This is a genomic window from Streptomyces sp. NBC_00086, from assembly GCF_026343255.1.
Taxonomy (GTDB): domain Bacteria; phylum Actinomycetota; class Actinomycetes; order Streptomycetales; family Streptomycetaceae; genus Streptomyces.
Window position 1 is genome coordinate 6,595,172 of the sequence record NZ_JAPELZ010000001.1, and the last position, 56,632, is coordinate 6,651,803.

Genomic DNA, 56,632 nt, shown 5'->3' on the forward strand with positions numbered 1-56,632 from the left:
GACCGTGGAGCCGCGCGCCCTGCGGAACATGGGCACGGTGAACTCGTTCAGCGCGGACACCCGGGCCCGCAGCCGCGAGGGCAGTACCTGCTCCAGCTTCGCCAGCGCCCGTACGGAGGCCTCGCCGATGCCCTCCACGCCGTTCCCGGCGGCGGTCCGCAGCCCCACGGCCACGGCGACGGCCTCGTCGTCGTCGAGCAGCAGCGGCGGCAGCTCGGCCCCGGCCCCCAACTGGTACCCGCCGCCGGTGCCCGGACTGGCGTTCACGGGGTAACCGAGCTCCCGCAGCCGGTCCACGTCCCGGCGCACGGTCCGCGGGGTCACGCCGAGCCGGCCCGCCAGATCGGCCCCGGTCCATTCCCGGTGGGCCTGCAACAGGGACAACAGGCGCAGCAGTCGCGCGGAGGTATCAAGCATGTCCGCAGTCTGCCCGCAGGACCGGGGATCGCAGGACCGGGCCACACGACAGGGAGGCCGTGCGGCAGGACGGGGGTCACACCCGCAGCGGGTGGACCGCGGACCGGCGGACCGACAAACTTGCGGCGCTAGGTTTTGTGATCCGGCCTGCCAGGAGGCGCAGTGTCCTTCGTTCCCACCGACCCGCTCGGGCTCGACGAACTCCTCACGCCCGAGGACCTCGCGATCCGGGACACCGTCCGCGGCTGGGCCGCCGACCGGGTCCTGCCGCACATCGCCGAGTGGTACGAGAACGGCGAGCTGCCCGGGATCCGGGAGATCGCCAAGGAGCTCGGCGCCCTCGGCGCCCTCGGGATGTCGCTCCAGGGCTACGGCTGCGCGGGCGCCAGCGCCGTCCAGTACGGGCTCGCCTGCCTGGAACTGGAGGCCGCCGACTCCGGGATCCGCTCGCTGGTCTCCGTACAGGGCTCCCTGGCGATGTACGCGATCTGGAAGTACGGCTCCGAGGAGCAGAAGCAGCGGTGGCTGCCCGGCATGGCCGCCGGCGAACTCATCGGCTGCTTCGGGCTGACCGAGCCCGACGTCGGTTCGGACCCCGGCGCGATGCGCACCCACGCCAAGCGGGACGGCTCGGACTGGGTCCTGAACGGCCGCAAGATGTGGATCACCAACGGCTCGGTGGCCGCCGTGGCCGTCGTCTGGGCGCAGACCGAGGAGGGGATCCGCGGTTTCGCCGTCCCCACGGACAGCGCCGGCTTCTCCGCCCCGGAGATCAAGCACAAGTGGTCCCTGCGCGCCTCGGTGACCAGCGAGCTGATCCTGGACGACGTACGGCTGCCCGCCGACGCGGTGCTTCCGGGGGTCACCGGGCTCAAGGGGCCGCTCGGCTGTCTCAGCCACGCGCGGTACGGGATCGTCTGGGGATCCATGGGTGCGGCGCGCGCCAGCTTCGAGTCGGCGCTGGACTACGCGAAGACGCGCGAGCAGTTCGGCAGGCCCATCGGAGGCTTCCAGCTCACGCAGGCCAAGCTCGCGGACATGGCGCTGGAGCTCCACAAGGGGATCCTGCTCGCCCACCACCTGGGCCGCCGGATGGACGCGGGGACCCTGCGGCCGGAGCAGATCAGCTTCGGCAAGCTCAACAACGTCCGCGAGGCCATCGAGATCTGTCGCACCGCGCGGACGATCCTCGGTGCCAACGGGATCTCCCTCGAATACCCCGTCATGCGGCACGCCACCAACCTCGAATCGGTCCTCACCTACGAGGGCACCGTCGAGATGCACCAGCTCGTGCTGGGCAAGGCGCTCACCGGGCTCGACGCCTTCCGCTAGGCCGGGTACGGCCACTGGATGCCGGGAGGGCCGGAAGGAACCGGAGGCGGCCGGTGAGGGCCTTGCTCAGCTCTGGTTGAAGAAGTCGCGCGAGCGGCCGCCGGGCTCGCCGCTCACGATCTGGGTGTCGGCCGGGGTCAGCAGGAAGACCCTGGTCGCCACCCGCTCGATCGAACCGCGCAGACCGAAGGTCAGACCGGCCGCGAAGTCGACCACGCGCTTCGCGTCGCCCGGGTCCATCGAGGACAGGTTCACGATGACCGGGACACCGTCACGGAACAGCTCGCCGATGCCGCGGGCGTCGCGGAAACCGTCCGGGGTGACCGTCGCGATGCGGCGGCCCTGATCGACGGCGGACTCCGACGCCACCTTGACGCGCGGGTCCGTGACCCACTGCTCGCCGGGGCCGACCACCGAACCCCCCTGCGGGGCCTCCGCGTAGTCGTCGTCGTAGTAACGCTCGTCGTCGCTGTCCTCTACGAGACCCAGCCAGGCACTCGCCTTGCGCACCGAACCCATGGACGCCTCCTTTCATCGCGGTCAGTTCTGTCTTCTCTTCCGCGTCCCTATCGTCGTCCATGATGCTGACAACGCGCCAAGTGGATAGTCGCCGCGCAGGGGTTTCGTGACGGTACTGGTGCAGAACATCCGTTGCACGGTCAAGGATCCCAGCGGGTACCGCTGCTGTCTGAGTGAAAATACGACCAGTACGGCCGTACGGGTGAGCGATGGGGACGTACGGGTGACGGACGGTGTCGCTACGATGCCCGTCGAGCACGCGTATGACACACGGGGGAATCGTTTTGTTCGGCATCGTCAGACCATGCACGCACCGCCTCGGGGAACGGTTCAAGACGGAGTGGATGGCCCATCTCTGCGGGCTGTGCCTGGCACTTCGGGGGGACCACGGCCAGTTCGCGAGGATCGTGACCAACTACGACGGGCTGCTCGTCTCCGTTCTGACGGAGGCTCAGTCCGGACCCGCCCCGGGCTCCCGGCGCACCGCCGGGCCCTGTCCACTGCGCGGGATGCGCACCGCCGCCGTGGCCAACGGCGAGGGGGCGCGGCTCGCCGCCGCCGTCTCGCTCGTGCTGGCCTCCGCGAAGGTGCGCGACCACGTGGCCGACCGGGACGGCCTGTTGGCCCGCGCCCCGATCGCCCTCGCGGCGCGCCGGGTGGCCCGAGGCTGGGACCGGGCGGGTGCCCGTACCGGGGCCTCGCTCGGCTTCGACACGGCCGTGCTCGTCGACGCCGTGGACCGGCAGACGGGCATCGAGACCCTGGCCGGAGCCGGCACGCCGGTGCTCGTGGTGACCGAGCCGACCGAGACCGCCACGGCCGCCGCCTTCGCCCATACCGCGACCCTCGCCGGGCGGCCAGGCAACGCCCCCGCGCTCGCCGAGGCCGGACGCTACTTCGGGCGGCTCGCGCACCTGCTGGACGCCGTCGAGGACCAGGCGGCGGACGCGGCGGCGGGCGCCTGGAACCCGCTGACCGCCACCGGGACCCCCATCGCCGAGGCCCGCAGGCTGTGCGACGACGCCCTGCGGGGCATCCGGCTGGCGCTGCGGGAGGTGGAGTTCGCCGACGCGGGCCTCGCCCACCGGCTGCTCGTGCACGAGCTGCGCACCTCGGTGGACCGGGCCTTCGGGACCGCGGGCTGCGCCCACACGGCGACGGCCCCGGCCCCCGAGGGCTCCTTCGGGCCGCCTCCGGTGGACTTCGGCCCGCCGCCGGCGCCCCCGAGCAAGCCGCGCCGCGGCCTGCTGGCGGGCTGCGCGGTGGCCCTGGGGCTGTTCTGCACCTGCCAGCTGTGCTGCACGGACCACGAGGGCCCGTGGTCCCGCAAGAAGAGGGACGCGTGGTGCGACAACTGCGACTGCGGTCCGAACTGTGACTGCAGCTGCGACGGCTGCTGCTGCTGCGACGGCTGCGGCTGCGACTGCTGACGCGGTCCCCGGCGCCCTTTCCCGTGTGCCGCCTTTGGTGGGCCTGTGCGCCGTATGTCCGATGTACGCGCCCTGCCTTTGTCCCGACTGTGCAACAGCTGTGCACGGCGGCTCTTCGGTCGGAACCTTGCCGTCCGGGGCGAATTCAGGCCGTTTCGGATCGTCTGTCCGGGTCGCCGTCGACGTGGAGCGGGCTTTTGGGGGCCTTTGGGGTCGCCGGTGGCTGAATTACGGTCTTGCCTGGCACCTCTGGCGGCAGAAAACATTCGATAGCATTTACGAGGTTTGTCAGGGGCACGGCGAACGGTGATTCGTCCGTCCTGCCTCTGAGCACCCATACAGGCCCTGGACACCGCACCTGAATTCCGGGCCTTCGATCCCTTCCGGGAGGACAACTAAGTGACAGTCAAGCGCATCTTCCGTTCCAGGCTCTTCGCGGCTGCCGTCGGTCTGACCGCCGTGGCCACGCTCGCGGGTCCCGCGGCCGCGGCCGAGGCCCCGAGCGGTGCCAGCGTCAACGCCGACCGCCTCGCCGCGGCCGAGGCCGCGGTCCTGCGCGCCGATGTCGCTGGTACCGCGTGGGGTGCCGACGAGACGGGGACCCTCGTGGTGACCGCCGACTCCACCGTGTCGGAGGCCAACATCGCGAAGATCAAGAAGGAGGCCGGGTCGAACGGCTCGGCCGTGCGCATCGAGCGGACCCACGGAAAGCTCTCGCAGCTGACCACGGGCGGTCAGGCGATCTACACCACGACGAAGCGCTGCTCCCTCGGCTTCAACGTGCGCCGGGGCACCCTCTACTACGCGCTGACCGCCGGTCACTGCACCCAGGGTGCGGGTACCTGGTACGCGAACACGAGCGGCGTGGTCATCGGCGCGACGGCGGGCTCCAGCTTCCCGGGCAACGACTACGGGATCGTCCGTTACGACAACAAGGGCCTGTCGCACTCCGGTGCGGTCTACGGCCAGGACATCAAGGACGCGATCAACCCCACCGTCGGCATGAGCGTGAAGCGGACCGGTTCCACCACCGGTACCCGCTACGGCAAGGTGACCGGTCTCAACAAGGCGGTCAACTACGGCAACGGCAACATCGTCTACGGTCTGACCCAGACCAACGCCTGCGCCGAGCCCGGCGACAGCGGCGGCCCGTTCTACACCGGCACCCACGCCCTCGGCCTGACCTCCGGCGGCAGCGGTGACTGCAAGTCGGGCGGTGTCACGTACTTCCAGCCCGTCCGGGAAGTGCTCACCCGTTACAACGTGACCGTGTTCTAAGCCACACGCACCCGCTTTACCTTTTCACCTGATTCACCCGCTTCACCCTGGACCTCCTCCCGTCTTCCGGGAGGAGGTCCAGTGCGTTCGTGTCCATTTGCCGGCCTTCCGGTTTCCCGCGGGGCCGGCGTGGAAGGGTTGAGCGGCATGAGCGCTGACGCAGAAGATCCGGCCGCGGCCTGGGAGCGGTGGCACGAGCATCGGGTGGTCACCGTGTCCGCCCCCTACGGGCCGCTCGCACTGACCGGCACCCACTGGCTCGCCGACTACCCGGAAGGTCGAATTCCGGCCGTTCCGGGACACTGGCGGGCCACCACCGCAGGAGTGACCCTGACCGCCGGTCCCGAGGACGGGATCGCCCTGGACGACGCACCCCTCACCGGCGCCGCCGTCCTCGCCGCCGACGAGGCCCCGCCCTCGCACTCCCGGCTCCGCGCGGGGGAGGTGCGGCTCGTCGTGATCCGGCGCGAAGGGGAATGGGCGGTACGGGTGTTCGACCCGGCCGCACCGGGCCGGGCGGCCTTCGCCGGGATCGAGGTCACCCCGTACGACCCAGCGTACGCGGTGCCGGGACGGTTCATCCCGTACGGGGAGGACCGGACGGTCCAGGTCGAGAACGTCGACGGACGCGCGCGCGGGCTCGGCCTGGGCGGTGAGCTGGGCTTCGACTTCGCCGGCGCCCGGCACGCGCTGCGGGTCGCGGTGGACGAGGGGGACGGCAGTCTCTGGGCGGTCGTCGGGGATGCCACCGGCGGCCGTTCCAGCTACCGGTTCCGCTTCCTCAGGCCCGGAATCCCGGCCGCCGACGGCTCGATCACCGTGGACCTCAACCGGGTCCAGCTGCCTCCCTGCGCCTTCGCGGACCACTTCGTCTGCCCCTTCCCTCCGCCCGGCAACACCCTGCCCTTCGGGATCGAGGCGGGCGAGCGGCGGCTGAAAGGCGCCCTTGCTAGCGGTATCTGACACCAGGAGACTCCCGTCAGCGTCTCTCGGGGCTTGTCAGGGGCACGTCGAGCGGCATCCCGTCCGCCGCGCCCCCGGCCGCCCTCCACGGGCTCCGGCACCACCCCACCCCGCCGGGCCTCCGACCCCCACTCGGGAGGACGACAAGTGACGATCAAGCGCATCATCCGTTCCAGGTTCTTCGCCGTGGCCACCGGCATGGCCGCCGTGGCCGCGCTCGCGGCCCCCACGGCCGCGCACGCCGACGGCGGCTTCAGCGCCGACCGGCTCGCCTCCGCCGGCGCCTCGGTCCTGCGTGCCGACGTCGCCGGCACCGCCTGGCACACCGACTCCGCCACCGGCACCCTCGTGGTCACCGCCGACTCCACCGTCTCGGCGGCGAGCATCGCCAAGATCCGCAGCGAGGCCGGAGCGAACGCGGCCGCCCTGCGCATCGAGCGCACACCGGGCAAGCTGACGAAGCTGGTGTCCGGCGGAGACGCCATCTACGCGACCGGCTGGCGCTGTTCCGCCGGTTTCAACGTGCGCAGCGGCAGCACCTACTACATCCTCACCGCCGGACACTGCACCGACGGCGCGGGCACCTGGTGGACCAACTCCGCCCGTACCACCGCCATCGGCCCGACGGTGGGCTCCAGCTTCCCGAACAACGACTACGGACTCATCCGCTACGACAACGCCTCCCTGGCTCACCCCGGCGCCGTCGGCAGCCAGGACATCACCAGCGCCATCAACGCCACCACCGGTCTGGCCGTCACCCGCCGCGGCTCCACCACCGGCATCCACAGCGGCTCGGTGACCGGGCTCAACGCCACCGTGAACTACGGCGGCGGCGACGTCGTCTACGGCATGATCCGGACCAACGTCTGCGCCGAGCCCGGCGACAGCGGCGGTCCGCTCTACTCGGGCACCCGCGCGGTCGGCCTCACCTCCGGCGGCAGCGGCAACTGCTCTTCGGGCGGCACCACGTTCTTCCAGCCCGTCGTCGAGGCGCTCAACGCGTACGGCGTGAGCGTGTACTAGGCCCTGCCCCGGGCCGCGGCACGGACCCGTGCGCCCCCGCCGGACCCCTGGACGTCCTCCCGCCTTCTGGGAGGATGTCCAGGGCGTTCGTGTCCACGGGGGGAGCGGGTTTCCGCATGAAGCGAATCGGCGTGACCGGACACCGGTCGATCCCGGACGAGCTGCTCGGCCATGTGGAGGAGGGCCTGCGGTCCGTACTGGGGGGCCACGAAGGGCCGTTGGAGGCCCTCTCCAGCCTCGCCGAGGGAGCGGACCAGCTGTTCGCCGCCATCGCGCTGGAATACGGCGCGGACCTCACCGTGGTCATCCCCAGCGGGGACTACGAGGAGGGTTTCGAGGGCCCCGGATCGCTGGACCGGTACCTGGGGCTCAAGCGCCGGGCCGCCCAGGAGGTCCGGATGGACTTCGCCCGCTCCACCGACGAGGCCTACTACGCGGCCGGAACCTACATCGCCGATTCCTGCGACCGCCTCGTCGCCGTCTGGGACGGCCTGCCCGCCCGCGGGCACGGCGGCACCGCCGAGATCGTCGCCTACGCCCGCGCCCTCGGGAAGCCCGTCACCGTGATCTGGCGGGAGGGCGTGACCCGGGACTGAGGCCACGCCCGTACGCGGGTCAACTGCTGTGCCGGGCCAGCCAGTCCGTGTGCTGCGGGGACACGTACCGCTCGGTCTCGTAGACCGCCGTCGGCCACTGCGTCTCGGTGATCGTCGTCTGCATCACGACCATCATCGCGGAGAGGTCCTGCTCGATCAGCGTGTGCGCCTCTATGAGCGGATGGTGGCGCCGCACCTCGTTCCAGGCGATGCCGGCCGTCGCCGCCGCGCTCAGCAGCCCGGTCAGCGCCGGCCCCGGACCCGAACCGAAGGCCCCGAAGAGGGCGAACAGCAGCGCCAGCAGGGTCAGCAGCACGATCGACCACGACCACAGGGCCGTCGCCCGCCGGGACACCTCGGTCTTGCGCTGGTACCAGTTGCGCTGCTCGATCAGCCGGTCGCGGACGTAGGTCTCCCTGCGGACCTGGTAGTCCAGCCCCCGCAGCCGGAACATCGCCCCGGTGATCTCCCCGCCCTCCGGCACCAGCCCGGCGGTCCGCGGATCCTCCCAGCCCATCTTCCGCAGCTCGTTCAGCCCCGCCTCCAGCCGGGTCCGGTACGTCTCCTCGACGCCCGGGACCTCGCTGCCGAAGGGGGCGCCGTGGACGGCGTACCGCCAGGCCAGCGATTTGATGAACTCCGCGGCGCTGCGGTTGAGCTGCCACTGCGGGCGGGCCCGGCGCCGGGTGGCCCGTACGCCCACGCCCAGCACCCCGGCGTACGCGAGCACGCTGAGGAGCCCGGACAGGTACGCGGAGCCGAGCTTCGGCCCCTCGGGCAGGGCGGCGATCACGGCGGCCACGACGAGCAGCATCAGCTGGGCGCGGGTGGCCTGGGTGGACTCCCGCTGCCGGGAGATCGCCGCCTGGTCGGTGTGGTGGAAGAGGGCCGGCAGGTCCTCGTTGCGAAAGGTCATGCTGTCACTCACAGCGAACCCCCCAGTCTGCTGTTCGTCCATGGATCGGGGAGGTGCGGGGGCGGCTCCCGGCGGGAGCCGCCCCCGCGGATCACACCGCCAGCGGCTCCAGGTCCCGGTGGACCCGGCGCTCGTCGCGGGCGTACCGCGTCAGCCCGTGGTCCTCGCCGAGGAGCCGGGTCAGCTCGGTCACCGTCTCGGCGCGGACCCGGTTCGCCTCCTCCTTGCGGCCCATCATGTCCAGGCTGACCGCCATGTTGGAGGCGCTCGCCAGGGTCTCCGGGTGGTGCACGCCCAGCGCCTCGCGCAGCCGCATCACCGCGAGCCGTTCCAGCTCCAGGGCGCCCTCCGGATCGCCCAGGTCGGCCCGGGCGTTGGCCAGGTTGAGGTTGGCGAAGATGGTGTGCGGGTGGTTGTCGCCCAGCACCTCGCTCATGTGCCGGATGGTCTGGCGCAGCATCGGATCGGCGGTCTCCGCCGCCCCCGTGCCCCAGTGGAACACCGCGAGGTTGTTGACCGCGGCCAGGGTGTACGGGTGCCGCTCGCCCGGCACCTTGACGTACTCGTCCACCACCTCCTGGGCCAGGTCCCGCGCCCCGCCCGGGTCCCCCGTCGCGAACAGGTCCGCGGCCAGGTTCAGTTCGCAGGCCAGCAGGTCCGGGTTGACCGAGGTGTACTTGGCCCGGTACCGGTTGCGGGTCGCGGTCGTCAGCCGCAGCGCGTCCTCCACGTCGCCCGCCCTGCGCAGCGAGACCGCCAGGTTCTTGGCCGCCGACAGGGTGCCGGGGAAGGCCCGGCCCAGGGTCCGCTTGTAGATCTCGTACGTCCGGCTCAGCAGCTGCACCGAGTCGTCGTACCGGCCCACCTCGCGCAGGTCGCGCGCCAGGTTCTGCGCCGAGGACAGGGTGTACGGGTGGTCCGTGCCCAGCACCTCGGTGCGCCGGTCGAAGACCTCCTGGTCGATCTCCCTGGCCCGGGCGTACTGCCCGATCATGCGCAGGTTCAGCGCCAGGTTGTTCGCGGCGGCCAGGGTCCGCGGGTGGGCCTCGTGGAAGATCTGCCCGAAGCCCTCGTGCGCGGCGTTCGCCAGCTCCATCGCCTCGCCGTAGCGGCCGAGGGCGCCCAGGTCCATGGCCAGACCGCTGGTGGTCATGTAGGTGTGCGGGTGCGAGACGCCCAGCGCCGCCTGCTGGCGCTCCAGGGTGCCCTCGTCCAGTTCCATCGCCTCCACGAACCGGCCCTGCGAGCGCAGGATGTTGGAGAGGTGGAAGCGCAGGTACAGGTACTGGAGGTCGTCGCCGCCCAGGGTCTCGCGCCAGGTCTCGCGCAGCTCCTCGCCCAGCGCGTACGCGGCCTTGAAGTCCCCGCGCTTCCAGAGGTAGCGGACGCGGTCGATCAGCAGCCGGCGGGTTTCCGGCTCCTTGCAGAACCGGGCCTCCGACGGGGTCAGGTGCGGCCAGATGGTGTTGAACCGCGGCCAGGTCTCCGGGTTGTCTATCGGCTCGTCGTCGTCCGGCCGGGCACCCGCCAGGATCCGGTGCACCGCGTGCCGGGCCTCGCGCTGCTCCTCCTCGGAGAGCTGCGCCCGGATCACCGCCTGCACCAGTCGGTGGACCTGGATGCTGTTGCTGACCTGGTCGACCTTGGCGAGCGCGAAGCGGCCGATCTCCCGGATGACGCGGCCCAGGACCAGCTTCTCCTGGAGGGAGGAGTCGTACGGCTTGAGGGCGTCGATCATCTCCTTGCTGTAGAGCAGGTTCGCCGAGATCGGCTCGGGTGCGAAGAAGGCGCACAGCTGGAGCAGCCGCACGGCCGCGGGGGAGCGGGACTGGAGCCGCTCTATGGAGACGTTCCAGGTGGCGGCCACCGGCTCCGGGTAGCCGGGCGGCTGGTTCAGCGCCAGTACCCGGGCGGCCTGCTGGGCCAGCTGCTCGATGTACGCGGACACCGGGGTCGCGGTCTCCGCGATCCAGGCGCCCGCCTGCTCGACGGCCAGCGGCAGGTCGCCGACCGCGATGGCCACCTGCTCGGCGTCCTCCTTGCTGAGGCCGGGGGCCCGGCGCTGGAGGTGCTCGATGGACTCCTCGCGCAGGAACACGTCCACCGGGAGGGCGTCGCCGTACTGGGACCAGGACTGGTTGCGGGAGGTGACCAGCACGTGCCCCGGGCCGCCCGGCGGGAAGTACCGCTTGAGCGTCTCGGGATCGTCGGCGTTGTCGAAGACCAGCAGCCAGCGCGAGGAGGGGACCCCGCGCCGCAGCAGGTCGATCGCCTCCTGGGAGGCGGCCGACATGTCCTCGCCGGTCTGCGCGCCGAGGCGTACGGCCAGTTCCGCGAGGGCGGCCACCACGTCGTCGGTCTGCTCGGCGGAGATCCACCAGACCAGGTCGTAGTCGGCCATGAACCGGTGCACGTACTCCAGCGCCACCTGGGTCTTGCCGACGCCGCCGAGCCCGAACAGGGTCTGCGGCTGTGGCAGCACCACGGATATGCCGCCGCCGAGCTGGTCGCGCATCCGCTCCAGCACGATGGAGCGGCCGGTGAAACCGGGGTTGCGGGGCGGCGCGTTCCAGATCTTCGGGACCGTCCCCGGGAAGCGGGGTCCGGGCGCGGAGGCGCTGGCGACGGTGTCGGGCAGCGCCATCGGCCGTTCCACCGCGCGCAGCAGCGCGGTCGTGGCGTGCACCTCGTCGAGGCGGAACAGGTCCACCGGGTTGCGGTCGATGTACGGGGTGGACAGGCGCACGTCGCCCACCCGCAGCGGCACCAGCTGGCGCCGGCCTCCCGTTGGGTCCTCGGCGGCGGCCCGCTCCCACACGTCCACCGCGCGGGCGGACTTGAGGTAGGCGCTGGAGAGCAGCACCACGGTCCGCGCGGCGGTGTCGACGCTGATCCCCGTACCGCCCAGGGTGTCCCCGCCGGCGGCGGCCGGGGTCCGTTCGGCGGAGACGTCGCGGGGGACGACCCGGAAGCCGGCCCGGGTGAGCACCGATTCGATCCAGTCGGCCCACATGCGGTTCTCGGCGACGTACGAGAGGAAGAGGTCCGCGGGCAGGGCGGGGCGGCGCCGGGTGAAGGCGTCGCGGATGCGCAGGCGCACCTCCTCGCCGATGGCCGGCATCGAGGTGACGTCGCCCTCGGTGACGACGGTGGTGAGCCGTTCGAAGGCGGAGAGCAGGGAGTTGGTGAGCCCGGCCTCGTCCCCGAAGGTGGCCAGGGTCTCCTCGTAGGCGTAGTAGGGGCGGTACGGGATCTCCACCGCGCCCCAGTAGGAGGTGAGGTCGTCCCCGATCAGGCCGTTGGGGAAGCGGTCGAACTTGATCCGGGCCAGGGCGCGGCCGGCGTCGGCCTTCTCCTTCTCGCCCTCGTCGATGCGCATCGGGACCGGGTAGATCTTGATGCCGCGGTCGTTGAAGCGTTCGTCGATCTGCCGGGCCACGGAGGCCGCGCCGTCGATGGACTGGTCGGACAGGGTGAAGCAGTCGACCAGGACGTCGGGCAGGTGGACCGTGCAGATGTCGGCTATGTCGGAGAGGCCGGTGCGGCTGTCGATCAGGACGTAGTCGTAGTTCCGCTTCATGTCCGCCCGTAAGGCGTCGAAGAAGAGCCCGCCGCCGAGCCGGTCGTAGAAGTTGTCCCAGTCGAAGGTGGAGACGGTCGCCGAGTACTCGCGGTTCTGCCGGCCCGCCGAGACGAAGTCGAGGGTCCCGCCGTCGGGGAACTCCCAGCCGAGGGTCTCGGGGGTCAGCGAGACGGCGTGCGGCTGGATCCGCGCGTAGTCCTTGTGCCAGTCGTCGGCGCGCTGCACCGGGCTGGTGGCCGCCCACGCGTACTCGCTGATCAGGTCGATGACACCGGTGGTGGCGCCGAGGGTGGAGGGGTCCAGGAAGGGGTGGAAGAAGCGGTGCAGGCCGGGGGCCTCCAGGTCCCAGTCCACGGCGAGGACCCGCTTGCCGTTGGCCGCGAGGATCCAGGCGGTGTTGGCCAGCGCCATCGTGCGGCCCGTGCCGCCCTTGTACGAGTAGAAGGTGACGATGCGCCCCTCGCGGTGCTCGTCACGGCTGCTGTGCTGGCTGTCACGACTCGATGTCATCCGCGTCCCCCCGGTCGTTGTCGTTGGTGTCTGTGGGCCCGCCGTACCCGTCGCCCGTATCGCCCACGGTGGGCGGGAAGGGGGCGGGCGGTGGGGCCGGCGGCCCGTTCATCCCCATCGGACCGAGCAGCCGGGGCCGTTCGGTGCCGGCCGCGGGGCTGCCGGCCGGCGGATAGACCTGGGCGTGTCTGAGGAACTGCTGGGCGGCGGCTTCCACCACCTGCGGCAGGATCTGCCCGAGCGTCTCCATGTTGGCCACGCCGTTGGCGGCGGCCCGGCAAGCGGCCCGGCCCTGGCTCATCTTGACGGGCATGGTGTCCTCCAGCCGGTGGGCCAACTCGCCCTCCTTCGCGCGGCTCTGGTGGTCGTACCGGTTCCACGGCACCACCACGTTGATCCACGGCCGGGACTCCTGGTCGAAGGCGGCCAGGCGCTGGCGGCGCTGTTCGTCCTCCACCGCCCACCGGTCCACGATGAGGATCTCGGGGCGGGTCGGCGGCTGTTTGGAGTCGAAGTGCCCGGCCTCGTCGTCGAACGAGCCCACCGTCGTCTGGTAGTTGAGGTTGCGGACCAGGTCCTCGGCCACGTAGGCGATGGGCCGCTGGGAGACCGGGTGGTACGGGTTCCAGTCCAGCGCGCTGTCCCCGTAGTACTCGGGGCTGCGGCCCTCGGGCAGATCGTGCCGGGAAGCGGCGGCCACGGTGACGTGCAGGGTGCGGGTGGTGCTGCTGGGGGTGCCGTTCGCGGAGCCGAAGGCGCTGGGCACCAGCCGGTAGTCGAGCGGCCGGATGGGATCGAGCCGGACGGTCTCGGCGACCCGGACGATCCGTTTGGCGAGTTCGTACACGGCGCTCTCGTACTGCTCGGCGTAGCCCCGCAGTTTGATCAGTCCGTAGAGTCCGTCGGTGACGTAGCGCTCGCCGAAGGTGTTGTGGTTGAACTGCAACCGCTCGGCTGGAAGCGGTAGTTGGGAGGGCGGCACCGGCACCCATAACGCGGGCACGATGGCTTCGGCCGGCTGGTTGCTGAGCGCCACGTGGTGAATGGTGCGCTGCGCGAAGGCGAACCACTCCTTCCCGCACATCTCGCTGGCGAAGTAGCGCGGCGAGAACAGGGGGACGAAGACCCGGCAGGTGGCGAGCGCCGCCCCGAGCCGTTCCGACCAGCCCTCACCGCTGCGTATCTCCCGGTCCATGAAGCCGGCCTCGGCTCCCGCGGGCAGATTCGTCAGCGCCATGACATGGCTGCAGAGGTCGCGGAAAAGCCGCTCCACCCACATGTCCGGGTCCGGTCCTCCCGCTCCGAACCTCGGTGTATGCGCATAACTGAGAAAAAAGTACGGCTGCACTGATGCGGGCACACGACCCCCGTCCCGAAGATGCGAGCGAAGAAACATCATTCCGGAGCTGCTCCGCCACATCCCCTCATCGTTCAGTCAATCAGCGTCTGTTTTCGGTCATCCATTCAAGCGCGTGATCGACGGCATGCGGAAGGGCGAAGAGCATGGTCGATGCTCCGCCGATCCGCCCCCGGTGAATCCGGTCTTCCGGGAACTCCCTGCCGATCTCGGCGAAATCGCTGTCATCCAGCGCGATGTCCTCGTACGCGGTCCACCCTTCCCCCTCGGGCCCTCCGGGCTGCCGCCCCGGAAGTCCCGGATGGTTCACCTTCACCACACACTCGTACATGCGCAAGGGGGGCTGCGGAATTCGATACTCCGCGAGATGGAATGCGGTGCAGACGGAAAATCCCACATTGATCATGAGTACCTTCCATCCCGTGCCGCACATCTTTCCCAGGGGTGATTCCTCGCCCAAATGGCTGGTCAGCGGATGCTCCGCACACATTCCCCGGGCCCCTTCGCCGACGGCGGCGAAAGAGGTCTGCGGATGCCCGCTGCGCGCCGCTCCCGGGGCGGTGCGCACCGCTTCCGCGAGGACCCCCATCCCGTGGCTCGGGGTGCGCGCCTGGTCGAAGGCGGGCATCCGCGCGCGGAACTCCCGTACGCCCTCCTCGGAGAGGCCCGCGATCCGCGCCAGGTGCGCGGTGGAGGTCTTGGAGTTCTGCGGGGTGAAGGCCGGCGCGGCGAGGGTGCCGCGCGGGCCGACGGCGGCGAGGAGGGCGCTCAGCAGCTCCCCGGCGCGCAGGCCGGTGCCGCCGAGCGCGGCGTGCACCAGGAGGCGCATGCCGGGGCGGACACCGAGCGCGCGGAGGGGGCCGACGAGTCCGGCGGGGCCGCCGGTGCCGGGGCGGGGGAGCCGGCCGGCTTCCCCGGGGCCCGGCGGGCCGCTCACGCGTCGACCGCCTTCAGCTCCCAGCGCAGCTGCTCCACGAGCCGCTTCCCGGTGCTCGTCAGCTCCGCCGCCCCCGACAGCTGGTCCAGCGCCCGGTTGATCCGGTCCAGCCCGCTCGGCTCCGCGGCGGCGGTCGCCCGCCGGTAGGCCTCCACTGCCACCCGCTCGTGGACGTCGGCCAGCAGCCGGGACACCGGGACCGGGCTCTCCCGCCACGGCGAGGGGTGCTGCCACTCCCCGTCCAGCGCGTACAGGTCGGCCACCTCCGTCAGCGCCTGGAGCCCGGCCCGCCGCCGCCCGGTCAGCAGCGCGAGCGCGGTCTCCGCCACCCCGGCCGCGTACGGCACTCCGAGCGCGCCCGGACCGTGCCGCCCGGCCTCGCCCCAGCCGCGGGCCCGGGGACCGCCCGCGAGCGGGGTCAGGGTGGTCAGCCCGGTGGCGGCCGCCCGCGCGAACTCGGGCACCGAGGCGTGCAGCAGCGCCCATGCTGCGTCGAGGCGCTCCCGCCACTCCCCGGCCTCCGCGGCGCCGAGCCGCAGCCGGGGCGGGCGGGCGAAGCAGTTGCGGTGCGGGTCCAGGTCCTCCAGCGCCACGGGGGCCGCGTCCGGCCCCGGGGACCAGGTGCGTACGGGCTGCCAGCGCGCGTCGCCCGCCGCGGGCCCGAAGCGGTGCTCGGGGCGGCCCTCCTCGCGTACGGCGTACCACCCGTCGGCGGCGTGCAGCGTGGCCCGGCCGTCGGTGCCGGGCTCGCCCAGGCGCAGCAGGCCGAGCGTCGGCAGGTACACCTCGCCGTCCCGGTAGACGACCTCGGCGGGCAGGTCGAGCCCGCCGCGCAGGACGGCGGCGGCGGCCAGCGCGGTCAGCCGGCGGGCCGCCTGCGGGGCATCGGGGCGGCCCTGGGCGGCGGGGTCGAGGCAGGCCATGACCCAGGTCCGGGTGAAGGGGTGGGCCAGTACGGCGTCCACCGCGTCCGCGCCGGCCTGCCCGGCCCGCTCCACGGCGCCCAGCACCCTCCAGGCCCGCTCCCACTCGGAATCACCCGTGCGGCGGTCGTTCAAGAGGGCGAGCAGGTCCCTGGTCAGCTGCGCCTGGGAGCCGGCCAGCTCGGCCGGGTCGGACAGTTCCGGCGCGCTCGCGCGGGCACTCGTACGGCCCTCCACGCCGTCGACGAGCTCGCGCAGGTCGGTGCAGTAGACGGAGGGGTTGTCGAAGTCCCCGGCGGCTCCCGCTCCCGCGTCCCCGGCCGCTCCCGCCCCCGCTTCCGCGCCCGGGCCATCGGCCGGACCGGCCTGGTAGCGGTGCGTGTAGAGCCCGCCTCCGCACGAACGTACGACGGGGCACCGGCGGCACGTAGCGCTGACGCCGGCCAGGCCCAGCTGCCGGGCGCGGACCCCGGGATGGGCCGCGACCAGGTCGAAGGCGTGGTCGAAGACGTTGAACCCGGTGGCTGCGGCTCCCTCGAAGGCGCTCTTCAGGGAGTCGACTTGCTCCAGGTTCCCGTCGGTTTCCACGACCACGAGATCGGTGGGCGCGAGGCCGAGGGACTCGGTGAGGCTGGGGCCGCCGGCCAGGGTGGAGAACAGCGAGTCGAAGAGCCGTACGGGGACCGGGCGCCCGAGGTGCTCCCAGTGGTCGAAGACCCGCAGCAGCCAGCGCGCGTAGGTGTCGGGGGCCCCGTCGGGGCGGACCGGGGGCGTCTGCCAGGTGGCGTGCGGGAGGAGGAAGTCCACGCGCGGAGGGGCCAGTTCGACCAGGGCGTCGAGCACGGCCACGGGGTCGTTGGCCACGTCGATGGTGCAGAGCAGGCCCTGGTAGAGGTGGCGGTAGGGCTCGGTGCGCAGCAGGTCCACGGCGGCCAGGACCAGGGGATGGCTCGTGCGTCCGTCGGCGAAGCGCCGGTGGCGGTCGTTGGCCGCGCGGTCCCCGTCGAGGGAGACGCTGACGCTGACGCCGAACTCCGCGAAGAGGTCCAGATAACGGGGGCTGAGCTGCAGGCCGTTGGTGTGCATGCGCAGGTCGAGGGCGGCGATGCCGTCGAGGGCGCGGGTGAATTCCTCGCACACGAGCCGGAGGCGGGCGGGGCCCGCGAGAAGCGGTTCCCCTCCGTGAAGGATGACCGTGACGGAGGGGAGTGCGTGTGTCCTTGCGTGTTCGGCGAGCCGCGACGCCGTCTGTGAAATCACCTCGGGGGAGATCACTTTGGGCCGGGCGCGCCAGCTCTGATCTGCGTGTTCGTAGACATAGCAATGATCACAAGCAAGATCGCATCTGCTGTGAACTTTCAGGACGATCTCGCGAAAAGCGATCAGGCCGGTCATTCCACCAGTCTAGAGCGCTGACTTCCTTGTCAGAGCGCGGAGTTGAAGATGGGCGTCTGAACCTTTCGGCCGGATTCCGTCGGGAGGACGCGACCCAGGGTCGCGGCCGCGCGCGCGCCGCGGACATCGATCCGGTCGAGCGGGACGCGGGTGGCCGTGACGGTGCTGGCCGGGTGGGTTGCGGAGGTGTTCATGACGCCGTCCTCGGGGAGGTCATGGGGAATGGGAGGAGGACATTGGCGAGGAGAGCCAGTGTCTGGCGCGGACTTTACCTGGCCCGGTGTCCTTCGGCTCGCTAAACCTGGACGCGGGTTCTCACAATGTGACCTCTCGGCCGAACGAATGTGACGAACGATCACGCGCCCGTGGCATGGGTGAACGAATGCGACGGGCCCGCGCTCCGGCCGTTTACCCGAAGGCAAGATCCATTTCCCGTTTCCGGGCCTTCCCGCCCCCCTCCTACGCGGGCTGCTGCTCGTTCACCGGAGGCGCGGGCACCTCCCTGAGCAGCCAGGTCAGTACGTCGGGCAGGGCGCGCAGCGCCGCGAAGTGCGCGGCGGCCGGGTCGATGTTCGTGGTGGCGCCCGGGATGCGGCCGGCCAGCCAGCGGGAGTGGCCCACGGGGGAGAAGACGTCGAGCTCGCCGTGCCAGATCAGCACCGGGCACCGGATGTCCGCCGGGTCGAAGCCCCAGGGGCCGCTGAAGGAGATGGCGTCGTCGATCCAGCCGTAGGCGGAGGTGCGGACCCCCTCGCGGTAATTGCGCAGCAGCATGGCCCGCAGCCCCGCGTCCGCGACGATCATGCGGTCGCTGTCGGTGAGCTCGCGGCGCAGCTCGTCCAGGAGCCGGCCGGGGTCCTCGGCGATCCCGGCGGCGCGCGGGATCAGCCGGGCGGCGAGCTCCTCGGGGTCCCGGCCGGCCGTGGAGTGCTCCCGGATGTTCGAGGGGGACATGCCCTCGAACCAGTCGAGGTTCTCCGCGTCCCGGGGGGCCAGGGAGACCAGCGCGGCGGTCCGGGTGACCCGGTCGGGGAGCAGGGCGGCGCAGGCCAGCGCGCCGGGGGCGCCGCCGGAGCGGCCGGCCACGGCGAAGGTGTCCAGGCCCAGGGAGTCGGCGATCGCGGCCACCTCCGCGGCCACGTCGGCGACGGTGCGGCCCGGATGGCGGTCGGAGCCCCCGTAGCCGGGGCGGTCGTAGGCGATGAGCTGCATCCGGCGCTGGTAGAGGACCATGCCCCGGGGGGCGGGGCCCAGGCGGCTTCCGGGCATGCCGTGGAGCAGGAAAACGGGTTTTCCGTGCGGGTCGCCCCAGCGCTCCACCGTCAGATTCCGTCCGTCCGCGACGCGCACCTGACTGCGCACGCGCTCCCTCCCTCACGGTCGACGCGACTCGTCATCGTGATTGTGCTCGCTGGGGGAGGAGCGCGGTAGGGCGCACTTCGCCCGAAATTCTTGTGAAAGTTTTCACAAGCGCACAGGGGTCTTAGGTCCCGGGAGATACATGCAGGTCAGAGGGGTGGCGGGAGGGGTGTGAACGGGCGTGAACGGCCCTTCGACCCGCCGGGAAAGGGCTTTTTCGGCGGCCCGGCTTCCGCTTTTGGGTGTCGAATTGAGTCATCAGGAAAGCGGTTCAGGTTGAGTCGAAATGAAGGAGTTCCTGCCATGCAGGCGAACGAGATGGTGGATGGACTGGTCCAGGGGGCGCTCAAGGCGCTCGACCAGTTCTCGTCGTTCAACCAGGAGCAGGTCGACCACATCGTCAAGAAGGCCTCGCTGGCCGCGCTGAGCCAGCACGGCGAGCTCGCCCAACTGGCGGTCGATGAGACCGGCCGCGGTCTCTTCGAGGACAAGGCCGTCAAGAACCTCTTCGCCTGCGAGCACGTCGTGAACTCGATGCGCGGGCTCAAGACCGCCGGAGTCATCCGCCGCGACGAGCTGAACGGCATCACGGAGATCGCCGAGCCGGTCGGCGTCGTCTGCGCGATGACCCCGGTCACCAACCCGACCTCCACCACGATCTTCAAGGCCCTGATCGCCCTGAAGACCCGCAACCCGATCATCTTCGCCTTCCACCCCTCCGCGCAGAACTGCTCGGCCGAGGCCGCCCGCATCGTCCGCGACGCCGCCGTCGCCGCCGGCGCCCCCGAGAACTGCGTCCAGTGGGTCACCGCCCCCTCCATGGAGGCCACCGGCGCCCTCATGAACCACCCGGGCATCTCCACCATCCTCGCGACCGGCGGAAACGCCATGGTCAAGGCCGCTTACTCGTGCGGCAAGCCGGCCCTGGGCGTCGGCGCGGGCAACGTCCCGGCGTACGTCCACAAGAGCGCCAAGCTCGGCCGTGCGATCCACGACATCGTGCTCTCCAAGGCCTTCGACAACGGCATGATCTGCGCCTCCGAGCAGGCCGTCATCCTCGACGCCGAGATCTACGAGAAGGGCCTCGCCGAGTTCAAGCGGCTCGGCGCCCACGTGGTGTCCGCCGCCGAGAAGACCAAGCTGGAGCAGTTCGTCTTCGGCACCACCGCCTACGCCGCCGACGCCAACGGCGCCAAGCTGAACCCCGCGGTCGTCGGCAAGTCCCCGCAGTGGATCGCCGAGCAGGCCGGCTTCACCGTCCCGGCCGAGGCCTCGATCCTCCTCGCGGAGTGCAACGAGGTCGGCGAGAACGAGCCGCTGACCCGCGAGAAGCTGTCCCCGATCCTGGCCGCCCTGAAGGCCTCCGACACCGAGCACGGTCTCGAACTGGCCGCCGCGATGGTCGAGTTCCACGGTCTGGGCCACAGCGCCGCCATCCACGCCGAGGACGAGGAGCTCGTCGAGGAGTTCGGCAAGAAGGTCAAGGCGATCCGCGTCATCGCCAACTCGCCCTCCACCTTCGGCGGCATCGGCGACGTCTACAACGCCTTCCTCCCCTCGCTCACCCTCGGCTGCGGCTCGTACGGACACAACTCGGTGTCGAACAACGTCACCGCGGTCAACCTGATCAACGTCAAGCGGATCGGACGGCGCAACACCAACATGCAGTGGTTCAAGGTCCCGCCGAAGATCTACTTCGAGCGCAACTCCATCCGCTACCTCGGTGAGATGGACGGCATCAGCCGGGTCTCGATCGTCACCGACAAGACGATGGTCTCCATCGGCTTCGTGCAGAAGGTCGTCGACATCCTGCAGGCCCGCGAGGGCGCGGTGTCGATCCAGATCATCGACAACGTCGAGCCCAACCCGGAGCTCTCCACCGTCCAGGCCGGCGCCGCGATGATGCGCGACTTCAAGCCCGACACGATCATCGGCCTCGGCGGCGGTTCGCCGATGGACGCCGCGAAGATCATGTGGCTGATGTACGAGCGCCCGGAGGTCGAGTTCGCCGACACGAAGGAGAAGTTCTTCGACGTCCGCAAGCGCGCCTACAAGTTCCCCTCGCTCGGCGAGAAGGCCAAGATGGTGGCCATCCCGACCACCTCCGGCACCGGCTCCGAGGTCACCCCGTTCGCCGTCATCAGCGACCCGGCCGCGGCCCAGAAGTACCCGCTCGCCGACTACGCGCTGACCCCGAACGTCGCCATCGTCGACCCGATGCTGCCGATGGGCCTCCCGCCCAAGGTGACCGCCGACTCCGGCTTCGACGCCCTGACGCACGCCACCGAGGCCTACGTCTCCGCGTACTCGAACGACTACACCGACGGGCTGTGCCTCCAGGCCATCAAGCTCATCTTCGAAAACCTGCAGCGCTGCGTGGTCGACGGTCCGAACGACCCCGAGGCCCGCGAGAAGATGCACAACGCCTCCACGGTGGCGGGAATGGCCTTCGCCAACGCCTTCCTGGGCATGGTCCACGCCATGGCGCACACCCTGGGCAACACCTTCCACGTCGCCCACGGCCGCACCAACGCGCTGCTCCTGCCGCACGTGATCCGCCACAACGGCACGGTCACCCACAAGGCCACCCCGTGGCCCAAGGCCGAGGTCTACCGGGCGCCGGAGCGCTTCCAGGAGATCGCCAAGATGCTGGGCCTGCCGGCCGCCACGGCCGCCGAGGGCGTCGAGTCCTACGCCAAGGCCGTCGAGGAACTCCGCAGCAAGTGCGGGATCCCCGCCTCCTTCGCCGAGGAGGGCGTGGACGAGCAGGCCTTCATCGAGGCCCTGCCGACCCAGGCCATGAACGCCTACGCCGACCAGTGCGCCCCCGCCAACCCGCGGATGCCGATGATCGACGACCTGAAGCAGCTCATGCGCCAGGCCTACTACGGCAACATCGAGGGCGCCCCGGCGAAGAAGGCCGCCGCCAAGAAGAAGTGACCCCCGAAGGGGAGTGACCCTTCTTCCTCCTGAAAACCTCCGCTAAGGAGCGGAAAAGCCCGCCCGGGACGCTAAGGCCCGGGCGGGCTTTCCCATGTCCCGGTGCGGGCGGGCTCAGGTGTGCGGGATCAGCAGGGCCGCCGCCGACAGGGCCCGCTCCAGGGAGGTGGCCCGGTCCGCGCCGCGCTCGCCCAGCACCACCCGGGTGCTCAGGCCGTCCAGCAGGGCGAGCAGCTCCGAGGCCCGGGCGGGGACGTCGAGGCCGGCGGCGAAGCGGCCCTGCTGCACCCCCTTGGCGAGGAGCGCCTCCAGGTCCTTCTGCCAGCCGTCGTCGATCTCCTGCTGGGCGGCGCGCAGCGGCTCGTTCGAGGGGATGCGGGCCCACAGCTCGATCCAGAGCGTCCAGCGCGGGTCGCGGGGGCCGCGGGGCAGGTAGAGCTCCAGGAACAGTGCGAGCTTGCGGTGGGCGGTGACCCTGCGGCCCAGCAACTCGGCTCGATCCGCGGCCAGTTGCTGCTCGCTCCAGTTCAGGGCGGCCAGCAGCAGTCGGTCCTTGCTGCCGAAGTAGTACAGGATGTGGCCGCCGCTGGTGCCGAGCCGTTCGGCGAGCGCGGACATGGTGAGCGTCGCCAGCCCGTCCTCGGCGATCGCCGTCATGGCCTCTTCCAGCATCCGCTCCTGGGCGATCTGCCCGTCGCGCCGCCGTGCCGCTCCCGCCGCTCCTGCCACCCGTGCCGCCTTCCCGATCTTCGTCGGCCGACCTTATCCCGGACAGGGTCTTGACGGGGTCCGGCTCGGCAGCGCATCTTGAATGCCATTCAAGAACTTAGAACGCCGTTCAAGGTCTGTTCACGGTTCGTGGTTCACGGTTCACGGTTCACCGCCGAAGGTCAGGGGCAGACGCATGGCACACCAGGAGACGACGGTCGCCGTCGACGAGGTCTTCAGAGTCGAGACGCACGGCATCGACCCCATCCCCGACGCCGAGCGCCACGGCGGGGCCAAGGACCTCTTCTGGCTCTGGTTCGGTTCCAACCTGACCTTCACCTACGTGATCAACGGAGCCCTCGCCGTCGCCTTCGGCCTCAGCTTCTGGCAGGCCACCGCCGTGGTCGTGATCAGCGGGCTGTCCTTCTTCGCGATCAGCGCCGCCGGCCTCAGCGGCATCCGCACCGGCACCGCGACCCTGGTCATCTCCCGGGCCGCCTTCGGCGTACGGGGCAACTGGCCGGCGGGCGTCCTCAACTGGGTGGTGAGCATCGGCTACACCATCGTCAACACGGTCGTCGGCACCCTGGCCCTGGAAGTGTTCTTCGCCGAGATCGGCCTGGGCGAAGGCACCCTGATCCGGGCCGCCGCGCTCGGCATCACCCTCGCGCTGACCTTCGCCGTCGCCATGTGGGGACACGCCACCGTGCAGTTCGCCGAGCGCTGGATGGCCTACGTCCTGGCCGTCGGCTTCGGCGCCCTGCTGGTCTTCGTCCTGCCCGGAGCCGAGACCACCGCCCCGGCCGACGCCCTGGCCCCCGGCCTGTCCGGCTGGAGCCTGGCCTTCGTCGTGATGCTCGCCGGGCCGTTCTCGTACCTGCCGATGCCCGCCGACTACACCCGCTACCTGCCCCGCACCACCTCGCTGAAGTCGATCACCTGGATGGGTGCGCTCGGCGGGTTCGTCTCCTCCGTCGCCCTCGGGATCGCCGGCGTGGCCGCCGCCACCCAGACCGACATGACCGACGCCGTCGCCGGGGCCGAGAGCCTGCTGCCCGGCTGGTTCCAGCCGCTGTTCCTGGCCCTGGTCCTGGGCGGCTCCGTCACCAACTCGATCATCACCCTCTACTCCTCCAGCCTGAACCTCCAGGTCCTCGGCATCCCGTGGAGCCGGGCCCGCGCCATCGTGGTCAGCGCCGCCGTGACCGCCGCCGGATCGCTCGCCGCGCTCTTCCTCACCGACTTCACCACCTCGCTGCTGTCCTTCCTCTCCCTCCTGATCATCGTGTTCGCCCCCTGGGGCGGCGTCTTCCTCGCCGACATGCTGCTGCGCCGCTGCCGCTACGACTCCGACGCGCTGCACGCCGGGAGCGGGGGCGCCTACTGGTACCGCTCCGGCTACCACCCCGCCGGCATGACCGCCCTGCTCGCCGGCATGGCCTTCGCCGCCCTGACCTGCGACTCCGAGCTGTGGACCGGGCCGCTCGTGGCCCCGCTCGGCGGCGCCGACCTCACCCTGCTCGGCTCGGTGGTCGCCGGGCTCACGTACTGGGCCCTCGCCCGCCGGGTGCCCGCCTACGCCCCGGCCGCCTGAGGGCCTTCCCCCCCGGCCGCCTGAGGGCCTCCCCTCCCGGTCGTCCGGGGCCTCCTTCCGGCCCCTCCCGGCCGCCTGAGGGCTTTCCCTCCCCGCCGTCTGCTTTCCCGTACCCCCTCTGCACAGGAGCACCACCCCATGTCACACGCCGCCCCCGCCGATCTGCTCCTCACCGGAGCCCGCATCCACACCGTCGACCCCGAGCTGCCCGAGGCCGAAGCCCTCGCCGTGCGCGACGGGCGGATCGTCTGGGTGGGCCCGGACGCGGAGGCCGCCGACTGGGCGGGCCCGGACACCGAGCGGATCGACGCGGGCGGCCGGCTCGTGCTCCCGGGGTTCATCGACGCCCACAACCACGTCCGCCTCGGCTCCGACGACGCGTGCGTGCAGCTCGCAGGGGTGCGGACGCTCGAAGCGATCCTCGACCGGATCGGCGCGTGGCGGGAGGCCAACCCCGACGCCGAGTGGATCGAGGCCGAGGCCTTCGACTACTCCGCGATCCCCGGCGGGCGCATGCCCACCGCCGCCGACCTGGACCCGGTCACCGGGGACACCCCCGCGATCGTGCTCTCGTACGACGTCCACACGGCCTGGCTGAACACGGCGGCGATGCGCCGGCTCGGCGTCGCGAAGGACCGTACCGACCTGCCCTTCGGCACGGCCGCCGTGGACCCGGAGACCGGCGAGCCCACCGGCTTCGTCAAGGACTTCGCCATCAAGGGGCTCTCGCGCGACGGCCACCGCGCCCTGCGCGACCTGGGGGTGCCGTGGGCCTCCCCGGACCGCCAGTACGGGCGCCTCGCCAAGAGCCTCGACGACGCGATCGGTTTCGGCATCACCACCGTCGTGGAACCGCAGAACTCCCTCGACGACCTGGAGCTGTACGACCGGGCACGCGCCGAGGGCCGGCTGCGCTCGCGGATCGTCGCCGCGCTGTTCCACCCGCGCGGCACCACGGAGGAGGACCTCGACCTCTTCGAGGCGGCCGCCAAGGTGCACGCGGGGGACCGCTTCCGGGTGGGCCCCCTCAAGCTCTACATCGACGACGTGGTGGAGCCGCGCACGGCCGCGCTGCTGGAGCCGTACACCGGCTGCGGGGCGCACCGGGGCGAAACCTTCTACCCGGCGGAGGAGTTCGCGGACCTGCTCGCCCGGCTGGACGCGCGCGGGTTCCAGTGCTTCGTCCACGCCACGGGCGACCGGGGCATCCGTACCGTCCTCGACGCCGTCGAGCACGCACGGGCGGTCAACGGCCCGCGCGACGCCCGCCACCAGGTGGTGCACGTGGAATGCCTGGACCCCGAGGACGTGCCGCGCTTCCGGCAGCTCGGCGTGGTGGCCTGCATGCAGCCCCGGCACTGCGCGCCGGAGATCGCCGGTCCGGGCCAGGACTGGGCGGAGAACGTGGGGGAGGACCGCTGGCACAAGGCGTGGCCGATGCGGAGCCTCGCCGAGGCGGGGGCGGTCCTGGCCTTCTCCAGCGACTGGAACGTCGCCGAGATGGACCCGATGGTCGGCATCTACACGGCGCTGACCCGGCGCCCGCTGGGTGGCGGCGACCCGTGGCAGGAGCAGGAGACGGTGGACGCCCGGACGGCGGTGTACGGCTACACGATGGGCTCGGCGTACGCCAACTTCCTTGAAGGCGACCGGGGTTCCCTGACGGTCGGCAAGGCGGCCGACTTCGTGATCCTGTCCCGCGACATCCTCGCGGTGGCCCCGGAACAGATCCCCGGAACGGTGGCCGAAACGGTGGTGGTGGCGGGCGAGGTGGTCCATCGGGCCGGGTAGGTTGACCGCACTCATGCGTGGGCCTGCGGGGGGAACCGAATGGATGCGTTGGCCGAGGCGGCGTCCCTGGGGGCGCTGATCATCGTGTCGGCGGTGGTCACCGCTTGGATCGGGAGGAGGTCCCTGCGCCGCACGGCGGACGAACGCCGGGCAGCCCTCGCGGCAGGGGTCGTCGTGGCCGTGCGGTGCGAGGCCCGCTGGCGACAGGGGGTCCGCCGCCGGTTCTTCGCGCAAGGGGACCTCGGCACCGGACCTGGCGGCATCGGTGTGGCCTTCAAGTCGCCGCTGCGCCCGGCGGTGGCCCTGCCCGTCGGTGGCCGCGCGGTCGTCCGGGGGAGCTGGTGGCCGGGAATGCGAGTGCTGGAGTATCGGGCTCCCGACGGCCGGCGGATCGACTTTCACGTGTACCCGCGCGAAGTCGGGCTCGCCTGCCGCTATCTGGGGGTTCCGGACTCGGACTGGGTCCGGCCCTTCGGCGATACGGACGGCCGGCCCCGCCGGTCGGCCCGCCCGAGGCGCCGGATGTAACACGATCACGACTGGTGGGCGACAGGTGTGTGGCCGAACGGCCCTGAGGGGAAAGGGCTGTTGTGCGGACGGGGCGGGGGTGGTCCTCGGCAAGGCGGTCGGCCGCCACCCGCTGGGCAACGCCGGCGCGATGCTCGCTCCGCTGGGCTGAGCCGACCGGTCGAGAAATGCCTGGCGGGCCGCGGGGCGGGGCGTTAGTCTCGCCGCGATGACGACTTCCCGTACTCAGAGATCGGGGGTCCCGTCCGCGCAAGGTGAGTGCTGATGCTCACTCACCTCGCGAACGGGGCTTCCTTCCGCCCTTCCTTCTGGCTGCGCGTGCGCGAGTTCGCCGTGCCGCCGTCCATGATCGAGACCGCGACCGCCCGCCGCTCCGCCGGTGACTGGGCGGGGGCGTGCGCCGCGGCCGGCGTCGACGTGGACTTCGACCTGCGCGTCCTGGCGCGCACCCACGGCCGCGACCTCGCGGCCCGGATCCGGGCCGATCTGCGCCACCTGGCCCCGGACCTGCTGCGCTGGCACCTGCCGAGGATCGCCCCGGACGGACTGCTGCGCCCCGGGCTGACCATCGGGCTGGCCCGGTACGGGGACGCGGGGCCCGGCCCGGTGCACCTCGTGGCCCGTACGCCGCCTGCCTGGGCGGAGTACGGGCAGCGGATCAGCCTCGCCCTGTGGGACGGAGCCCGCTCCGAGGACGCCGCCCGGCGTCCTCCGGGGGCCGGTCCGCATCCCCATCCGCACCCCCATCCGCGGTTCCGCCTCGACCTGCACCGCCACCTGTGGGACGCCCGCCGGAGCGACGAGCTGCGCTCCAGGTCCGGGGCCGACCGGCACCTCGGCGAAGCGGGTCCCGAGCTGGATCCCGGCCTGCCGGGGCCGCCGCCCGCGGTGCCCCGCTGCGCCGTCGACCGGTGGGCGGCCGAGGCGGAGATCGTGCTACGCGCCGAGGGACGCCCCGGCGGTACGGTCACCGTGCGGCTCGGGGCCCGGCACCGGCTGTACGTGCACCTGCGCGGCGACGGGGACGGCGACGTGCAGATCTCCGCAGCCGCGCCCGTGGATCCGGGTGCCCCCGCCCCGCCGGCGCTGCCCGACGCGGCGACCTGGGTGCTGCCCGACCTGGAACTGCTCCGTACCGGGGCGATCGACGCCGGCCGGCTGCACCCGTTGGTCGGCCGGGCCCTCGTACCGGACTGGTCGCCGCCGCGGCCCGCCGGAGCCGCGGACCCGGTGAGGGGGCCGCGCCTGGTGGACTGCCGGGGCGCCCGGCACCGGATCGGCCTGGTGGACGGGGTGCTGGCCCCGCTGGACCACGACCCGGCCGAGATCCGCCGCGAGGAACTGCTGGTCGCACTGACCGGTACGCCGCTGCCCTGCCTGCGGGCCATCGACGAGGCGCACCGCCGTCCGGACTCCCTCTCCGGCGTCCGCGAACGCCTCGACCACGGCGACACCGCCGGCGCCCTGGCCGTCGTAGAAGGACTGCTCGGTCCCGGAGCGCTGCTGCGCGACGGCCCGTTGCGGGACGAACTGGAGGCGGCCGCGCTCCGGCGGGTCATCCACGGGCTGTTCCGGGCGGGCCTGGCCGGGCCGGGCGCCGGTCCCACCCACGACGGCTACCGCTCCCCCCGTAAGGGCCGCACCGAGCGCTCGCATCCGCGGCGCGCGAACCGCCGCTGACCCGGCCTCCTGCACGCCCCCCTTCCCGTTCCCGCCGCACACCCAAAGGTGATTCCCCATGCGTTCCCATGCCCAGACCGCCCCGCCGGCCCAGCCCGCCCAGTCCGACGCCACCCAACTCGACATCGCCGCAGGGCTGCTGGCCCTGCTGCGCGACACGACGACCGAACCGCGCCCCGACATCCAACTGGAGGCCCTGACCCTGGCCGTGGCCGCCGACCTGCCCGTCCTCCTGTGGGGGGAGCCGGGCATCGGCAAGACCGCGGCCCTGACCCAGCTCGCCGCGTCCCTCGACCTCCCGCTGACCACCGTCATCGCCAGCGTGCACGAGCCGTCCGACTTCTCCGGCCTGCCCATCGTCGGGGACGACCCCGCGGAGCAGGGAGTGCCGATGGCGCCGCCGGACTGGGCCGTGCGCCTGGTACGGGCCGGCCGGGGGCTGCTCTTCCTCGACGAGCTGTCCACCGCGCCGCCGGCCGTGCAGGCGGCCCTGCTCCGCCTCGTACTGGAGCGGCGGATCGGCGCCCTGCGGCTGCCGCCCGAGGTCCGGATCGTGGCCGCGGCCAATCCGCGGTCCTCCGCCGCAGACGGCTGGGAGCTGAGCCCGCCCCTGGCCAACCGCTTCGTCCACCTCCAGTGGACGCACGACCAGGAGGTGGTGGTACGCGGCCTCGGCGGGACCTGGCCCCGCGCCACCCTGCCCCGGCTGGACCCCGAACGGCTCCCGGAAGCCGTGGACTTCGCCCGCCGCGCGGTGTGCGGGCTGCTCGCCGCGCGGCCCAAGCTCGTCCACCGACTGCCCTCCGGCGAAACCCGCCGGGGCGGTCCCTGGCCCTCTCCCCGGAGCTGGGAGATGGCCCTCTGCCTGATCGCCTTCGCGACCGCGGCCGGCTCCTCCCGGGAAGTGCTCTCCCTGCTGGTCAGGGGAACCGTCGGAGACGGCCCCGGGCTGGAACTCCTGGCGAGCCTCGACCGGATGGACCTCCCGGACCCGGAGACGCTGCTCGCCGACCCGGCGGCCGCCGTGCTGCCCGAGCGCGGGGACCTGCGCCAAGCCGTGCTCGACGGTGTGGTCGAGGCGGTGCGCGGGCGCCCGGAGAAGTCCCGCTGGGACGCGGCGTGGACGCTCCTGGCCCGGGCACTGGAAACCGGCGCCCCGGACCTGGTGGTCGTCCCCGCGGCCACGCTCGCCGCGCTGCGCCGCGAGGACTGGGAGGTACCGGCCGCGATCGACCGGCTCGCCGGGGCCGTGGCCCTGTCCCGGCGAGCCGACCGGGCGGCGGCCCGGTCGGGCGTGCCCGTCAAGGCGGGCCGGTGACGGCCGTGAAGCCCGCAACGCCCGCGACCGGGGCGCAGCCCGTAGCGTCGGCCTCGCCCGCCTCGCCCGCCTCGCCCGCCTCGCCCGCCTCGCCCGCCTCGCCCGCCTCGCCCGCCTCGCCCGCCTCGCCCGTGAGGCTGGACCTGGACAAGCTCTACGCCGCCCGGCTGCACGCCGTCCGCGTGCGGCCGTACCTGGCCACGGCGCTGTTCGCCCTGCACGTCGTGGAATCGCACCGGGTGCCGACGATGGCCGTCGACCGGCACTGGCGGTGCTACGTCTCGCCCGGCTTCGTGGACCGCACCCCCGTGGAGGAACTGGCCGCGGTCTGGGTGCACGAGGTGTCCCACCTGCTGCGCGACCACCACGGACGCGGGGACCGGGTCGCGCGGGAGCAAGGCCTGACCGGCCCGGGGGAGCGGCTGCGGATGAACATCGCGGCCGACTTCGAGATCAACGACGACGCCTACGGCGACGGGCTCGTCCGGCCCGAGGGCGCTGTCCAGCCGGCGGCCGTGGGACTGCGGGAGGGGGAGCTCATGGAGGAGTACCTGACGCAGTTCGGGCTCGGGCCGCACACGCAGCACATGGCCTGGCTGGACTGCGGGAGCGGCGCCGACGGGCTGGAACGGGAGTGGGACCTCGGCGCGGACGGCGCGGACGGCCTCAGCGAGCAGGAACGCGACGCGGTCCGCTTCCGGGTGGCGCAGGGCATCACCGGCCGGCCGGGAAGGGCGTCGAAGGGCTGGAAGCGCTGGGCGGAGGAGGTGTTCCACCCGCCTCAGCCGTGGCGGGAGTTGCTGGGAGCGGCCGTCCGGTCGGCCACCTCCGGATCCGGCGCGGGCGACGACTACACGTACAGCCGGCCCTCGCGGCGTTCGGCCGGGGTGCCGGGCGCCGTGCTGCCGAGCCTGCGGCGCAGGCCGCCCCGGGTCAGCGTGGTCATCGACACCTCCGGGTCCGTCAGCGACGCCGAACTGGGCAGCGCGCTCCTGGAAGTCACCGCCATCTCCCGCGCGGTGGGCGGCCGCCGGGACCTGGTCACCGTGGTGCCGTGCGACGCCTCGGCCCGGATCGCCCATCCGCTGTGCCTCGCCGAGGGGATCCCGCTGCTGGGCGGCGGGGGTACGGATCTGCGCACGGGGTTCGCCACGGCGCTGCGCTCGGCGCCCCGGCCGGACGTGATCGTGGTCCTGACCGACGGGCAGACGCCCTGGCCGAGCTCGCGGCCGCCGTGCCGGACGGTGGTGGGGCTGTTCCGCCGGGACCGGCCGGGCGGATCGTGGGCCGAGGACGATCCCGACTACGTGCCGGACCTGCCGCCCGAGTGGGCCCGCGTGGTGGACATCGGCTGAGGTTCCGGGCCCTACCGCTTCGGCCAGTACCAGAGGGGTTCGTCCAGGGGGCCCTCGCGGCCCGCCACCTCGGTCTGGCCGAAGTCCTTGAGCAGGGTGATGGTCTGCAGGTCCACGCGGTGGCGGTGGACCCCCGATGCCAGGGCCTGTGCCAGCGGGGCGGCGTGCGTGACCACCACCGTCTGGGTGTCCCGGGCCACCGTCAGGATCAGGTCCGCGAGGGGGCCCAGCAGGTCCGGGTGGAGGCTGGTCTCCGGCTCGTTGAGCACCATCAGGGCGGGCGGGCGCGGGGTCAGCAGGGCGGCCGTCCACAGCAGGTAGCGCAGGGTCCCGTCGGAGAGTTCCGCCGCGCCCAGCGGGCGCAGCAGCCCGTGCTGGTGCAGCTCCAGCTCGAAGCGGCCGTCCCGTTCCGCGACCGCCACGCTGCTGCCCGGGAAGGCCGCCTCGACGGCCGCGTCCAGCGCCGCGTGGTCGCCGGTCTCCCGGATCGTCTGGAGCGCGGCCGGAAGGTCGGAGCCGTCCGCGGCGAGGACCGGCGTACGGGTTCCGACGCGCGGGGTGCGGGCCGGCGCTTCGGCGTCCGTGCGGACGTGGTCGTAGAACCGCCAGGAGCGGATCAGTTCGCGCAGGGCCAGCAGGTCGGGGGCCAGTTGCGGGTCCGCGAGTTCGCTGAGCATGGAGTCGTACGGGCGCAGGGCGCCCTGGGTGCGGTGCCAGCCGCCGTCCGCGGTACGGGTGCGCACGGCGGGCCCGGCACGGTCCGAGAGCAGGGCGGCGGGGCGCAGCACCGGCCCGGCCCAGGTGCACTCGCGTTTGATCTCGGGGTCCAGGCCGAAGAGCGAGTTCGGGACCGGCTGCGGGTGGCCGAAGTCCACCGCGTAGCCGAACTCGTCCCCGGCGAACCCGAGCCGCAGGCTCACCGGTTCGGAGCGGACCGTCGGCTCGACCGCGTACCGGCCCTCGCGCACCGCCCGCCCCGTCTTCTCCGGGCCGGCCCACAGGGTGGAGGGCAGCCCGCCCTCCCGGGCCAGCGCCGCGACGGCGCCGCCGCGCGCGGAGTCGGCCAGCAGCCGCAGGGACCGGTACAGGCTGGACTTGCCCGTGCCGTTGGCGCCCGTCACCACGGTGAGCCGGCCGAGGGGGACGATGAGTTTGCGCAGGGAGCGGTAGTTCTCCACCGCGAGGGTCGTGATCATGTGGTCGTGATCATGCTGTGGTCATGCCTCCGGGTGCTCCTCGGGAGCGAGGAAGCGGCCCATCGGCAGCACCTGGCGGCCCCAGGTGCTCGCCATGATCTGCCCGGCGAGCAGGTACGTGGCTCCGAGCGCGGCGAGCAGCCCGCTCCAGCCGGTGATCCGGTTCCAGATCACCGAGCCGGTGAACCCGCTGACCGTCATGGCCACGAAGACCACCAGCACGCACGTGAAGGTGGACAGCAGCACCAGGTGGATCCGCCAGCTGCCGATCCACAGCACGAACACCACGAACACCCACGGCAGCGTGAACAGCGCGCTCACGTCCCCGCGCAGCGCCGGATCCGTGGCGGGCAGTACCCACTGGATCAGGAGCGCCTTCGACATCCAGAACAGCCCGAAGCCGCCGAAGACGGTGGCGTGCCAGGTGTCTCCGCGCTGCGCCTGGAAGAGCCCGGCCAGCAGCTGGGCGAGCCCGCCGATGAAGAAGCCGACGAGCGGCAGCACGGAGTGGCTGAGGTGCTCGGGGAAGATGCCCGCGTCGATGCCGGTGGCGAGCGTGGTGACGACGATGAAGCCGGTGAGGCCGAGGGGGCCCAGCTGCGCCTGCGCGCTGGGCTCCATCCGCTTGACCGAGACGGCCTGTTCGGCCGGCCCCATGCGGTTGCGGGCCTGGACCGGGTTGTTCATCGCACGACTTCCCGCTCCGGCAGGGCGTCCGGACCCTCGGGGAGCCCGCTGCCCACCGCCGCTCCCGCCTTGCCCCTGCGGCCCGCCGCACAGGCCAGCGTGATCGCGGAGCCGAGCACCGCCCAGCCGCTCAGGACCAGCAGCGGTCCGGTGATGTCATTGCCCTTGAAGTACGCGATCGAGCGCCCGGCGTACGTGCCCGCACCCGGCGGCAGCCACGGGCCGATGGCCTTCCAGAACGGCGGCAGCAGCGGGTACGGGTAGGCGCCGCCGGCGCTCGGGTTGCCGAGCACCACCACCAGCAGGATCGCCAGGCCGATGCCGACCACCCCCGCGAGGCCCTGGAAGGCCAGGGTGATCGCGCCGACGGCGAAGACGACGAGGGCGCCGAGCCCCCACAGGCCCCAGATGCTGCCGGGCAGCGCACCCAGGATCGGGTCCGCGATGACCGCGCCGAGGAGTCCGGCCGCGACGGCGTACACGAACAGCGCGCCGAGCCGGATGATGGCGCGGTGGACGTTCGCGGGCCGGGCGCCCGCGCTGATCGCGAGGATCGCGGCACACAGGTAGCCGCCCACGCACCAGCCCACGACCAGGTAGAACGCGCTCAGGCCGCGCCCGTCGCCGGCGGCCACGGGGGCCACGTCCACGACGGTCACGGTGCGGCCCTGGGTCTTCTCGACGAGGCCGACGACCTCCTCCAGGGCCTGCGACAGGGAGGCCCCGGCGCCGCTCGCGACCAGCAGCTTGTCGGTCTTGCCGGCCGGGTCGATGATCAGCGCGCCGTCCACGTCCCGGTTCTGGATCTGCCGCAGCGCCGTCGCCTCGTCCTGTACGGCACGGGGATCGAGCGGTTTGCCCGGCAGCGCGGAGAGCTGCTTCGCCGTCTGCGCGGCGACCGGTTCGGCGGGCGCGGCCACCGCGATGGGGATCTCGCTGGGCTTGGGGTGATGGAAGGCCCCGATGTACGAGGTGATGAAGGCGAGCTGGAGCGCCAGTACGCCCAGGACCAGGAGAGCGGCCCGGGTGGTGACGGCGTCCTTGATCTCGGCGAGGAAGCCGCCGGACTGCCCTGGGTCTGTGTGGGTGGACTGGGTCATGTCTCACACGCTCGGCGTACCGGGCGCGGGGCGCAGCAGGGGTGGGCCGAACGGATGACGGCCGTCGGAGCGGACCGCGCAGTTTTTACCGCCGCGTAACTTCCCAGTTTTGCTACTCGCCCGTAATTTGGCGGCTGCAGCACCCTCTTGTGATCCGGATCACGGGATGCACCCCCACGTACTTCCCGCGCCATCCCTCGTTACTCCCCTTGAGCCGCAAGGAGATCACACGATGCTGCCCTGGAGACGCCTGCTCCGCCCGCTGGCCGTCCTCACCCTGACCGCAGCCGCTCTCGTCGCCCCCACCGGAGCGGCCCAGGCCGCCTCGGCGCCGAGCAGCGGCTGGAACAACTGGTCCTGCAAACCGTCCGCCGCCCACCCCCGGCCCGTGGTCCTGGTCCACGGAACCTTCGGGAACTCCGTCGACAACTGGCTCGGCTTCGCGCCGTACCTCGTCCACCGGGGCTACTGCGTCTACTCCCTCGACTACGGGCAGCTGCCCGGCGTCCCCTTCTTCAACGGGCTCGGGCCCATCGAGGCGTCCGCCGGGCAGCTCGACGTCTTCGTCGACAAGGTGCTCGCCGCCACGGGAGCGGCCGAGACGGACCTCGTGGGCCACTCCCAGGGCGGCATGATGCCGCGCTACTACCTGAAGTTCCTCGGCGGCGCCGCCAAGGTCAACGCCCTGGTCGGGCTCGCCCCCGACAACCACGGGACCACCCTGCTCGGCCTCACCAAGCTCCTCCCGTACTTCCCCGGAGCCGGGGACCTGATCAGCACGGCCACCCCGGGCCTCGCCGACCAGATCGCCGGATCGCCCTTCCAGAACAAGCTGAACGAGGGCGGGGACACCGTCCCCGGAGTCGCGTACACGGTGATCGCCACCCGCTACGACGAGGTGGTCACCCCCTACCGGAGCCAGTTCCTCACCGGGCCGAACGTCCGCAACGTGCTGCTCCAAGACCTGTGCGCGGTGGACCTCTCGGAGCACGTGGCCATCGGGCTCACCGACCGGATCGCCTGGCACGAGGCGGCCAACGCCCTCGACCCGGCGCACGCCAAGCGGACCACCTGCGCGTCGGTCTTCTCCTGACGGCGCGGCGGGCGGCCCCTCCTGCGGGCCGCCCGCCCTCGGTCACCGGTCGCCGGTGACCGACCCGTAGCGGGTCAGCGGCCGTGGCGGCCCGGGATCGCCCGGCGGCGGGCCAGCGCGAACAGCACGGCCGCGCCGACGGCCAGGACGCCGGCTCCGCCGATCGCGATCACCGGGGTGGCACTGCTGCCGCCCGTCTCGGCGAGGCTGGTCCCGCTCTGCGAGGGGATCGGGGACGGAGCGCCGCCGCCGTTCGTCTTCGGGTCGTTGTCCCCGTGTCCGTGGTGCTCCACCGTGGACTTTTCTGCGCCTGCGGAGATCTGCTCGTCGGTGGGGGCCGAGGGGAGCTCCGAGGGGAGCGTGGACGGCCGCTGCGAGGGCACGGAACTCGGCTTCGAGGTGGGCTTCGAGGTGGGCTTCGCGCTCGGCCCGGCCGTGGGCTTGCCGCCGGTGCCACCCGTGCCGCCCCCGCCGTTGTCCTTCCCGAAGACCACGTCCGAGCAGGTGTAGAAGGCCTCCGGGCTGTCGGAGCGCTGCCAGACGCTGTAGATCAGGTGCCGGCCGGTCTTGTTCGGGACGGTGCCGGAGAAGACGTAGTCGCCGTTCTGCATGCCCGGGTCGGTGACCTTCGCGAAGGGCGCGGCCTCCAGGTCGGACCACTTCAGCGGCTTCGACGGGTCGTAGCCGTCCTTCGTCACGTACAGCTCGAAGGAGCCCTTGTGCGGGGCGGTCCCCTTGTAGCGGAAGGTGTGCGCGCCCGCGGCCATCGGGCTCGCCGGCCAGTCGGCGCGCGCCAGGTCCAGCCCCCTGTACTTGTCGTTGCCCGCCGAGCACAGCTTCCCGTCCGGGATCAGCGCCTTGCTCTGACCGGCCGCGTTGGCGATGTTCACCGCGTTCCAGTCGTAGAACGCCTGCGCCCCGCTCGCCGCGACCGCCGCCTTGCAGGCGGCCGACTTGGGGGACTCGGGGCCCTCCGCGTAGCACGCCGCCACCCGGCTGACCGGGTCCGTCATCGAACCGTGGGCGGCCGCGGGAACGGCGGCGTACGCGACCACCGCGATCGGGGCGAGGCCTGCGGCGGCGATGCGGGCGGCGGTACGGCGTGCGGGCATGGCGGATCTCCTCTGGGCACGGCACAGGGCTGCGCGAGTCGTGGGTGCGCCGGAGGGCCGAGGCTGGGCGGCGCCGCCCCTCACGGGTCCGCGGCGCCGCCTCCGGCCCTCCCTGGCCCAGCCAAACTAACCGTCCGAACCCGGCGTTCGACCGGGTTGGGGCCCCTGGAGCCGATCCTTAGGGCGCAGTTAAGGGCGGGGTAAGAGGGGGCTGAGGTAGCGGGCCCGGAGGGCCCTGAAGCCCTTGGAGGGCCAAGCTTCGGAAGGGGTCCGGGTCCGGGCCCGGCGGATCCAGCCCTTCTATCTCCAACCTGCGTTGTTCCTAGAATGTCCCCATGAAGGACATCGATGTGATCGCGGTGTTGCAGGATCCGGTGCGCCGCCGCCTGTACGAGTACGTGGTGGCGCAGGGCCGTGAGGTCGGCCGCAACGAGGCCGCCGAGGCGGCCGGGGTGGCGCGCACGCTGGCCGCGCACCATCTGGACAGGCTGACGGAGGCCGGGCTGCTGGACAGTGGCAGCCGCCGCCTGACGGGCCGTTCGGGGCCGGGGGCGGGCCGTCCCGCCAAGGTGTACACGCGGGCGCTGGTCGAGCGGTCGGTGTCGCTGCCCTCCCGCGACTACCGCACGGTCGCCGAGCTGCTCGCCGAGGCCGCCGAGCAGGCGGGGCTGGACGCCGGGCTCTGCGCGGCCGCCCGCCGCCGGGGCGAGGCCCTGCGCGGCTCGGCCGCGCCCTGCGCGGGCCTCGAAGAGGCGATGGAGGTGCTGGGCGGCCGCGGCTACGAACCGCACTTGGAAGGTGCCGGGGATGGCGAGGGCGCGGAGGGGGTCGAGGATGCTCGGGGCGTCGGAGGCGCCGAGGGGGCGGTCGGGGCGGCCGGGGCGGCCGAGGCGGCCGGACGCGTCGTCCGCATGCGCAACTGCCCCTTCCACGCCGTCGCCGAACGCTTCCCGCCGCTCGTCTGCGGCATGAACCTCGCGCTGCTGGAAGGGCTGCTCGGTGCGGACGGTCCCGTCCGCGCCCGCATGGACGCCCGGCCGGGGGAATGCTGCGTGGTGGTCGAAGCTTCTAAAAACAATGACCATTGACATAGAAAAGCGGCTCGTGTGGGATGAGGCCATGACCGCATCCGCACATGCCGCCCACCTCGCCCAGCTCAACGCCTCCACGCTCCGTCATCCGCTCGACGACCCGCGCGTGGCGCCCTTCGTCGAGATGCTCGACCCGGTCAACGCCGCCGCCGACGGTGCGCCCGGGTTCGTGTGGAGGCTCGTGGACGAGGGAGGGGCCGACGCCACCGGCCTGCGCCCGGCCGGCGAGAACGTCATCGTCAACCTGTCGGTGTGGGAGACCCAGGAGGCCCTGTGGGACTTCGCCTACCGCAGCGGGCACCTGGAGGTCATGCGGCGGCGCCGCGAATGGTTCGAACGGCACGTCGAGGCGCACATGGTGCTCTGGTGGGTCCCCGCCGGGCACGTCCCGACCGTCGGTGAGGCCCTGGAGCGGCTGGCGGACCTGCGGGCGCACGGGCCGTCCCCGCACGCCTTCACCTTCGCCTCCTCCTACACGGCCGCCGAGGCCGCCGAGCACGTTCGGGCCGTGCCGCGGGCGCAGCCCGAGGGGGCCGAGCAGCCGGAGCCGGCCGCCCGGAGCGCGCGGCCGGCGCATGCCGGGGACTCGGCGGCGGTCTGAGGCGGCGCCGCGCCGCTCCCGGGTCAGGACAGCAGGGCTCCCAGGCCCGCGGCCGAACGGGCTTGGGCGTCCAGGGCGTCGAGGGCCCGTACCGCCTGGGCGGCAGCTTCGGGATCGGTGTCGGCGAGCCCGCTCTCGGCGAACTCGTCCTCGTCGAGCCGCAGTACCGAGCTCCCGTCGGCCGACACCCACAGGTCCAGGTCCAGGTCCTCGATGAGGATCACCCCGTCCTGCACCGACGCGGGACGGGTGACGTCGCAGTACCAGCCCTTGAGGACGCCCTCGCCCGTCCGCACCTCCTTGACCGCGTACCAGCGGTCGCGCCAGAAGTGCTCGGTGAACACGTCGCCCGGCTCGAAGCGGACGAAGCCGAAGTCCCGTACCCCGGGGGCCGCCCAGGGCGCCCGTACGGTGATCCGGGTGCCGGTGTCGGCCACCAGCTCGGCCGGGTAACGGATCTTCGTACGGCCCGCCTTGGTGAGGGTGACGGTCAACTGGTCGGTCGGCCGGTCGGTCATCGGTGTGTCTCCGGTTCTCTCGGGTTCTCTCGGCTCATCGAGGTTTCGGTCAATTGTCCGATGTGGGCAGCTGCTTGGCGAAGCGGGTCTCGGTCGCGCAGACCTCGTACCCGAACCGGCTGTTGACCGCGAGCATCGGGCCGTTGGCGGTGTCGTTGCCGGTGAACGCCTCCGTGTAGCCCGCGGCGCGGGCCCGCAGGAGCGAGTCGGTCTTGGCCGCCCGGGCCAGTCCCAGCCCGCGGAACGGGCGCAGGGTGCCCGTCATCGCGGAGGAGTAGCGGGTGCCGCCGTCCGTGTGTGCGGCGGTGAAGGCGGCCACCTTGCCGTCGACCAGGACCACGGTGGTGAGGTCCGGATCGAGGTGGGGGTGGTTCCAGGTGTGCCGCAGCCAGTCCTCGTAATCGTCGAAGTCCTGCTGCACGTCGCCCGGTTCGTCGGAGCTCGCCGCCGCGTCGGCCTCGAAGAGCGGTCGCGGATCCGCGGCGAAAGCCGATCCGGTGCACAGTTCGGCCCCGGCCGGCAGGGTCCCGGGGAGGGCGGGCAGCGCGGCCGTGGTGAGGTCGAGGCGCAGGAAGTGTGCGGAGCGGGAGGCGCGGTAGCCGTGCCGCTCGGCGAAGGCGCGGTGCGGCGGCTCGTCGAGGACCCAGGCGTACGCGTCCTGCGCGCCCTCGGCTCCCAGGTGCTCCTCGGCCGCGCCCAGCAGGGCGGTCCCGGCGCCGAGTCCGCGGTGGGCGGGATCGACGTAGGCGTTGACGAAGCCCTGGCCCGGTTCGGGGCTGTCGTAGACGATGCCGACCTGGGCGGTGCCCACGACGAGGCCGTCGGCGTTCTCGGCGACGAGGAGGCGGTAGCGCTTGTCGGGGTGCGCGGAGGCCAGCTCGAAGGCCACCCCGGGGGCGGTACTGATCATGAAGGGGAGGGCGGCGCGGCGTACCCGGACCACGGACTCGGCGTCGGTCGGGTCGTCGGGGCGCAGATCCCGGATGGTTGTGATCACGGGGTGACGGTAGGGGTGCGGCAGGGTCGGACGCCTGCGAATTTCCCGGCGGATGGGGGACAATCGGCCGCGTGACCTCGACTTCTCCGCACCTGAAGATCCGCATCGACGGCGCGGCGGGCGCCGCCGCCCCGTACGAGCAACTGCGCGCCCAGATCGCCGCCGGGGCGCGGGCGGGCCGGCTGCCCGCCGGGTTCAAACTGCCGACGGTCCGCGGGCTCGCGGAGGAACTGGGGCTGGCGGCGAACACGGTCGCCAAGGCCTACCGGGCGCTGGAGTCCGACGGCGTGATCGAGACGCGCGGCCGGGCGGGCAGCTTCGTGGCGGCGGCGGGCGACGGGCCCGCCCGCGAGGCGGCCACCGCCGCGCAGGCCTACGCGGAGCGGGCGCGGCGGCTGGGCCTGACCTTCGACGAGGCGACCGCGGCGGCGCTGGACGCGCTGCGGGCGCGGTACGCGGGCTGACGCCAGGGGGCGGGCCCTCGCCCCGCCGGTCAGTCCTTGCGCGGGCTCAGGCGGGCCTGGAGGTGGTGCTGCATCGGCTGGCCCACCGCGGCCATTTCCTGCACGATCGTCAGCTCGCCGTCCTGGAGCGCGTACCGGCGCTTCATGCCGGTGACCTCCTTGGCCCGCGGGGTCAGCCCCACCGTATCGGTGGCCATCTCGATCTCCGTACCGGAGACCTGGCCGACGTACGTCTCGACGATGCCCGTCGGGTGGGCGAGCGTGACCTCGACCGAGGCGTCCGGGAGGATGCGCCACCACCCGGTCTCGCGCCCCGCGGGGCGCAGGGCGGTGCCGGAGCCGTCGATCAGCCAGGCGCGGGACTCGTAGCGGAGGAAGGGCCGGCCGTCGTGGCTGAAGGTGATTTCCTGCTCGTACCGGAACCCGTGCTCCAGGGTCGGGTACTCGCCGCTGCCCCGGCCGTGCCAGCGTCCGATGAGGCCGAGCACCGGCTGGAGCTGCGGGTGCGGCTCGGGGCCCTCGCCGAGGACGTGGCTGTCGGGGAAGGGGTTGTCCTGCGCCGGATCGAGCACGGTGCGTTCTCCTGTTCGTGGTTCCCCCGAGGGTGCGCGCGGCCGGTGGGGGCCTTCGGCCGCGCCCTCATTGTCCTCGCCGTGCCCGCCGCACCCGTGCGCGCCCCGCGCGGTGGGAACCGTGGGCGCCCCGCGCGGTAGGGCTCATGGACACCCCGAGCCTTAAGGCCGATGGGCGCCCGGAGCCACAGGGACGGTGGGCGGCGGCGCACCCGCAGGCGCCGGACCCGGACCCGCCGTGCCTACAAGTACATCCCCGCGTCCGCGTCCTGGCCCTGCGGCGGCAGCAGGGCGGCGGGGCCCGACGCCCCGCGGCGCAGGGCGTAGAGCTCCGCCAGGGTCGCGCCCTCGCGGGAGATGCCCTCGCCGGTGCCGAGCCAGTCCACCGCCTCGCGGTGCGTCAGCCGGCCGATCTCGATGCGGGCGAGGCAGCGCCCGGGCCGGACCACCGCCGGGTGCAGCCGCTCCAGGTCCTCGTTGGTCGTGACGCCCACCAGGACGTTGCGGCCCTGGCCGAGGAGGCCGTCGGTGAGGTTCAGCAGCCGTGACAGCGCCTGCCCGGCGGTGTGCCGGGCCTCGCCGCGGATCAGCTCGTCGCAGTCCTCCAGCAGCAGCAGCCGCCAGCGGCTCTTCGCGGTGCCCTCGTCCTCGCCGATCGCGATGTCCATCAGGTAGCCGATGTCGTTGAACAGCCGCTCCGGGTCCAGCACGCAGTCCACCTGGCACCAGTCCCGCCAGGACCGGGCGAGCGTGCGCAGGGCGGAGGTCTTGCCGGTGCCCGGCGGGCCGTGGAGCAGGAGCAGTCGGCCGGCGATGTCGTCCGGGGTGACCTTCATCAGCCGGTCCATCGCCCCGGCCACCGGAGCCGTGTAGTTGGGCCGCACCTCTTCCCAGGTGCCGGCCGCGATCTGCCGGGTCGTGCGGTAGGGGCCGCGGCGCGGGGAGACGTACCAGAACCCCATCGCGACGTTCTCGGGCTGCGGTTCGGGCTCGTCCTGCGCGCCCTCGGTCGCCTCCTCCAGCGTCGAGGCGGCCAGTTCGTCGCTGATCGCCGTCACCGTGACGTCCGCCCCCCGGCTCCAGCGGGAGACGAGCATGGTCCAGCCCTGGCCCTCGGCGAGCGTCGCGCTGCGGTCGCTGTCCCGGGCGGAGCGCAACACCGTTGCTCCGGACGGCAGCAGGGTCACGCCCGGCTTGACCCGGTCGATCGACACGCTGTGCGAGTAGGGCTGCTCGCCGGACGCGAAACGGCCGAGGAACAGCGCGTCGACGACGTCCGACGGGGAGTCGCTGTCGTCGACGTTGAGCCGGATCGGCAGTGCGTCTTGAGGGTTGGCTGGCATGGCGCCCATGATCCGGCACGAACTGCCCTCGTGCACCCGTGTTTCGCCGGATCGGGTGGCGGGATTCCCTCTTCAAACGCCGTGCGGGTGAAGATTCGCGCCGCATGTCTGCCCCGAACATTCTTGGCATGGACACTTCCAGCGGACCTCGGCTCCTTGTACCACGGACTCAGGAGTAACTCCGGAGTAACCCCCCACGAGGAGCCGCATACATGAGCATGAAAATGCCTCGTTTCGCCGCCTTGGCCTCTGCCCTGTTACTCGCCGCGGGCGCGGCCCTGTTCGGAGCCGGCCAGGCGACCGCCGCCGCCGACTTCGGCTACGTCGCCCTCGGTGACTCGTACTCCTCCGGCGTCGGCGCCGGCAACTACGACAGCGCCAGCGGGAACTGCAAGCGCACCACCCGCGCCTACCCGGCCCTCTGGGCCGCCGCACACGCCCCCCAGACCTTCTCCTTCGCCGCCTGCTCGGGTGCCCGTACGGGTGATGTGATGAGCGGCCAGCTCACACCGCTGAACGCCGGCACCGACCTCGTCAGCATCACCATCGGCGGGAACGACGCCGGGTTCTCCGACGTCATGACCACCTGTGTGCTCCAGTCCGAATCCACCTGCGTCAGCCGGGTCAACCAGGCCAAGGCGTACGTGGACTCCACCCTCCCCGGCCAGCTCGACACGGTCTACAACGCCATCCACAGCCGGTCCCCGGGCGCCCGCGTGGTCGTCCTCGGCTATCCCCGCTTCTACAAGCTGAACGGCACCTGCGTGGCCGGGCTGTCGGAGGGCGAGCGCACCGCCATCAACGGCGCCTCCGACTACCTCAACGCCGCCATCGCCAAACGCGCCGCCGACCACGGCTTCGCCTTCGCCTCGGTCGCCGGCGCCTTCACCGGGCACGAGATCTGCTCCGGCAGCGCCTGGCTGCACAGCCTCAACTGGCTGAACATCGGCGAGTCCTACCACCCCACCGCCGCCGGACAGTCCGGCGGCTACCTGCCCGTCTTCACCGGCGCGGTCTGAGGACGCACCGGAGGGCGGCCCGACGCGTCACGGACTGACGCGTCACGGCCTGACGCGTGATGGCCTGACGTGTGATGGCCCGACGCGTCACGGCTGACGCGTGATGGCCCGACGCGTCACGGACTGGCCGTCGGACCCGGGTTCGGTGACGGGGGGCCGGTCGGTCCGGAAGTGCTCGGGGAGGAGGCCCCGCCCGTCGGGGTCTCCTCCTCGCACGTCACCGAGAACTCCAGCCAGTCCGAAGCCGCTTCCGAAGGCGCCCGGACCTCCAGCCGCACCGCGTCCTCGAACGTCGCGTCCGGGTAGTGCGTCAGCTCCGTGTGGTCCAGGCGTACGCTCCCCGGTCCGCCCGCCGGGTACGCGAGGGTCTGCCAGCCGGGGCCCGTGGTCTGCCCGCTGCGCGTGGCCCAGCGGTACTCCACCACCGTCGGCATCCGGTCCACCGCGACGGTGGCGGTGAAAGCGGGGGCCTTGGTGGCGGGCGCCGGGCAGTCACCGCGGTAGGCGTCCCGGAGGGCCCGGACGGCGGACACCGTGATACCGACCGGCGGCGTGGCCGAAGGTGAGGGAGAAGGAGAAGGGGAAGGCGAGGGGGAGGGCGAGGCGCTCGGCGAGGGGGTCGGGGAGGGGGAAAGGTTCTGCGTGACGGTCGGGGTGGGCGTCGCCCCGTCTCCGCCGTCTCCGCCCGTGCCACGGCCCTTCAGCAGCAGCCACCCCAGCAGGACCACCACCGCGAGCAGCACCACGATCCCGCCGGTCAGCACCAGCCCGGCCCCGTTCCGCTCGGGCTCCGGGGGATGTGGCGGCGCCTGCCCGGTACCCGGTGCGGGCGTCTGCAGCGGCGGGGTGGGGTGGCCGTACCGGTGCTGCGCCACGGAGGTCGGGCCGTCCGGCCCCGCCGCCGGACCCGCCGTGGGACCGGACGCCGGGCCGCCGGAGGCCCGTACGGTCCCGCCCGCGCCGACGATGCGCAGCATCCGGGCCGCCTCCGTGGCCGACAGCCGCTCCTCGGGATCCTTGACCAGCAGTCCTTCCAGGACGGGCGTCAGCGGCCCGGCCCGCAGGGGCGGCGGGAACTCCTCCTCCACCACCGCCCGCAGCGTGGCCACCGGGGACTCCCGGCGGAAGGGCGAGACCCCCTCCACGGCCAGGTACAGCGTCACCCCGAGGGCCCACAGGTCCGATCCGGGGCCCGGCTCGTGCCCCAATGCCCGCTCGGGCGGCAGGAATTCGGGGGAGCCGACCACCTCGCCCGTCATGGTGATGGCGGTGGAGCCCTCCAGGCTCGCGATCCCGAAGTCGCCGAGCACCACCCGGCCGTCGTTGGCGATCAGCACGTTGCCCGGTTTGACGTCCCGGTGCAGCACCCCCGCCTCGTGCGCGGAGCGCAGTGCGGCCAGTACCTGTTCGCCGATGTGCGCGGTGCGCTGCGGGGTGAGCGGCCCGTCGCCCTCCAGGACCTCCGCGAGCGAGAGTCCCCGTACGATCTCCATCACGATCCAGGGCCGGCCGTCCTCGGTGGCCACGTCGTAGACGGTGACCACGCCCCGGTGCGAGACGCGGGCCGCGGCCCAGGCCTCCCGCTCGAGGCGCTGGTACATCCGGGCCACCTCGGCCTCGTCCATTCCAGCCGGCGCGCGCACTTCCTTGACGGCCACCTCGCGCCCCAGGACCTCGTCCCGGGCGCGCCACACCATGCCCATCCCGCCGCGGCCGAGCGGGCCCAGCAGGCGGTAGCGTCCGGCGATGACGCGGTCGCCGGCGCCGTCCCCGTTCGACGCGGACTCAGTCACCGGAAGCCTCATTCACGCGCGCCCCCAAGAGCGTTACCGGACGATCACTCCAAGTTAGCGCAGAGCGTGCGCCGTGGCTGCGGTCGCGACAGGAGTCACGCAGTCGGCGCCGATGCGGTTCCATGTGCGGTTCCACGGGCGGTCCCATGTCCCGCAAGCCCCGGCGGATTTCGCGGAGAGTGACGATCGACTCCGCTGAGTAATCGTCAACTCCCGCTCGCCACACGGGCAATTCACACCACCGGGATACATGTGCGCGACGTGGGGACGATAGGGTTACCCTGCCCGGTGGGCCGGGTGCCCTCGTACGGGTGGGGAGAGACATGGAACAGATAGCAATGCGCAGCAGGCCGCCTCGCGTGCCTGCCATCACTTGCGGGAGCGGTGCGACCAGTTCGCGCCTCGACCGCCACCTCGCCGTGCTGGGCGGTCCAGCCGTCCCGCACCGCGAGACCGCCGAGGCGACGCTGCTCATGCGTGAGCTGACCTCGCGCGACCACACGCACCGGCTGCGGAGCCGGAGCGCGCGCGTATCGCTCTTCGCGCCGCTGCGGAGGCTGCGGCGCACCCTCTTCGGCAGCCGCCGTTCGTAACCGTCCCGCTTCGGTTCCAGCAGCGCCGCCGCTTCGTCCCCGGCCTGATCACCCCTGCCCAGTCAGCGAACCACACCGTCCCGGCGCAGTGCCGTGATCTGTTCGCCCGTCATCCCCAGGGCGCGCAGCAGGGCTTCGGTGTGTTCGCCGAGCGCGGGCACCGCACCCATGTGCGGTGCCGCGCCGCCGGGCAGCCCGATCGGCGGCAGCAGGGCCCGCAGCGGGCCCGCGGGCGAGCCCACCTCCCGCCAGCGGTCCCGGGCCTCCAGCTGCGGGTGCGCGGAGAGCTGTGCCACCGAGTTCAGCCGCGCGCAGGCGATGCCCGCGGCCTCCAGCCGCCCGATCGCCGCGTCCGCGCCGAGCCGGCCCAGCGCTTCGGCGACCACCGCGTCGGTCTTCTCCCGGTTCGCGGTGCGCGCGGCGTTCGTCGCGTACCCCGGATCCTCGGCCAACTCCGGCTGCTCCAGCACCTGTTCGGCCAGCCGCCGCCACTCCCGGTCGTTCTGCACCGACAGCAGCACCCGGTCCCCGTCGGCCGTCGGGTAGGCGTCGTAGGGCGCGATCACGGCGTGCGCGAGGCCCGTCCGCACCGGCTGCTCCCCGCCGTGCATGGTGTGGTGCAGCGGATGCCCCATCCACTCCGCGAGCGCGTCGAGCATCGACACCTCCACCCTGCCTCCGCGCCCCGTGATCCCGCGTCGCAGCAGGGCCGCGAGCACGCCCGAGAAGGCGTACATGGCGGCCGCGATGTCCGCCGCCGGAATCCCGGCCTTGACCGGCTGCTCCGGGGTGCCGGTCACCGAGACCAGCCCGGCCTCGCACTGGACGAGCATGTCGTAGGCGCGCTTGTGGGCGTACGGGCCTTCGGGTCCGTAGCCGGAGACGTCCACGGCGACCAGCCGGGGGTAGCGGGCGCACAGCGCGGCCGAGTCGAGCCCGAGCCGGGCGGCCGCCCCCTGGGCGAGGTTCTGCACGAACACGTCGGCCCCGTCGAGCAGTCCGTGCAGGACCTCCCGGCCGCGCGGATCCTTGAGGTCGAGCGCGATCGACTCCTTCCCCCGGTTGGCCCACACGAAATGCGAGGCCAGACCGTGCGCGGCGGTGTCGTAGCCGCGCGCGAAGTCACCCCCGTCGGGCCGCTCGACCTTGATCACCCGGGCGCCGAGGTCGGCGAGCTGACGGGTGGCGAAGGGTGCGGAGACGGCCTGCTCGACGGAGACGACGGTGATGCCGTCGAGGGGGAGGGGCTCGGTGGCGGGCATGTCGATCGTGTCGGGTTCCATGACGGCCTGCCTACCCGCCCCGGGCGGATCTGTCCACGATCTTCGGGTCCGGCCCGTCCACCCACCCGCCCCGGACTCAGTCGAGGCCCCGAGCGAACCGGCGCGTCGCGGCCGGCGCGAAGAGGACCAGCAGGGCCAGGGACCACAGGAGTGCCCCGGCGACCGGGTGCGCGACCGGCCACGCGGCGCCCGCCGCCGCCTCGCCCCCGGCGTTGCCGCACAGGGCGCGCACGGCGGTGGCGACGGCGCTGATCGGGTTCCACTCGGCGAGCGTGCGCAGCCACCCGGGCAGCCCGGCCGTCGGCAGGTACGCGCTGGAGAGCATCGGCAGGACGAAGGTGGCGCTGCCGAGCTGCCCCGCCGCCTCCTCGCTCTTGCTCAGCAGGCCCAGGTACGTCCCCACCCACGCGGTGGCGAAGCGGAACAGCAGCAGGACGCCGAGGGCCCCGAGCGCGCCCGGGAGCCCGTTCTCCGCCCGCCAGCCCATCGCCAGCCCCACCAGGATCAGCGGCACCATCGAGACGCCGGTGGTCAGCAGGTCCGCGGCCGTCTGCCCGAGCGGGACCGCGCTCCGGCTCATCGGCAGGGTCCGGAAGCGGTCCATCACCCCGCGGTGCGCATCCTGCGCGGCCGTGAACATGCCGGTCATCAGGCCGTTCGCGGCGGTGGCGGCGAGCAGTCCCGGGACCAGGAACTGCCGGTACTCGGAGCCCGGCATGGCGAGCGCGCTGCCGAAGACGTAGCCGAAGAACAGCAGCATGGTGACGGGCATGGTCTGGGTGAGGATGAGCAGGGCCGGGGCGTGCCGGGCCTTCTGGAGCTGGCGGGTGAAGACGGCGCCGCCGTCGGACAGCAGGGTGCTCATGCGGCCTTCTCCTTCGTGTTGTCGGCCACGGCGGGGTTCTCGGACGCCCGGGGGGCTCCGACGAGGCGCCGGAAGACCTCGTCGAGGGTGGGCGGGCGCAGGCTCGCGTCGGTGACGGCGATGCCGGCCGCGTCGAGCGCCCGGACGATCTGCGGCAGGGTGAGCCCGGGGTCGAGGGCGGTCGCGCCGACGGTGAGGCGCTCCCGGTCCAGGGCGGGCAGGCCCCCGGTCAGCTGGTCGAGCACGGCGGCCGCGCCCGCTAGGGCCCCGGTCCCTTCGACGCAGACCTCGGCGTAGGCGCCGATCCGGGCCTTGAGCTCGGCGGGGGTGCCGGTGGCGGCCGCCCGGCCGTGGTCCACGACCACGATCTCGTCGGCGAGCCGGTCGGCCTCCTCCAGGTACTGGGTGGTGAGCAGCACGGTGGTCCCCTCGCGCGCCAGGGCTCGTACGGCCGTCCAGATCTGGTCGCGGGCCGTCGGGTCGAGGCCGGTGGTGGGCTCGTCGAGGAACAGCACGCGGGGCCGGGTGACCAGTCCGGCGGCTAGGTCGAGCCGCCGGCGCATTCCGCCCGACCAGGTGCTCGCCACCCGGTTGCCGGCCTCGGCGAGGCCGAAGCCCTCCAACAGCTCGTCGGCGCGGTCCCGGACGGCCCGGCCGCGCAGTCCGGCGAGGCGGGCGAAGAGCCGGAGGTTCTCGGCTCCGGTCAAATCCCCGTCGACCGAGGCGTATTGGCCGGTGGCCCCGATGGAGCGGCGAACGGCGGCCGGGTCCCGGGCGACGTCGTGTCCGGCGACGAGGGCGCGGCCGGCGGTGGGTGTGGTGAGGGTGGTGAGGATCCGGACGGCGGTGGTCTTGCCCGCGCCGTTGGGGCCGAGGAGACCGCAGACGGTGCCCTCCGGAACGGCGAGGTCGAGACCGCGCAGGGCGCGGACCTCGCCGTAGCTCTTCTCCAGACCCTCACTAAGTACAGCGTACGTAGTCGTCATGCGACGCACCCTACCTGACTACGTACGCCGTACGTAACTAGGATGGTGAGGATGGACGAGGTGATGAGTGATGACACCCAGCGGCCGCTCCGCTGAACCCGAAGTGATCTGGGCCCGCCCGCCGCGGGCCGGTCGCGGCCCCCGGCCCGCCCACAGCCGCGACACGATCGCCGCCGAGGCGGTGCGGATCGCCGACGAGGAGGGGATCGACGCCGTCTCGATGCGGCGCGTGGCGGCCGGGATCGGCGCCGGGACCATGTCCCTCTACAACTACGTGCCGCGCAAGGAGGACCTGTACGAGCTGATGGTCGACGCGGTCAGCGGGGAGTACGACCTCGCACGGCCGGCCGGTGACTGGCGGGCCGACCAGCTCGCGCTGGCCCGCCAGACCCGGGCCATCATGCACCGGCACCCCTGGCTGCCCCGGCTGCTGAGCCCGGTCTACGGATTCGGCCCGAACGCCCTGCGGTACCTGGAACACAGCCTGGAGTGCCTGGCGCCGCTGGACGCTCCTGGCGGGGAGAAGCTGGAACTGATCGCCGCGATCAACGGCACGGTCGCCACGTTCGTGGCGGGCGAACTGGCCCTGGCCGAGCGAGCCCGTCAACTCCCCTGGAGCGAGGCCGAAGAACAGACCGTACGAGCGGGCTGGCTCGGCTCCCGACTGGCGACGGGGGAGTACCCGCTCCTGGCGGGCGTACTGGCGACCGCGCCGGGAATCCCGGGCGAACTGCCCGACCCGGCGGCGGTCTTCGACCGGTCGGTGTCACGGCTGCTGGGGGCCTGGGGGCGCTGACCGCCCGTGCGGCCGGCCCAGGGGGTCGCCCGGCGCGGCACCGCCGCCGGGGACCAGCCCCCGGACCCCCGCGCCTCAAACGCCGGCGGGGCTGGATTTTGGCCGACGCAGGCCCGCGCGTGCGGGCTGACGCCAATTCCAGCCCGGCCGGCGTCTGATCCTTCAGCCGTCCGGCGCTTGAGCACCGGGGTCCGGGGCGGAGCCCCAGAGGGGTCCGGGCGCAGCCCGGCACCCCGCTTCCAGCCCGTCCGGCGCTTGAGGCGCGGGTCGGGGCGGAGCTTTGGGGCATGCTCGGCCCTGCCGGGGTTTGAGGCGCGGGTCGGGGCGGAGCTTTGGGGCACGCTCGGCCCCGCCGGGGTTTGAGGCGCAGGTCAGGGCGGAGCCCTGGGGCACACTCAGTCCCGCTGGCGTTTGAGGCGCGGGTCAGGGCGGAGCCTTGGGGCGTGCTCGGCCCTGCCGGGGTTTGAGGCGCGGGTCGGGGTGGAGCTTTGGGGCGTGCTCGGCCCTGCCGGGGTTTGAGGCGCGGGTCAGGGCGGAGCCCTGGGAACGGTGGAAGGGCGGGTAGGGGACTTCCGCCCCGCAGGGCCGCCCACCGCACCGCCGCGCCCGCCCGTGTCCCGCCCGTCCGGGCACGCGCCCGCCCGTGTCCCGCCCGCCCAGGCACGCGCCCGCCCAGGCACGCACCCCCACAAGGAAGGCCCCGGCCCGCTCCGGAAGGCCGATCCGGGCACCGGCCCGCCCAGGTGCGCCCGACCCGGGTACGCCCCGCCCGGGCACGCGCCCGCCACAGGCGGGCCCCGCTCCGGAAGCCCGCCCCGAGGCCCCCGCGCCTCAGAGCAGCGCGAACTGCCCCCCGGGCCCCTCCTCCTGGTGGTCCAGGACCGAGGCCGGCCGCCGGGCCCAGCCGGGCACCGGCAACACCCCACCCGCACGCAACTCGTCGGCGCCCAGCACCGCCCCCACTTCGAACGCGGCCCGCTCCGGCTCCAGTTCGGCCAGCAGCGCCAGGGTCGTCACCAGGGCGAGCAGCTCCGAGGTCCAGCCCTGCGGCCACTCGGCCGGGCCCACCGCGTCCAGCCCCTCCGCCTCCGGCCCCCGGTGGGCGAGCCGTGCGGAGAACCAGGACTCCAGCACCCGGACGCCTTGGACCTCGTACTCCCACGCCGACACCGGCACGGGCGACACGGTGCCGCCGTCCCCGCTCCCGCTCCCGCCGCCGATGGTCAGGGTCTCGCTCCCCGCGTCGTACGCGAGCTCGCGCGGCCACGCCGGCAGCGCCGAGCGGACGTACGGCCGGCGCCCGCCGGGCAGCCGGGGCGCCTCGCCGCCGCGGGCCCCGCGCAGCCGGACGCACAGCAGTCGGTGGCCCAGCTCCAGCCCGGCCCGCCAGCGCGTGGCGTCGGCGGTGAGGGGGACCTCGTACCCCCGGGGGCCGGGGCGGCCGGCGGCGAGGATCCAGCAGAGCACGTCCTCGGGGGTGACCCAGGTGCCGTACCGCTCACCGAGCAGGTGCTGCAGCCCGGGGGCGAGATTGGGCTCGGCGCCGCCCGGGCGGCGGTGCAGCGGGCGGATCCGGCCGAGCCGCCCGGCGGGCAGGTGCGCGGTGACCGTCAGCGCCGCCGGCTGCGCGGGCTCCGCGACGAACAGCTGGTGCTCGTCCAGCACCCGCCACAGCTCCGGGCGGGCCAGGTCGATGAGCCGCTGGTCGGGCAGCAGCCACTGTTCGTCGAAGGGCTCGCGCAGGATCCGTACGGGGTCGGGGCGGGGCCCGGGCACGTCCGCGAAGCGGGCCGTGGAACCCGCGCGCTGGCCCGGCAGCGCCGCCGCCCCGGCGCCCGTGGTCCGCGCCCGGGTCGGCCGGAACAGCCGCTCCCGCTCGGGTCCCTCGGCAGCGGCCAGCGCGGCCCACCGGGCGCGCAGGGTGGCCGGATCGGGGGCCGCGACCCAAGTGCGGCCCAGGCGCAGGGAGCCCACGGCCCAGGGCATCAGATCGTCCAGCATCGGGTCCCGCGGGGATGCGTCAGCGCTCACCCGGCCGATGGTAGCGACGCCACCCCGTGACCGGGCCGCGTCCAGGCCGGAGAGTTAGGCTCGCTATGGAGGGATCTGCCCGGATCCGGACGGAGCCCGGCCGAACCAGACGACCCGGGAGGCGGACATGAGCCAGTACGACGAGTACTCGACCCCGTCGCAGGCCGAGGGGGAACGGCTCGACGAGGACCTGGACGAGAAGCAGAAGAAGCTCCGCCACGTCCAGACGCAGCGGACCACACCGTCCCAGGCGGAAGGCGAGCGCGGAACGGACGACGACCAGAAGTAGCGGACGGCCGGAGGTGGCGGACGACCGGAAGGAGCGGACGGCCGGAAATCAGTGTGCGTCGACGGTCACGGTGAAGGAGAACCGGTCCCCCCGGTACCGGATCCGCGCCACGTCGACCACCCGGCCGGAGGCGTCGTAAGTGACGCCCGTGTAGTGCAAGATCGGGCTCAGCAAGGGCACTTGGAGCAGATCGGCCGTGAGTGGGTCGGCGAGCCGCGCCTCCACGGTGTCGGTGATCCGGCTGATGTCCACCTTCACGATGTCCCGCAGCACCTTCGTCATCGGCCAACGCTCCAGATCCGCGAGGTCGATGGCGTCGGCGAGCTCCGGACGGACCGCGTTCTCCGCCCAGTTGGTCGGCTCTCCGCTCTCGCTGTCGAGGCGGAGCCTGCGGTACGTGACCACCTCGGCGGTGTCCGGGAAGTGCTTCAGCAGCTCCCCGGGCACCGCCGTCCGCTCGTGCCCCAGGATCGTCGTACGGTCGCCCGACTGCTGCGCCACGATCGCGTCGACCGAGCCGAGCAGCTGGACCGGCGCCCCGCGCAGGGCAGCCGGCTCGATGAAGGTCCCGCGCCGCCGGTGGCGGCTGATGAGCCCCTCGGTCTCCAGCTCCTTGAGCGCCTGCCGCATGGTCAGCACGCTCACCCCGTAGTGCTCGGCGAGCTGCTCCTCGGTGGGCAGGCGCAGCGAGGCGTCCGCGGTGCGCCCGAGTATGGAGGCGCGCAGCGACTGGGAGACCTGGTACCAGAGCGGCAGCTTCCTGTTCAGTACCAGCGAGTCGGGGGCGAAGGCGGTCACGGGTGGTTCTCCGTAGGACGGGGTGGGCGCGGCGGCGGCGCCGCGCGGCATGCTGCTCGTGATGTTAGGCGCGGAAGTGACGCTGGAGCCCCTGCCAGACGTCGTCGTATCCGCCCTGGAGGTGGTCCGCGACGGCCGCCTGGGCGGTCGCGGTGATCGGCCAGCGGGTCTCGAACATGAAGGCCAGGCCGTCGTCGATCTTCTGCGGCTTCAGCTCGGCGGCGCTCGCCCGGTCGAAGGTCTCCCGGTCGGGGCCGTGCGCGGACATCATGTTGTGCAGCGAGCCGCCGCCCGGCACGAAGCCCTCCGCCTTGGCGTCGTAGGCGCCGTCGATGAGACCCATGTACTCGCTCATCACGTTCCGGTGGAAGTACGGCGGGCGGAAGGTGTCCTCGCCGACCAGCCAGCGCGGCGCGAAGACCACGAAGTCCACGCCCGCCAGGCCCGCCGTGTCGGAGGGCGAGGTCAGCACCGTGAAGATGGACGGGTCGGGGTGGTCGTAGCTGATGGAGCCCAGGACGTTGAAACTGCGCAGGTCGTAGACGTACGGGACGTGCGTGCCGTGCCAGGCGACCACGTCGAGGGGGGAGTGGTCGTAGGTGGCCGTCCAGAGGTTGCCGCAGAACTTGTTGACGACCTCCGTCGGACGCTCGGCATCCTCGTACGAGGCCACCGGCGCGCGGAAATCACGGGCGGCGGCGAGCCCGTTGGCGCCGATGGGGCCCAGGTCGGGGAGCTCGAAGGGCCGGCCGTAGTTCTCGCAGACGTAGCCTCGGGCGCTCTCGTCCTGGAGCTCCACGCGGAAGCGGACCCCGCGCGGGATCAGCGCCATCTCGCCGGGACGGGCGCTCAGCAGGCCGAACTCGGTGCGCAGGAGCAGGCCGCCGCGCTCGGGGACGATCAGCAGCTCGCCGTCGGAGTCGCTGAACACCCGGTCGGTCATGGAGGCGTTCGCGGAGTAGAGGTGGATGGCCATGCCGGAACGCTGGGTGGCGTCGCCGTTGCCGCCGAGGGTCCACAGGCCCGCCAGGAAGTCCGTACCCGGGGCCGGGTCGGGCAGCGGGTTCCAGCGGAGCCGGTTCGGGTCGGCCGGGGCCTCCGTGAAGGGTGCGCTGCGCAGGGCGCCGTTGCCGGTCCGGGTGAAGGGCGGGTGCGCCGCCGAGGGGCGGATCCGGTAGAGCCAGGAGCGGCGGTTGTGGGAACGCGGCTCGGTGAACGCGCTGCCGCTGAGCTGCTCCGCGTAGAGGCCGAGGGGTGAGCGCTGGGGAGAGTTCCGCCCGAACGGCAGCGCACCGGGGACCGCCTCCGAGCTGTGCTCATTGCCGAAGCCGGTGAGGTACTCCAGTGCCTCCGCCGTCTTCCTGGCCTGCTCGCTGCCGCCGCTCATTGCACGCTCCCGGTCTGCCGAAGGAATCCTATGCCTGACAGTAGGATTCCTCGGCCCACGCGTCAACGGGGGATTCCTGTCGGCCGACCGGCAGGCGTGCCGGAGGCCTATTGCTGCGCGGGGGGATCCCAAAAGATGAACATTGCTCTACTCTCACGCGCATGTCGTGGACCCGCAGGTTTCCTGCCGTGCCGGCGGTGCTCCTCGCCGCCCTCCTAGCGCTTCTGTCACTCCTCGTCGCCGCGCCCGCCGCGAGCGCGCACGAGGAGCGCCCCGTCGAGCTCCCCGACGGCACCGGCTCCGTACCCGCCTACCGCGAGGGCGAGCCCGACCTGATCGTCTGCAAGACCGACCGGCCCGCATTCGAGCGCCGGATATCCGCCTTCCCCGACGCCCTCAAGCAGCGCAACCTCGCCCTCTACGAACGCTGCGAGAAGAACGGCTTCCGCGACCTCCAGGCGGCGGTCGACGCCGTGGACCGCCCGGGCATGAACATCGCGATCCTGCCCGGCCTCTACGAGGAGGAGCCCTCGCTCACCGCACCGACCGGTGAGTGCGCCTCGCTCAAGGCCCCCAACTCCTCGCTCGGCTACCAGATCCTGACCTACGAGCAGCAGGCGGCCTGCCGCCACAACCAGAACCTGGTCGCCATCCTCGGCAAGACCGACCTCCAGATCGAAGGCACCGGAGCCTCCCGCCAGGACGTGGTCATCGACGCCAAGTACCAGAAGCTGAACGGGATCCGCGCGGACAAGTCCAACGGCATCTACTTCCGCAACTTCACCGCCCAGCGCACCACCTTCAACTCGCTGTACGTCCTCGCGGGCGACGGCTTCGTCATCGACGACGTGCTGACCCGCTGGAACGACGAGTACGGCTTCCTGACCTTCGCCAGCGACCACGGGCTGTACAAGAACTGCGAGTCCTACGGCAACGGCGACTCCGGCATCTACCCCGGCAGCGCCTCGAACATCAACGACGGCCGCGGCTACGACGTCCCCCGCTACTCCATCGAGATCACCGGCTGCCACAGCCACCACAACATGGTCGGCTACTCCGGCACCGCGGGCGACTCGGTGTACGTGCACGACAACGAGTTCGACCAGAACATGGGCGGCGCCTCGATGGACAGCGCCTTCCCCGGCCACCCCGGCCTCCCGCAGAACCACGCCCGCTTCGAACGCAACCTGATCCACGACAACAACGCCGACTACTACCACTACGTCGCGGACGGCACCTGCGCCAAGCCGCCCGCCGAGCGCGGCTACGAGCAGGGGGTGGTCTGCCCGCAGATCTCCATGCCCCCCGGCACCGGCATCATCACCGCCGGCGGCAACTGGAACCTCTACGAGAACAACTGGGTGTACGGGCACCAGCGCGCGGGCTTCTTCCTCTCGGCCGTGCCCGCCTTCATCCGCGGCGAGGAGGAGCTGTCCAAGCAGGCCGACACCTCCCACCACAACCGCTACGCCGGCAACATCCTGGGCAAGGACAAGTCCGGCGCCTCCCGCCCCAACGGCATGGACGTGTGGTGGGACGGCCAGGGCCGGGGCAACTGCTGGCAGCAGGGCCCGGACGGCTCCACCCCGGGCACGCTCCCGCAGTGCGGCGAGCGCCGCGGCGCGGTCTCCGGCGCCTCGGCCCGGCTGGCCGGTGAACCGGTGAAGCTGGCGCAGCTCCTGGTCTGCGCCGACTACAGCGTCCAGGCGCGCAAACTCCCGGCCGGCTGCGACTGGTACGGCTCCCGGGGCCTCCAGCGGGTGGAGACCCAGCTCGCCCTCGCCGTCGCGGCGGTCCTCCTCCTGGTCGGCGGCCTCCTGTGGTGGCGCCGCCTGCGCGCCTCACGCCTGGCCGGCGTGGCCGCGCTGCTCGGCCTCGCGGGCCTGGCCCTGGACGTGGCCGGCTCCACGATGGGCCTGGTCGGCACCTTCGTCCCGGCACTGGCCCTGCTCTGCCTCGGCCTGTGGTGGACCGGCACCGGCCTCGCCCTGCGCCCCACCCGGCCCTGGCTGGCCCGCCTGACCCTGCTGCTGGGCGCGCTCACCCTGCTCGACGCCTTCGACAAGGCCGTCCTGATGATCCCCTGGATCCCGCTCAGCCCCGCCTGGATACGGTCGCTCGTCGCGGTGCTCTGGATCCTCTGGGCCGTCATCGCCGCCGCCCGCCCGGGCAGCACCCCGGCCCGCCCGGCGGGCCCGGGCGGCGACCCGGCAGGCGCCCGCGTCCCCGTCCCCGCAGGCCCGGCCCCGACCCGCAGCGCGGAGGCCGGGGCCGGGGCCGGAGTGGGATCCGGGGCCGGGGGCGGAGCCGAGGCCGGAGTGGGATCTGGATCCGGAGTCGGAGCCGAGGTCGGAGCTGGGGCTGGGGCTGGGGCCGGGGCCGGGGCCGGAGCCGGAGCCGGAGCCGGAGCCGGAGTCGAAGCCGGAGCTGAGGCTGGAGCTGAGGCCAGAGTCGGAGCCGAGGCCGGAGTCGGATCCGGATCCGGAGTCGGAGCCGGAGCCGAAGCCGAAGCCGGAGCCGAAGCCGGAGCCGAGGGCGATCCCGCGGCCGGTCCCGCGGCCGGTCCCGGCACCGCCGCCGACACGGAGCGGGGCGCCGCCGGGGGAGACCGGCCGTGACGGATCACCCGGGCGGCGACCGCCCCGAACGCCGGATCTGGTGCGACGTCTGCGGCACGCCCCCCAGCGGGCCCCGCAGGTCCCGCTGGTCCCGCCGGACGAGCCGCGCGACGGCGCTGCTCGCCCTGGCCCTGCTCCTGGCCGGCGGCGCGGCGACGGGCTGCGGGGGGCGGGCCACCACCCACCACAAGCCCGGCACCACCCACGAGCAGGCCTCCGGGAAGGTCGGCACGCTGCTCACCGTCGAAGACGGCGCGGGCCACCGGCTCCGCGAGGTCCCGGCCGAGGGCGCGCCCGAGGTCCGGCTCGCAGCCCGGCCGGACTCCGAGGACGGCTGGAACCTCCAGCTGACGGTGGCGAACTTCCACTTCACCCCCGACAGCACCGGCGGCGCCGCCCTCCCGGGTGCCGGGCACGCGCACCTGGAGCTGGACGGCCGCAAACTGGCCCGCCTGTACGGCCCTTGGTTCCACCTGCCCGCGGCGCAGGTACCCGAGGGCGGCACGCACGCCCTGACCGTCCGCCTCTACGCGGACGACCACACGGCCTGGGCGGTGGCGGGCAAGCCGGTCGAAGCAACCCTCCAACTCGCCGCAGAAACCGGCCGGTCCACCCACCCCCATTCCCCGCCCGCACCGTCCCCCACGCCGCCACAGGCGCCGCAGGCCGACCGCACGGTGACCATCACCGTGCGGGACGGCAAGGTCAGCCCGGCCCCGGGCCGGGTGGAGGTGAAGCGCGGCGAACGCGTAGCCCTGCGGGTCACCAGCGACCGCGCCGACACCCTGCACGTCCACGGCATCGACAAGGAGCTCGCCCTGCCGGCAGGCCAGGAGGCCACCCTGATCCTGACGGCCGACCGCACGGGCCTCTTCGAGGTCGAAACCCACGAGTCCCACCTCGTCCTGACCCAACTCGCAGTCCGATGACCCCACGCCCCCGACTCCC

General features: G+C 72.8%; 48 protein-coding genes (1 of these 48 only partly in view). 23 read left to right on the forward strand and 25 right to left on the reverse strand.

Going from position 1 to position 56,632, the window contains the following annotated elements; genetic code table 11:
• Positions 1–417, reverse strand: partial view of a YafY family protein gene (locus tag OG276_RS29915; protein WP_266909944.1) — the start only. 567 nt of this gene lie to the left of the window's left edge; only the first 417 of its 984 coding nucleotides appear in the window; it begins with the start codon at positions 415–417; the stop codon falls past the left edge of the window.
• A gap of 162 nt (positions 418–579) precedes the next feature.
• Here OG276_RS29915 and OG276_RS29920 point away from each other — a divergent pair, with 162 nt between their 5' ends.
• Positions 580–1,749, forward strand: coding sequence for an acyl-CoA dehydrogenase family protein (locus OG276_RS29920; protein WP_243340961.1), 1,170 nt, complete (start codon positions 580–582; stop codon positions 1,747–1,749).
• A gap of 66 nt (positions 1,750–1,815) precedes the next feature.
• Here the strand turns inward: OG276_RS29920 and OG276_RS29925 are convergent, their stop codons facing one another.
• Complete coding sequence (locus tag OG276_RS29925; protein WP_243340959.1) at positions 1,816–2,268, reverse strand: cell division protein SepF; 453 nt, start codon at positions 2,266–2,268, stop codon at positions 1,816–1,818.
• A 284-nt stretch (positions 2,269–2,552) separates the two neighbouring features.
• On the opposite strand from OG276_RS29925, the gene OG276_RS29930 reads away from it, so the two are divergent.
• The 5 genes from OG276_RS29930 (at position 2,553) to OG276_RS29950 (ending at position 7,558) form a co-directional block, all read left to right on the forward strand.
• The gene (locus tag OG276_RS29930; RefSeq protein ID WP_266909948.1) at positions 2,553–3,698 is read left to right on the forward strand and encodes a DUF5685 family protein; all 1,146 of its coding nucleotides are present in this window, start codon (positions 2,553–2,555) and stop codon (positions 3,696–3,698) included.
• Positions 3,699–4,097: 399 nt separating this feature from the next.
• A complete protein-coding gene (locus OG276_RS29935) occupies positions 4,098–4,976 on the forward strand; it encodes a S1 family peptidase (RefSeq protein ID WP_266909950.1) in 879 nt (292 codons plus the stop codon).
• A gap of 147 nt (positions 4,977–5,123) precedes the next feature.
• On the forward strand, positions 5,124–5,939 hold the full coding sequence (locus OG276_RS29940; RefSeq protein WP_266909952.1) for a DUF1684 domain-containing protein: 816 nt from the start codon (positions 5,124–5,126) through the stop codon (positions 5,937–5,939).
• A 198-nt stretch (positions 5,940–6,137) separates the two neighbouring features.
• Positions 6,138–6,962 (forward strand): S1 family peptidase, encoded by an 825-nt coding sequence (locus tag OG276_RS29945; protein ID WP_266913228.1) that lies wholly within the window; start codon positions 6,138–6,140, stop codon positions 6,960–6,962.
• A gap of 116 nt (positions 6,963–7,078) precedes the next feature.
• Positions 7,079–7,558 (forward strand): hypothetical protein, encoded by a 480-nt coding sequence (locus OG276_RS29950; RefSeq protein ID WP_266909954.1) that lies wholly within the window; start codon positions 7,079–7,081, stop codon positions 7,556–7,558.
• A 19-nt stretch (positions 7,559–7,577) separates the two neighbouring features.
• Here the strand turns inward: OG276_RS29950 and OG276_RS29955 are convergent, their stop codons facing one another.
• The 7 genes from OG276_RS29955 to OG276_RS29985 form a co-directional block, all read right to left on the reverse strand.
• Positions 7,578–8,474, reverse strand: coding sequence for a DUF4231 domain-containing protein (locus tag OG276_RS29955; protein ID WP_266909956.1), 897 nt, complete (start codon positions 8,472–8,474; stop codon positions 7,578–7,580).
• Positions 8,475–8,565: 91 nt separating this feature from the next.
• Positions 8,566–12,567, reverse strand: a complete 4,002-nt coding sequence (gene fxsT / locus OG276_RS29960; protein WP_266909958.1) for an FxSxx-COOH system tetratricopeptide repeat protein — start codon at positions 12,565–12,567, stop codon at positions 8,566–8,568.
• On the reverse strand, positions 12,551–13,963 hold the full coding sequence (locus OG276_RS29965; protein ID WP_266913230.1) for a TIR-like protein FxsC: 1,413 nt from the start codon (positions 13,961–13,963) through the stop codon (positions 12,551–12,553). Before OG276_RS29965 ends, fxsT begins: the two co-directional genes overlap by 17 nt.
• Before the next feature lie 43 nt (positions 13,964–14,006).
• Positions 14,007–14,741 carry an AAC(3) family N-acetyltransferase gene (locus tag OG276_RS29970; protein ID WP_323182374.1) on the reverse strand — a complete coding sequence of 245 codons (735 nt, stop codon included), beginning with the start codon at positions 14,739–14,741 and terminating at the stop codon, positions 14,007–14,009.
• A gap of 116 nt (positions 14,742–14,857) precedes the next feature.
• Positions 14,858–17,179 carry a radical SAM/SPASM protein FxsB, inactivated metallohydrolase extension form gene (gene fxsB / locus OG276_RS29975; RefSeq protein WP_266909960.1) on the reverse strand — a complete coding sequence of 774 codons (2,322 nt, stop codon included), beginning with the start codon at positions 17,177–17,179 and terminating at the stop codon, positions 14,858–14,860.
• 29 nt (positions 17,180–17,208) lie between these two features.
• Positions 17,209–17,373, reverse strand: a complete 165-nt coding sequence (fxsA, locus tag OG276_RS29980; protein WP_254384685.1) for an FxSxx-COOH cyclophane-containing RiPP peptide — start codon at positions 17,371–17,373, stop codon at positions 17,209–17,211.
• Between the two features lie 265 nt (positions 17,374–17,638).
• Positions 17,639–18,541 (reverse strand): alpha/beta fold hydrolase, encoded by a 903-nt coding sequence (locus OG276_RS29985; protein ID WP_266909963.1) that lies wholly within the window; start codon positions 18,539–18,541, stop codon positions 17,639–17,641.
• A 300-nt stretch (positions 18,542–18,841) separates the two neighbouring features.
• Here OG276_RS29985 and adhE point away from each other — a divergent pair, with 300 nt between their 5' ends.
• Entirely contained in the window at positions 18,842–21,478 is a 2,637-nt protein-coding gene (adhE, locus tag OG276_RS29990) for a bifunctional acetaldehyde-CoA/alcohol dehydrogenase (RefSeq protein WP_266909965.1), read from the forward strand.
• 114 nt (positions 21,479–21,592) lie between these two features.
• Here the strand turns inward: adhE and OG276_RS29995 are convergent, their stop codons facing one another.
• On the reverse strand, positions 21,593–22,150 hold the full coding sequence (locus OG276_RS29995) for a TetR/AcrR family transcriptional regulator (RefSeq protein ID WP_266913234.1): 558 nt from the start codon (positions 22,148–22,150) through the stop codon (positions 21,593–21,595).
• 232 nt (positions 22,151–22,382) lie between these two features.
• Here OG276_RS29995 and OG276_RS30000 point away from each other — a divergent pair, with 232 nt between their 5' ends.
• The 6 genes from OG276_RS30000 to OG276_RS30025 all read left to right on the forward strand — a co-directional run bounded on the left by OG276_RS30000 (position 22,383) and on the right by OG276_RS30025 (position 30,452).
• Positions 22,383–23,780, forward strand: a complete 1,398-nt coding sequence (locus tag OG276_RS30000) for a cytosine permease (protein WP_266909967.1) — start codon at positions 22,383–22,385, stop codon at positions 23,778–23,780.
• 138 nt (positions 23,781–23,918) lie between these two features.
• Complete coding sequence (locus OG276_RS30005) at positions 23,919–25,571, forward strand: amidohydrolase (protein ID WP_266909969.1); 1,653 nt, start codon at positions 23,919–23,921, stop codon at positions 25,569–25,571.
• A gap of 39 nt (positions 25,572–25,610) precedes the next feature.
• Complete coding sequence (locus OG276_RS30010; protein ID WP_266909971.1) at positions 25,611–26,099, forward strand: hypothetical protein; 489 nt, start codon at positions 25,611–25,613, stop codon at positions 26,097–26,099.
• Between the two features lie 264 nt (positions 26,100–26,363).
• Positions 26,364–27,779, forward strand: coding sequence for a hypothetical protein (locus OG276_RS30015; RefSeq protein ID WP_266909973.1), 1,416 nt, complete (start codon positions 26,364–26,366; stop codon positions 27,777–27,779).
• Between the two features lie 58 nt (positions 27,780–27,837).
• On the forward strand, positions 27,838–29,097 hold the full coding sequence (locus tag OG276_RS30020) for a MoxR family ATPase (protein ID WP_266909975.1): 1,260 nt from the start codon (positions 27,838–27,840) through the stop codon (positions 29,095–29,097).
• Between the two features lie 131 nt (positions 29,098–29,228).
• On the forward strand, positions 29,229–30,452 hold the full coding sequence (locus OG276_RS30025) for a VWA-like domain-containing protein (RefSeq protein WP_266913236.1): 1,224 nt from the start codon (positions 29,229–29,231) through the stop codon (positions 30,450–30,452).
• An 11-nt stretch (positions 30,453–30,463) separates the two neighbouring features.
• On the opposite strand, the gene OG276_RS30030 is transcribed toward OG276_RS30025, so the two are convergent.
• From OG276_RS30030 to OG276_RS30040, 3 genes are read right to left on the reverse strand one after another with little or no spacing between them, the layout of a single operon-like run.
• Positions 30,464–31,648 carry an AAA family ATPase gene (locus tag OG276_RS30030; protein ID WP_266909977.1) on the reverse strand — a complete coding sequence of 395 codons (1,185 nt, stop codon included), beginning with the start codon at positions 31,646–31,648 and terminating at the stop codon, positions 30,464–30,466.
• 21 nt (positions 31,649–31,669) lie between these two features.
• Positions 31,670–32,335, reverse strand: coding sequence for an acetate uptake transporter (locus OG276_RS30035; protein ID WP_266909979.1), 666 nt, complete (start codon positions 32,333–32,335; stop codon positions 31,670–31,672).
• A complete protein-coding gene (locus tag OG276_RS30040) occupies positions 32,332–33,435 on the reverse strand; it encodes a DUF3533 domain-containing protein (protein ID WP_266909981.1) in 1,104 nt (367 codons plus the stop codon). Before OG276_RS30040 ends, OG276_RS30035 begins: the two co-directional genes overlap by 4 nt.
• Before the next feature lie 232 nt (positions 33,436–33,667).
• On the opposite strand from OG276_RS30040, the gene OG276_RS30045 reads away from it, so the two are divergent.
• Positions 33,668–34,528, forward strand: coding sequence for a triacylglycerol lipase (locus OG276_RS30045; protein WP_266909983.1), 861 nt, complete (start codon positions 33,668–33,670; stop codon positions 34,526–34,528).
• A gap of 74 nt (positions 34,529–34,602) precedes the next feature.
• Here OG276_RS30045 and OG276_RS30050 read toward each other — a convergent pair whose 3' ends face one another.
• Positions 34,603–35,640, reverse strand: coding sequence for a lytic polysaccharide monooxygenase (locus OG276_RS30050; protein ID WP_266909985.1), 1,038 nt, complete (start codon positions 35,638–35,640; stop codon positions 34,603–34,605).
• Positions 35,641–35,975: 335 nt separating this feature from the next.
• Here OG276_RS30050 and OG276_RS30055 point away from each other — a divergent pair, with 335 nt between their 5' ends.
• Together OG276_RS30055 and OG276_RS30060 are read left to right on the forward strand one after the other, a co-directional pair.
• Entirely contained in the window at positions 35,976–36,728 is a 753-nt protein-coding gene (locus OG276_RS30055; protein WP_266909987.1) for a metalloregulator ArsR/SmtB family transcription factor, read from the forward strand.
• 31 nt (positions 36,729–36,759) lie between these two features.
• Positions 36,760–37,332, forward strand: coding sequence for a DUF3291 domain-containing protein (locus tag OG276_RS30060; RefSeq protein WP_266909989.1), 573 nt, complete (start codon positions 36,760–36,762; stop codon positions 37,330–37,332).
• A gap of 23 nt (positions 37,333–37,355) precedes the next feature.
• On the opposite strand, the gene OG276_RS30065 is transcribed toward OG276_RS30060, so the two are convergent.
• Both OG276_RS30065 and OG276_RS30070 read right to left on the reverse strand, forming a co-directional pair.
• Positions 37,356–37,850: a DUF402 domain-containing protein gene (locus tag OG276_RS30065; RefSeq protein WP_266909991.1), complete on the reverse strand. Its 495-nt coding sequence runs from the start codon at positions 37,848–37,850 to the stop codon at positions 37,356–37,358.
• A 49-nt stretch (positions 37,851–37,899) separates the two neighbouring features.
• Positions 37,900–38,847: a GNAT family N-acetyltransferase gene (locus tag OG276_RS30070; protein ID WP_266909993.1), complete on the reverse strand. Its 948-nt coding sequence runs from the start codon at positions 38,845–38,847 to the stop codon at positions 37,900–37,902.
• A 71-nt stretch (positions 38,848–38,918) separates the two neighbouring features.
• On the opposite strand from OG276_RS30070, the gene OG276_RS30075 reads away from it, so the two are divergent.
• Positions 38,919–39,311 (forward strand): GntR family transcriptional regulator, encoded by a 393-nt coding sequence (locus OG276_RS30075; protein WP_266909996.1) that lies wholly within the window; start codon positions 38,919–38,921, stop codon positions 39,309–39,311.
• A 29-nt stretch (positions 39,312–39,340) separates the two neighbouring features.
• Here OG276_RS30075 and OG276_RS30080 read toward each other — a convergent pair whose 3' ends face one another.
• Together OG276_RS30080 and OG276_RS30085 are read right to left on the reverse strand one after the other, a co-directional pair.
• Positions 39,341–39,883, reverse strand: coding sequence for an FABP family protein (locus tag OG276_RS30080; RefSeq protein WP_266909998.1), 543 nt, complete (start codon positions 39,881–39,883; stop codon positions 39,341–39,343).
• 242 nt (positions 39,884–40,125) lie between these two features.
• Positions 40,126–41,226 carry a DUF5925 domain-containing protein gene (locus tag OG276_RS30085; protein ID WP_266910000.1) on the reverse strand — a complete coding sequence of 367 codons (1,101 nt, stop codon included), beginning with the start codon at positions 41,224–41,226 and terminating at the stop codon, positions 40,126–40,128.
• Between the two features lie 218 nt (positions 41,227–41,444).
• Between OG276_RS30085 and OG276_RS30090 the strand changes: the two genes are divergently transcribed.
• Complete coding sequence (locus OG276_RS30090) at positions 41,445–42,245, forward strand: SGNH/GDSL hydrolase family protein (protein ID WP_266913238.1); 801 nt, start codon at positions 41,445–41,447, stop codon at positions 42,243–42,245.
• Between the two features lie 116 nt (positions 42,246–42,361).
• Here OG276_RS30090 and OG276_RS30095 read toward each other — a convergent pair whose 3' ends face one another.
• A complete protein-coding gene (locus tag OG276_RS30095; RefSeq protein ID WP_266910002.1) occupies positions 42,362–44,038 on the reverse strand; it encodes a serine/threonine-protein kinase in 1,677 nt (558 codons plus the stop codon).
• 323 nt (positions 44,039–44,361) lie between these two features.
• Between OG276_RS30095 and OG276_RS30100 the strand changes: the two genes are divergently transcribed.
• Positions 44,362–44,631 (forward strand): hypothetical protein, encoded by a 270-nt coding sequence (locus OG276_RS30100; protein WP_030720225.1) that lies wholly within the window; start codon positions 44,362–44,364, stop codon positions 44,629–44,631.
• 62 nt (positions 44,632–44,693) lie between these two features.
• On the opposite strand, the gene OG276_RS30105 is transcribed toward OG276_RS30100, so the two are convergent.
• From OG276_RS30105 to OG276_RS30115, 3 genes are all read right to left on the reverse strand, one after another.
• Positions 44,694–45,914 carry a CaiB/BaiF CoA-transferase family protein gene (locus tag OG276_RS30105; RefSeq protein WP_266910004.1) on the reverse strand — a complete coding sequence of 407 codons (1,221 nt, stop codon included), beginning with the start codon at positions 45,912–45,914 and terminating at the stop codon, positions 44,694–44,696.
• Positions 45,915–45,990: 76 nt separating this feature from the next.
• Complete coding sequence (locus OG276_RS30110) at positions 45,991–46,779, reverse strand: ABC transporter permease (RefSeq protein WP_266910006.1); 789 nt, start codon at positions 46,777–46,779, stop codon at positions 45,991–45,993.
• Positions 46,776–47,765 carry an ATP-binding cassette domain-containing protein gene (locus tag OG276_RS30115; RefSeq protein ID WP_266910008.1) on the reverse strand — a complete coding sequence of 330 codons (990 nt, stop codon included), beginning with the start codon at positions 47,763–47,765 and terminating at the stop codon, positions 46,776–46,778. Before OG276_RS30115 ends, OG276_RS30110 begins: the two co-directional genes overlap by 4 nt.
• Before the next feature lie 70 nt (positions 47,766–47,835).
• Between OG276_RS30115 and OG276_RS30120 the strand changes: the two genes are divergently transcribed.
• Positions 47,836–48,561, forward strand: a complete 726-nt coding sequence (locus OG276_RS30120) for a TetR/AcrR family transcriptional regulator (protein WP_266910010.1) — start codon at positions 47,836–47,838, stop codon at positions 48,559–48,561.
• Positions 48,562–49,392: 831 nt separating this feature from the next.
• On the opposite strand, the gene OG276_RS30125 is transcribed toward OG276_RS30120, so the two are convergent.
• Positions 49,393–50,562 (reverse strand): type ISP restriction/modification enzyme, encoded by a 1,170-nt coding sequence (locus OG276_RS30125; protein ID WP_266913240.1) that lies wholly within the window; start codon positions 50,560–50,562, stop codon positions 49,393–49,395.
• A gap of 157 nt (positions 50,563–50,719) precedes the next feature.
• Here OG276_RS30125 and OG276_RS30130 point away from each other — a divergent pair, with 157 nt between their 5' ends.
• A complete protein-coding gene (locus OG276_RS30130; RefSeq protein WP_266910012.1) occupies positions 50,720–50,881 on the forward strand; it encodes a hypothetical protein in 162 nt (53 codons plus the stop codon).
• Between the two features lie 48 nt (positions 50,882–50,929).
• Here OG276_RS30130 and OG276_RS30135 read toward each other — a convergent pair whose 3' ends face one another.
• The gene (locus tag OG276_RS30135; RefSeq protein WP_266910014.1) at positions 50,930–51,730 is read right to left on the reverse strand and encodes a GntR family transcriptional regulator; all 801 of its coding nucleotides are present in this window, start codon (positions 51,728–51,730) and stop codon (positions 50,930–50,932) included.
• A gap of 13 nt (positions 51,731–51,743) precedes the next feature.
• The gene (gene hmgA / locus OG276_RS30140; protein ID WP_266910016.1) at positions 51,744–53,066 is read right to left on the reverse strand and encodes a homogentisate 1,2-dioxygenase; all 1,323 of its coding nucleotides are present in this window, start codon (positions 53,064–53,066) and stop codon (positions 51,744–51,746) included.
• A 161-nt stretch (positions 53,067–53,227) separates the two neighbouring features.
• Here hmgA and OG276_RS30145 point away from each other — a divergent pair, with 161 nt between their 5' ends.
• Together OG276_RS30145 and OG276_RS30150 are read left to right on the forward strand one after the other, a co-directional pair.
• Positions 53,228–55,684 carry a right-handed parallel beta-helix repeat-containing protein gene (locus OG276_RS30145; RefSeq protein WP_266910018.1) on the forward strand — a complete coding sequence of 819 codons (2,457 nt, stop codon included), beginning with the start codon at positions 53,228–53,230 and terminating at the stop codon, positions 55,682–55,684.
• Between the two features lie 116 nt (positions 55,685–55,800).
• Entirely contained in the window at positions 55,801–56,613 is an 813-nt protein-coding gene (locus OG276_RS30150; protein WP_266913242.1) for a cupredoxin domain-containing protein, read from the forward strand.
• Positions 56,614–56,632 lie beyond the last annotated feature (19 nt).

Excerpts from the sequence above, each read along its gene's own strand:
- OG276_RS29925 (WP_243340959.1), bottom strand. The coding sequence starts at position 2,268 with ATGGGTTCGGTGCGCAAGGCGAGTGCCTGGCTGGGTCTCGTAGAGGAC.
- OG276_RS29940 (WP_266909952.1), top strand. The coding sequence starts at position 5,124 with ATGAGCGCTGACGCAGAAGATCCGGCCGCGGCCTGGGAGCGGTGGCAC.
- OG276_RS29945 (WP_266913228.1), top strand. The coding sequence starts at position 6,138 with ATGGCCGCCGTGGCCGCGCTCGCGGCCCCCACGGCCGCGCACGCCGAC.
- OG276_RS29950 (WP_266909954.1), top strand. The coding sequence starts at position 7,079 with ATGAAGCGAATCGGCGTGACCGGACACCGGTCGATCCCGGACGAGCTG.
- OG276_RS29955 (WP_266909956.1), bottom strand. The coding sequence starts at position 8,474 with ATGACCTTTCGCAACGAGGACCTGCCGGCCCTCTTCCACCACACCGAC.
- fxsT (WP_266909958.1), bottom strand. The coding sequence starts at position 12,567 with ATGACATCGAGTCGTGACAGCCAGCACAGCAGCCGTGACGAGCACCGC.
- OG276_RS29965 (WP_266913230.1), bottom strand. The coding sequence starts at position 13,963 with ATGTTTCTTCGCTCGCATCTTCGGGACGGGGGTCGTGTGCCCGCATCA.
- fxsB (WP_266909960.1), bottom strand. The coding sequence starts at position 17,179 with ATGACCGGCCTGATCGCTTTTCGCGAGATCGTCCTGAAAGTTCACAGC.
- fxsA (WP_254384685.1), bottom strand. The coding sequence starts at position 17,373 with ATGAACACCTCCGCAACCCACCCGGCCAGCACCGTCACGGCCACCCGC.
- adhE (WP_266909965.1), top strand. The coding sequence starts at position 18,842 with ATGCAGGCGAACGAGATGGTGGATGGACTGGTCCAGGGGGCGCTCAAG.
- OG276_RS29995 (WP_266913234.1), bottom strand. The coding sequence starts at position 22,150 with ATGCTGGAAGAGGCCATGACGGCGATCGCCGAGGACGGGCTGGCGACG.
- OG276_RS30000 (WP_266909967.1), top strand. The coding sequence starts at position 22,383 with ATGGCACACCAGGAGACGACGGTCGCCGTCGACGAGGTCTTCAGAGTC.
- OG276_RS30005 (WP_266909969.1), top strand. The coding sequence starts at position 23,919 with ATGTCACACGCCGCCCCCGCCGATCTGCTCCTCACCGGAGCCCGCATC.
- OG276_RS30010 (WP_266909971.1), top strand. The coding sequence starts at position 25,611 with ATGGATGCGTTGGCCGAGGCGGCGTCCCTGGGGGCGCTGATCATCGTG.
- OG276_RS30015 (WP_266909973.1), top strand. The coding sequence starts at position 26,364 with ATGCTCACTCACCTCGCGAACGGGGCTTCCTTCCGCCCTTCCTTCTGG.
- OG276_RS30020 (WP_266909975.1), top strand. The coding sequence starts at position 27,838 with ATGCGTTCCCATGCCCAGACCGCCCCGCCGGCCCAGCCCGCCCAGTCC.
- OG276_RS30030 (WP_266909977.1), bottom strand. The coding sequence starts at position 31,648 with ATGATCACGACCCTCGCGGTGGAGAACTACCGCTCCCTGCGCAAACTC.
- OG276_RS30035 (WP_266909979.1), bottom strand. The coding sequence starts at position 32,335 with ATGAACAACCCGGTCCAGGCCCGCAACCGCATGGGGCCGGCCGAACAG.
- OG276_RS30040 (WP_266909981.1), bottom strand. The coding sequence starts at position 33,435 with ATGACCCAGTCCACCCACACAGACCCAGGGCAGTCCGGCGGCTTCCTC.
- OG276_RS30045 (WP_266909983.1), top strand. The coding sequence starts at position 33,668 with ATGCTGCCCTGGAGACGCCTGCTCCGCCCGCTGGCCGTCCTCACCCTG.
- OG276_RS30050 (WP_266909985.1), bottom strand. The coding sequence starts at position 35,640 with ATGCCCGCACGCCGTACCGCCGCCCGCATCGCCGCCGCAGGCCTCGCC.
- OG276_RS30055 (WP_266909987.1), top strand. The coding sequence starts at position 35,976 with ATGAAGGACATCGATGTGATCGCGGTGTTGCAGGATCCGGTGCGCCGC.
- OG276_RS30060 (WP_266909989.1), top strand. The coding sequence starts at position 36,760 with ATGACCGCATCCGCACATGCCGCCCACCTCGCCCAGCTCAACGCCTCC.
- OG276_RS30065 (WP_266909991.1), bottom strand. The coding sequence starts at position 37,850 with ATGACCGACCGGCCGACCGACCAGTTGACCGTCACCCTCACCAAGGCG.
- OG276_RS30085 (WP_266910000.1), bottom strand. The coding sequence starts at position 41,226 with ATGCCAGCCAACCCTCAAGACGCACTGCCGATCCGGCTCAACGTCGAC.
- OG276_RS30090 (WP_266913238.1), top strand. The coding sequence starts at position 41,445 with ATGAAAATGCCTCGTTTCGCCGCCTTGGCCTCTGCCCTGTTACTCGCC.
- OG276_RS30100 (WP_030720225.1), top strand. The coding sequence starts at position 44,362 with ATGGAACAGATAGCAATGCGCAGCAGGCCGCCTCGCGTGCCTGCCATC.
- OG276_RS30105 (WP_266910004.1), bottom strand. The coding sequence starts at position 45,914 with ATGGAACCCGACACGATCGACATGCCCGCCACCGAGCCCCTCCCCCTC.
- OG276_RS30110 (WP_266910006.1), bottom strand. The coding sequence starts at position 46,779 with ATGAGCACCCTGCTGTCCGACGGCGGCGCCGTCTTCACCCGCCAGCTC.
- OG276_RS30115 (WP_266910008.1), bottom strand. The coding sequence starts at position 47,765 with ATGACGACTACGTACGCTGTACTTAGTGAGGGTCTGGAGAAGAGCTAC.
- OG276_RS30120 (WP_266910010.1), top strand. The coding sequence starts at position 47,836 with ATGACACCCAGCGGCCGCTCCGCTGAACCCGAAGTGATCTGGGCCCGC.
- OG276_RS30125 (WP_266913240.1), bottom strand. The coding sequence starts at position 50,562 with ATGCTGGACGATCTGATGCCCTGGGCCGTGGGCTCCCTGCGCCTGGGC.
- OG276_RS30130 (WP_266910012.1), top strand. The coding sequence starts at position 50,720 with ATGAGCCAGTACGACGAGTACTCGACCCCGTCGCAGGCCGAGGGGGAA.
- OG276_RS30135 (WP_266910014.1), bottom strand. The coding sequence starts at position 51,730 with ATGCCGCGCGGCGCCGCCGCCGCGCCCACCCCGTCCTACGGAGAACCA.
- hmgA (WP_266910016.1), bottom strand. The coding sequence starts at position 53,066 with ATGAGCGGCGGCAGCGAGCAGGCCAGGAAGACGGCGGAGGCACTGGAG.
- OG276_RS30145 (WP_266910018.1), top strand. The coding sequence starts at position 53,228 with ATGTCGTGGACCCGCAGGTTTCCTGCCGTGCCGGCGGTGCTCCTCGCC.